At 36.2% G+C, this 55905-nt stretch carries 65 protein-coding genes and 1 other RNA gene (1 of these 66 only partly in view); 35 read left to right on the top strand and 31 right to left on the bottom strand.

The features are described 5' to 3' along the window. On the bottom strand, positions 1–1282 hold the start of the coding sequence (gene metH / locus M0Q17_RS00720) for a methionine synthase (protein ID WP_295082241.1). It extends 2210 nt beyond the left edge of the window; 1282 of the gene's 3492 nt are visible here — the first part of the coding sequence; its start codon is at positions 1280–1282; its stop codon lies beyond the left edge, outside the window. Between the two features lie 162 nt (positions 1283–1444). Between metH and ccoG the strand changes: the two genes are divergently transcribed. The 7 genes from ccoG (at position 1445) to aroC (ending at position 7768) form a co-directional block, all read left to right on the top strand. Beyond that, positions 1445–2875, top strand: a complete 1431-nt coding sequence (gene ccoG / locus M0Q17_RS00715; RefSeq protein WP_295082240.1) for a cytochrome c oxidase accessory protein CcoG — start codon at positions 1445–1447, stop codon at positions 2873–2875. A gap of 109 nt (positions 2876–2984) precedes the next feature. Next, positions 2985–4031, top strand: a complete 1047-nt coding sequence (locus M0Q17_RS00710; RefSeq protein WP_295082238.1) for a YeiH family protein — start codon at positions 2985–2987, stop codon at positions 4029–4031. 67 nt (positions 4032–4098) lie between these two features. After that, positions 4099–4566 (top strand): hypothetical protein, encoded by a 468-nt coding sequence (locus M0Q17_RS00705; protein ID WP_295082236.1) that lies wholly within the window; start codon positions 4099–4101, stop codon positions 4564–4566. Continuing rightward, entirely contained in the window at positions 4566–5612 is a 1047-nt protein-coding gene (locus tag M0Q17_RS00700) for a tetratricopeptide repeat protein (RefSeq protein WP_295082235.1), read from the top strand. Before M0Q17_RS00705 ends, M0Q17_RS00700 begins: the two co-directional genes overlap by 1 nt. Further along, a complete protein-coding gene (rnhA, locus tag M0Q17_RS00695; RefSeq protein ID WP_295082233.1) occupies positions 5587–6015 on the top strand; it encodes a ribonuclease HI in 429 nt (142 codons plus the stop codon). The genes M0Q17_RS00700 and rnhA overlap by 26 nt, the downstream gene beginning before the upstream one ends. Further along, the gene (gene rnc / locus M0Q17_RS00690) at positions 6015–6698 is read left to right on the top strand and encodes a ribonuclease III (protein WP_295082231.1); all 684 of its coding nucleotides are present in this window, start codon (positions 6015–6017) and stop codon (positions 6696–6698) included. Before rnhA ends, rnc begins: the two co-directional genes overlap by 1 nt. Next, complete coding sequence (gene aroC, locus M0Q17_RS00685; RefSeq protein WP_295082228.1) at positions 6695–7768, top strand: chorismate synthase; 1074 nt, start codon at positions 6695–6697, stop codon at positions 7766–7768. Before rnc ends, aroC begins: the two co-directional genes overlap by 4 nt. Before the next feature lie 13 nt (positions 7769–7781). Here the strand turns inward: aroC and M0Q17_RS00680 are convergent, their stop codons facing one another. The 6 genes from M0Q17_RS00680 to M0Q17_RS00655 all read right to left on the bottom strand — a co-directional run bounded on the left by M0Q17_RS00680 (position 7782) and on the right by M0Q17_RS00655 (position 12598). Next, entirely contained in the window at positions 7782–8756 is a 975-nt protein-coding gene (locus M0Q17_RS00680) for a DUF6781 family protein (RefSeq protein WP_295082225.1), read from the bottom strand. Between the two features lie 13 nt (positions 8757–8769). Continuing rightward, positions 8770–9039 (bottom strand): DUF493 domain-containing protein, encoded by a 270-nt coding sequence (locus tag M0Q17_RS00675; protein WP_295082222.1) that lies wholly within the window; start codon positions 9037–9039, stop codon positions 8770–8772. After that, complete coding sequence (moaC, locus tag M0Q17_RS00670) at positions 9020–9490, bottom strand: cyclic pyranopterin monophosphate synthase MoaC (protein WP_295082219.1); 471 nt, start codon at positions 9488–9490, stop codon at positions 9020–9022. The genes M0Q17_RS00675 and moaC overlap by 20 nt, the downstream gene beginning before the upstream one ends. 81 nt (positions 9491–9571) lie before the next feature. Further along, complete coding sequence (mobA, locus tag M0Q17_RS00665) at positions 9572–10138, bottom strand: molybdenum cofactor guanylyltransferase MobA (RefSeq protein ID WP_295082216.1); 567 nt, start codon at positions 10136–10138, stop codon at positions 9572–9574. Beyond that, positions 10139–11251, bottom strand: coding sequence for an OmpA family protein (locus tag M0Q17_RS00660; protein WP_295082213.1), 1113 nt, complete (start codon positions 11249–11251; stop codon positions 10139–10141). 87 nt (positions 11252–11338) lie between these two features. Beyond that, the gene (locus M0Q17_RS00655) at positions 11339–12598 is read right to left on the bottom strand and encodes a 3-isopropylmalate dehydratase large subunit (protein ID WP_295082211.1); all 1260 of its coding nucleotides are present in this window, start codon (positions 12596–12598) and stop codon (positions 11339–11341) included. A gap of 103 nt (positions 12599–12701) precedes the next feature. Between M0Q17_RS00655 and M0Q17_RS00650 the strand changes: the two genes are divergently transcribed. Further along, entirely contained in the window at positions 12702–13388 is a 687-nt protein-coding gene (locus tag M0Q17_RS00650) for a pseudouridine synthase (RefSeq protein ID WP_295082208.1), read from the top strand. Here M0Q17_RS00650 and M0Q17_RS00645 read toward each other — a convergent pair. Continuing rightward, positions 13378–13905, bottom strand: coding sequence for a hypothetical protein (locus M0Q17_RS00645; RefSeq protein WP_295082205.1), 528 nt, complete (start codon positions 13903–13905; stop codon positions 13378–13380). The two genes, M0Q17_RS00650 and M0Q17_RS00645, sit on opposite strands and share 11 nt — an antisense overlap. A 160-nt stretch (positions 13906–14065) precedes the next feature. Between M0Q17_RS00645 and M0Q17_RS00640 the strand changes: the two genes are divergently transcribed. Beyond that, positions 14066–15280, top strand: a complete 1215-nt coding sequence (locus M0Q17_RS00640) for a NifS family cysteine desulfurase (RefSeq protein ID WP_295082201.1) — start codon at positions 14066–14068, stop codon at positions 15278–15280. Positions 15281–15396: 116 nt separating this feature from the next. Beyond that, the gene (locus M0Q17_RS00635) at positions 15397–16371 is read left to right on the top strand and encodes an iron-sulfur cluster assembly scaffold protein (RefSeq protein WP_295082198.1); all 975 of its coding nucleotides are present in this window, start codon (positions 15397–15399) and stop codon (positions 16369–16371) included. A 3-nt stretch (positions 16372–16374) separates the two neighbouring features. On the opposite strand, the gene M0Q17_RS00630 is transcribed toward M0Q17_RS00635, so the two are convergent. The 3 genes from M0Q17_RS00630 to M0Q17_RS00620 are packed head-to-tail and all read right to left on the bottom strand — an operon-like array spanning position 16375 to position 18331. Further along, positions 16375–17202 carry a UDP-N-acetylmuramate dehydrogenase gene (locus M0Q17_RS00630; RefSeq protein WP_295082195.1) on the bottom strand — a complete coding sequence of 276 codons (828 nt, stop codon included), beginning with the start codon at positions 17200–17202 and terminating at the stop codon, positions 16375–16377. Then, positions 17202–17468 (bottom strand): flagellar biosynthesis protein FliQ, encoded by a 267-nt coding sequence (gene fliQ, locus M0Q17_RS00625; RefSeq protein ID WP_295082192.1) that lies wholly within the window; start codon positions 17466–17468, stop codon positions 17202–17204. The genes M0Q17_RS00630 and fliQ overlap by 1 nt, the downstream gene beginning before the upstream one ends. After that, positions 17468–18331 carry an MqnA/MqnD/SBP family protein gene (locus M0Q17_RS00620; protein WP_295082189.1) on the bottom strand — a complete coding sequence of 288 codons (864 nt, stop codon included), beginning with the start codon at positions 18329–18331 and terminating at the stop codon, positions 17468–17470. The genes fliQ and M0Q17_RS00620 overlap by 1 nt, the downstream gene beginning before the upstream one ends. A 171-nt stretch (positions 18332–18502) precedes the next feature. Between M0Q17_RS00620 and recA the strand changes: the two genes are divergently transcribed. The 8 genes from recA (at position 18503) to M0Q17_RS00580 (ending at position 26785) form a co-directional block, all read left to right on the top strand. Further along, on the top strand, positions 18503–19540 hold the full coding sequence (recA, locus tag M0Q17_RS00615) for a recombinase RecA (RefSeq protein ID WP_295082186.1): 1038 nt from the start codon (positions 18503–18505) through the stop codon (positions 19538–19540). A 63-nt stretch (positions 19541–19603) separates the two neighbouring features. Continuing rightward, positions 19604–20869: a phosphopyruvate hydratase gene (eno, locus tag M0Q17_RS00610; protein WP_295082183.1), complete on the top strand. Its 1266-nt coding sequence runs from the start codon at positions 19604–19606 to the stop codon at positions 20867–20869. Between the two features lie 9 nt (positions 20870–20878). Further along, a complete protein-coding gene (locus M0Q17_RS00605; protein WP_295082180.1) occupies positions 20879–21157 on the top strand; it encodes a hypothetical protein in 279 nt (92 codons plus the stop codon). Positions 21158–21202: 45 nt separating this feature from the next. Next, positions 21203–21859 (top strand): AMIN domain-containing protein, encoded by a 657-nt coding sequence (locus M0Q17_RS00600; protein ID WP_295082177.1) that lies wholly within the window; start codon positions 21203–21205, stop codon positions 21857–21859. 292 nt (positions 21860–22151) lie between these two features. Further along, positions 22152–23621 (top strand): flagellin, encoded by a 1470-nt coding sequence (locus M0Q17_RS00595; protein ID WP_295082174.1) that lies wholly within the window; start codon positions 22152–22154, stop codon positions 23619–23621. A gap of 151 nt (positions 23622–23772) precedes the next feature. Continuing rightward, positions 23773–24642: a glucose-1-phosphate thymidylyltransferase RfbA gene (rfbA, locus tag M0Q17_RS00590; RefSeq protein ID WP_295082170.1), complete on the top strand. Its 870-nt coding sequence runs from the start codon at positions 23773–23775 to the stop codon at positions 24640–24642. Beyond that, complete coding sequence (rfbB, locus tag M0Q17_RS00585; protein WP_295082167.1) at positions 24639–25712, top strand: dTDP-glucose 4,6-dehydratase; 1074 nt, start codon at positions 24639–24641, stop codon at positions 25710–25712. The genes rfbA and rfbB overlap by 4 nt, the downstream gene beginning before the upstream one ends. Next, the gene (locus tag M0Q17_RS00580) at positions 25709–26785 is read left to right on the top strand and encodes a DegT/DnrJ/EryC1/StrS family aminotransferase (RefSeq protein ID WP_295082164.1); all 1077 of its coding nucleotides are present in this window, start codon (positions 25709–25711) and stop codon (positions 26783–26785) included. Before rfbB ends, M0Q17_RS00580 begins: the two co-directional genes overlap by 4 nt. Here the strand turns inward: M0Q17_RS00580 and M0Q17_RS00575 are convergent. From M0Q17_RS00575 to M0Q17_RS00520, 12 genes are all read right to left on the bottom strand, one after another. Beyond that, positions 26780–28315, bottom strand: coding sequence for an amino acid adenylation domain-containing protein (locus M0Q17_RS00575; RefSeq protein WP_295082161.1), 1536 nt, complete (start codon positions 28313–28315; stop codon positions 26780–26782). The two genes, M0Q17_RS00580 and M0Q17_RS00575, sit on opposite strands and share 6 nt — an antisense overlap. Next, positions 28312–28593: a hypothetical protein gene (locus M0Q17_RS00570; RefSeq protein ID WP_295082158.1), complete on the bottom strand. Its 282-nt coding sequence runs from the start codon at positions 28591–28593 to the stop codon at positions 28312–28314. Before M0Q17_RS00570 ends, M0Q17_RS00575 begins: the two co-directional genes overlap by 4 nt. Then, positions 28590–28901, bottom strand: a complete 312-nt coding sequence (locus M0Q17_RS00565) for a class I SAM-dependent methyltransferase (protein ID WP_295082155.1) — start codon at positions 28899–28901, stop codon at positions 28590–28592. Before M0Q17_RS00565 ends, M0Q17_RS00570 begins: the two co-directional genes overlap by 4 nt. 86 nt (positions 28902–28987) lie before the next feature. Continuing rightward, positions 28988–29941: a hypothetical protein gene (locus M0Q17_RS00560; RefSeq protein WP_295082152.1), complete on the bottom strand. Its 954-nt coding sequence runs from the start codon at positions 29939–29941 to the stop codon at positions 28988–28990. 4 nt (positions 29942–29945) lie between these two features. Beyond that, positions 29946–30911 (bottom strand): methyltransferase domain-containing protein, encoded by a 966-nt coding sequence (locus M0Q17_RS00555; protein WP_295082149.1) that lies wholly within the window; start codon positions 30909–30911, stop codon positions 29946–29948. Between the two features lie 10 nt (positions 30912–30921). Continuing rightward, positions 30922–32091: a class I SAM-dependent methyltransferase gene (locus M0Q17_RS00550; protein WP_295082147.1), complete on the bottom strand. Its 1170-nt coding sequence runs from the start codon at positions 32089–32091 to the stop codon at positions 30922–30924. A 33-nt stretch (positions 32092–32124) separates the two neighbouring features. Further along, positions 32125–32868, bottom strand: coding sequence for an SDR family NAD(P)-dependent oxidoreductase (locus tag M0Q17_RS00545; protein WP_295082145.1), 744 nt, complete (start codon positions 32866–32868; stop codon positions 32125–32127). Then, positions 32868–33092, bottom strand: coding sequence for an acyl carrier protein (locus tag M0Q17_RS00540; RefSeq protein WP_295082142.1), 225 nt, complete (start codon positions 33090–33092; stop codon positions 32868–32870). The genes M0Q17_RS00545 and M0Q17_RS00540 overlap by 1 nt, the downstream gene beginning before the upstream one ends. 3 nt (positions 33093–33095) lie before the next feature. After that, positions 33096–33761, bottom strand: coding sequence for a hypothetical protein (locus M0Q17_RS00535; RefSeq protein ID WP_295082139.1), 666 nt, complete (start codon positions 33759–33761; stop codon positions 33096–33098). Between the two features lie 9 nt (positions 33762–33770). Continuing rightward, entirely contained in the window at positions 33771–34460 is a 690-nt protein-coding gene (locus tag M0Q17_RS00530) for a WbqC family protein (RefSeq protein WP_295082137.1), read from the bottom strand. Then, positions 34457–35551 carry a class I SAM-dependent methyltransferase gene (locus tag M0Q17_RS00525; RefSeq protein ID WP_295082135.1) on the bottom strand — a complete coding sequence of 365 codons (1095 nt, stop codon included), beginning with the start codon at positions 35549–35551 and terminating at the stop codon, positions 34457–34459. Before M0Q17_RS00525 ends, M0Q17_RS00530 begins: the two co-directional genes overlap by 4 nt. Further along, positions 35548–37974: a hypothetical protein gene (locus M0Q17_RS00520; RefSeq protein WP_295082133.1), complete on the bottom strand. Its 2427-nt coding sequence runs from the start codon at positions 37972–37974 to the stop codon at positions 35548–35550. The genes M0Q17_RS00525 and M0Q17_RS00520 overlap by 4 nt, the downstream gene beginning before the upstream one ends. A 131-nt stretch (positions 37975–38105) precedes the next feature. Between M0Q17_RS00520 and fliD the strand changes: the two genes are divergently transcribed. From fliD to M0Q17_RS00505, 3 genes are all read left to right on the top strand, one after another. Continuing rightward, positions 38106–39494: a flagellar filament capping protein FliD gene (gene fliD / locus M0Q17_RS00515; protein WP_295082131.1), complete on the top strand. Its 1389-nt coding sequence runs from the start codon at positions 38106–38108 to the stop codon at positions 39492–39494. 94 nt (positions 39495–39588) lie between these two features. Beyond that, on the top strand, positions 39589–39963 hold the full coding sequence (gene fliS / locus M0Q17_RS00510; RefSeq protein ID WP_295082129.1) for a flagellar export chaperone FliS: 375 nt from the start codon (positions 39589–39591) through the stop codon (positions 39961–39963). Then, the gene (locus M0Q17_RS00505; protein WP_295082126.1) at positions 39950–40204 is read left to right on the top strand and encodes a hypothetical protein; all 255 of its coding nucleotides are present in this window, start codon (positions 39950–39952) and stop codon (positions 40202–40204) included. The genes fliS and M0Q17_RS00505 overlap by 14 nt, the downstream gene beginning before the upstream one ends. On the opposite strand, the gene M0Q17_RS00500 is transcribed toward M0Q17_RS00505, so the two are convergent. Together M0Q17_RS00500 and M0Q17_RS00495 are read right to left on the bottom strand one after the other, a co-directional pair. Then, the gene (locus M0Q17_RS00500) at positions 40199–40885 is read right to left on the bottom strand and encodes an SDR family NAD(P)-dependent oxidoreductase (RefSeq protein ID WP_295082283.1); all 687 of its coding nucleotides are present in this window, start codon (positions 40883–40885) and stop codon (positions 40199–40201) included. The genes M0Q17_RS00505 and M0Q17_RS00500 overlap by 6 nt on opposite strands. Before the next feature lie 5 nt (positions 40886–40890). Continuing rightward, a complete protein-coding gene (locus M0Q17_RS00495; protein ID WP_295082125.1) occupies positions 40891–41424 on the bottom strand; it encodes a hypothetical protein in 534 nt (177 codons plus the stop codon). 40 nt (positions 41425–41464) lie between these two features. Between M0Q17_RS00495 and M0Q17_RS00490 the strand changes: the two genes are divergently transcribed. From M0Q17_RS00490 to M0Q17_RS00475, 4 genes are all read left to right on the top strand, one after another. Further along, positions 41465–41803, top strand: coding sequence for an Hpt domain-containing protein (locus M0Q17_RS00490; RefSeq protein ID WP_295082122.1), 339 nt, complete (start codon positions 41465–41467; stop codon positions 41801–41803). A gap of 44 nt (positions 41804–41847) precedes the next feature. Further along, an RNA gene (ffs, locus tag M0Q17_RS00485) (signal recognition particle sRNA small type) lies at positions 41848–41945 on the top strand. Between the two features lie 180 nt (positions 41946–42125). Then, positions 42126–43022 carry a glycosyl transferase gene (locus M0Q17_RS00480; RefSeq protein ID WP_295082120.1) on the top strand — a complete coding sequence of 299 codons (897 nt, stop codon included), beginning with the start codon at positions 42126–42128 and terminating at the stop codon, positions 43020–43022. Beyond that, positions 43015–44220: an MFS transporter gene (locus tag M0Q17_RS00475; RefSeq protein WP_295082118.1), complete on the top strand. Its 1206-nt coding sequence runs from the start codon at positions 43015–43017 to the stop codon at positions 44218–44220. The genes M0Q17_RS00480 and M0Q17_RS00475 overlap by 8 nt, the downstream gene beginning before the upstream one ends. On the opposite strand, the gene M0Q17_RS00470 is transcribed toward M0Q17_RS00475, so the two are convergent. Both M0Q17_RS00470 and M0Q17_RS00465 read right to left on the bottom strand, forming a co-directional pair. Continuing rightward, positions 44217–44588, bottom strand: a complete 372-nt coding sequence (locus M0Q17_RS00470) for a hypothetical protein (protein WP_295082115.1) — start codon at positions 44586–44588, stop codon at positions 44217–44219. The two genes, M0Q17_RS00475 and M0Q17_RS00470, sit on opposite strands and share 4 nt — an antisense overlap. 7 nt (positions 44589–44595) lie before the next feature. After that, positions 44596–45159: a bifunctional precorrin-2 dehydrogenase/sirohydrochlorin ferrochelatase gene (locus M0Q17_RS00465; RefSeq protein ID WP_295082112.1), complete on the bottom strand. Its 564-nt coding sequence runs from the start codon at positions 45157–45159 to the stop codon at positions 44596–44598. Between the two features lie 135 nt (positions 45160–45294). On the opposite strand from M0Q17_RS00465, the gene M0Q17_RS00460 reads away from it, so the two are divergent. Genes M0Q17_RS00460 through M0Q17_RS00440 form a run of 5 tightly spaced genes read left to right on the top strand, consistent with a single transcriptional unit; the run spans position 45295 to position 47862 of the window. After that, positions 45295–46293 carry an Lrp/AsnC family transcriptional regulator gene (locus M0Q17_RS00460; protein ID WP_295082110.1) on the top strand — a complete coding sequence of 333 codons (999 nt, stop codon included), beginning with the start codon at positions 45295–45297 and terminating at the stop codon, positions 46291–46293. Positions 46294–46306: 13 nt separating this feature from the next. Then, positions 46307–46726: a hypothetical protein gene (locus M0Q17_RS00455; protein WP_295082108.1), complete on the top strand. Its 420-nt coding sequence runs from the start codon at positions 46307–46309 to the stop codon at positions 46724–46726. Beyond that, entirely contained in the window at positions 46723–46884 is a 162-nt protein-coding gene (locus tag M0Q17_RS00450) for a hypothetical protein (protein ID WP_295082106.1), read from the top strand. Before M0Q17_RS00455 ends, M0Q17_RS00450 begins: the two co-directional genes overlap by 4 nt. Further along, positions 46881–47180 carry a hypothetical protein gene (locus M0Q17_RS00445; protein WP_295082104.1) on the top strand — a complete coding sequence of 100 codons (300 nt, stop codon included), beginning with the start codon at positions 46881–46883 and terminating at the stop codon, positions 47178–47180. The genes M0Q17_RS00450 and M0Q17_RS00445 overlap by 4 nt, the downstream gene beginning before the upstream one ends. After that, positions 47167–47862, top strand: a complete 696-nt coding sequence (locus tag M0Q17_RS00440; RefSeq protein WP_295082102.1) for a hypothetical protein — start codon at positions 47167–47169, stop codon at positions 47860–47862. Before M0Q17_RS00445 ends, M0Q17_RS00440 begins: the two co-directional genes overlap by 14 nt. On the opposite strand, the gene M0Q17_RS00435 is transcribed toward M0Q17_RS00440, so the two are convergent. Beyond that, on the bottom strand, positions 47859–48059 hold the full coding sequence (locus tag M0Q17_RS00435; RefSeq protein ID WP_295082100.1) for a hypothetical protein: 201 nt from the start codon (positions 48057–48059) through the stop codon (positions 47859–47861). The two genes, M0Q17_RS00440 and M0Q17_RS00435, sit on opposite strands and share 4 nt — an antisense overlap. Before the next feature lie 66 nt (positions 48060–48125). On the opposite strand from M0Q17_RS00435, the gene mtnK reads away from it, so the two are divergent. The 3 genes from mtnK to M0Q17_RS00420 are packed head-to-tail and all read left to right on the top strand — an operon-like array spanning position 48126 to position 52388. Continuing rightward, positions 48126–49352 (top strand): S-methyl-5-thioribose kinase, encoded by a 1227-nt coding sequence (gene mtnK, locus M0Q17_RS00430; RefSeq protein WP_295082099.1) that lies wholly within the window; start codon positions 48126–48128, stop codon positions 49350–49352. Further along, positions 49342–50430, top strand: coding sequence for an S-methyl-5-thioribose-1-phosphate isomerase (gene mtnA / locus M0Q17_RS00425; RefSeq protein ID WP_295082097.1), 1089 nt, complete (start codon positions 49342–49344; stop codon positions 50428–50430). The genes mtnK and mtnA overlap by 11 nt, the downstream gene beginning before the upstream one ends. Continuing rightward, positions 50427–52388 (top strand): bifunctional aldolase/short-chain dehydrogenase, encoded by a 1962-nt coding sequence (locus M0Q17_RS00420; protein ID WP_295082095.1) that lies wholly within the window; start codon positions 50427–50429, stop codon positions 52386–52388. The genes mtnA and M0Q17_RS00420 overlap by 4 nt, the downstream gene beginning before the upstream one ends. Position 52389: 1 nt before the next feature. Here M0Q17_RS00420 and M0Q17_RS00415 read toward each other — a convergent pair whose 3' ends face one another. From M0Q17_RS00415 to M0Q17_RS00405, 3 genes are all read right to left on the bottom strand, one after another. After that, entirely contained in the window at positions 52390–52836 is a 447-nt protein-coding gene (locus tag M0Q17_RS00415) for a hypothetical protein (RefSeq protein WP_295082092.1), read from the bottom strand. A 112-nt stretch (positions 52837–52948) separates the two neighbouring features. Then, positions 52949–53368 carry a peptidylprolyl isomerase gene (locus tag M0Q17_RS00410; protein WP_295082090.1) on the bottom strand — a complete coding sequence of 140 codons (420 nt, stop codon included), beginning with the start codon at positions 53366–53368 and terminating at the stop codon, positions 52949–52951. Between the two features lie 94 nt (positions 53369–53462). Further along, entirely contained in the window at positions 53463–54110 is a 648-nt protein-coding gene (locus M0Q17_RS00405; protein ID WP_295082089.1) for a ferritin family protein, read from the bottom strand. 224 nt (positions 54111–54334) lie between these two features. Here M0Q17_RS00405 and M0Q17_RS00400 point away from each other — a divergent pair, with 224 nt between their 5' ends. Then, the gene (locus M0Q17_RS00400; RefSeq protein ID WP_295082086.1) at positions 54335–54739 is read left to right on the top strand and encodes a Fur family transcriptional regulator; all 405 of its coding nucleotides are present in this window, start codon (positions 54335–54337) and stop codon (positions 54737–54739) included. After that, the gene (locus M0Q17_RS00395) at positions 54736–55638 is read left to right on the top strand and encodes a ketopantoate reductase family protein (RefSeq protein ID WP_295082083.1); all 903 of its coding nucleotides are present in this window, start codon (positions 54736–54738) and stop codon (positions 55636–55638) included. Before M0Q17_RS00400 ends, M0Q17_RS00395 begins: the two co-directional genes overlap by 4 nt. The last annotated feature ends 267 nt before the right edge of the window (positions 55639–55905 follow it).

Here is a 55905-nt window from a genome sequence, read left to right as displayed (position 1 = left end):
TTAGCTTGAGTGCTGCTTCAAGTGCAGTTGTCTGGGTAGAATCGGGCATAAGGGGAAGTGCTATTTTTTGGGCATAAAGTGACATAACATGGTTCATATCTTTTGTCTCATCACGTCCCGCAAAGCCCACACTTACATCAAGCACATGAGCTCCAACTCTTACTTGTTGTTGAGCAACACTTAGCGTTCCCTCATAATTTTCTGCTAGAAGAAGCTCGCGAAATGCTTTTGAACCTGTTGCGTTACTTCTCTCTCCCACAAGCAAAACAGAAGACTCTTGAGATAAAGAGACTGTATTAAAGAGTGAAGCAAGAGAGTTTTCTTGAAATCCGGATGCCTCTTTTGGAAGAGTGCCGCTGACTCTGTTGACTAAAGCGCGTATGTGTTGGGGGGTAGTTCCGCAGCAGCCACCTAAAAAGCTTACGCCGTCATATTTTAAAAAGTTTTCCTGTTTATCGGCAAACTCATCAGGTCCCATTGGGTAGTATGTATAGCCTCCGCGGTTTTGTGGAAGTCCCGCGTTTGCATGAATGCTTATAGGTTTACTCCAAAGTTCGCTAAGTGTTTTTACATGTTTTTCAACTTGCTCCGGGCCTGTTCCGCAGTTAAAACCAAGACTTAAAATATCAAAAGGCTCTAAAATAGCGGCTATTGTCGAGGCATCTGTTCCTATAAGCATGGTTCCGCTTAGCTCAATAGTAACGGAGACCATGATAGGAATCTCCACTTCCCTTTGCCTGCAAGCTTCTTTGCAGGCATGAAGAGCTGCTTTTATCTGAAGTGGATCTTGACATGTCTCAAGCAAGAAGATATCTACTCCTCCATCAATTAGAGCAAGACAGAATTCAGTATAACCCTCATACATCTTATCATAGGTTATATGCCCAAGTGAGGGGAGTTTTGTTCCCGGTCCGATAGAACCTAAAACAAATCTCGGATGCTCGGGAGTGCTAAATTTCGCGCACTCTTTTTTTACAAGTTCGGCACCTGCTCGTGTTAGTTCATAAGCGCGATTGCCGAGTCCATACTCATCTAAAACCCATGAAAATGAGCCAAAGGTGTTTGTTGTGATGAGGTCTGCTCCGGCGCTAAGGTAAGCGTGAAAAATCTCGCTTAAAACTTCAGGGCAGGTTACATTTAGGAGTTCATTACACCCCTCATTGCCTTGCCAAGCCTCTTTAGGAATCTTCTCATCCCGCTGTTGAAGTTGAGTGCCCATAGCCCCGTCAATAATAAGAGGTCTGTTTTTTATAATTTTTAAGATATACTTTTTTGGTGTCATGAAAAATCTTTTGTTAAAATAAATAATGATTTTATTCTATCAAGTTAGAACATAAAAAAGACTTTCAAAAATAGTTATAATAGTTATAATAATTATAATTATAGATAATTTAAAAAATATTCTGTTATAATATTGGCAATATATTGTCAGGAAGTGAAAAATATGAGTGAAAAAACAACAGGCATAAAGCTGCCAACCCCTTGGAGAATAAAAAGATACTATTTTTTTATTTTAGTTACAGTCGTGATTTTGGTTTTACCGTGGATACAGGTAAATGGAAGTCACTTTTTTTTATTAAGTTTTGATAAGCTAAAGCTTCATCTTGCATTTGTTGAGTTTGATATGCAAGAGTTATATCTTATGCCCTTTTTGCTTATGATGCTTTTCTTGGGAATCTTCGGTATGACTGTTGTGGGTGGGCGTGTGTTTTGTGGATGGATCTGCCCGCAAACAATCTTTAGAGTAATTTATCGTGATTTGATAGAGACAAAACTGCTCGGACTTAGAAAGCGCATAAAAAACAAGCAGCAAGAACCGGATATGAGCATCTTGCAAAACAAGATAAAAAAAGTAATTGCAATTTTAATTTGGGTCGCTCTTTCGTTTCTAGCAAGTGCGAATCTGCTTTGGTTCTTTGTACCGCCTGAAGATTTTTTCGCCTATTTAGCTAATCCTTCTGAACATATGATTCTACTAGGAACACTTGTAGTTTCAGCGCTTTTTCTTATCTATGATATTGTTTTTTTACAAGAAGATTACTGTGTTTACGTCTGCCCATATTCAAGAATTCAGTCTGTTTTATATGATGAGCACACTGTTATGGCTCTATACAATACAAATAGAGGCGGACATATCTATAATGAAGAAAAAGAGAAGGAATTTACAAAGCAAAAAGAGCTTCAAAAAGTTGAACCGCATGCGGAATGTACGGCATGTGAGAGTTGCGTAACTGTTTGTCCTACGCATATTGACATTCGTAAAGGACTTCAGCTTGAGTGCATCAACTGTCTTGAGTGTGTAGATGCATGTACTGTTGTTATGGGAAAACTAGGCAAACCTTCTCTTGTAACCTGGTCTAGTAATTATGAGATTATAGATAAAAAAGGAAAGACAAAATATTTCCGCGTAAAAGTTATCGCCTATGTTATTTTACTTGTCGGGTTAGCAATCGGTATGGTAATAATGGGAAGCAAAAAAGAGCATATGCTCTTAAATATTAACAAAGAAAACAGAATGTACTCCATCTCGGAAACTTCTGATGGAAGAGTGGCGGTTGAAAATGCTTATATCTTTTTAATGCAAAATACGCAAAATGAAAATATGGATTTTTATTTTGATGTTATATTGCCAAAAGATGTAAAAGGGAAGCTCGAAATTGTAAAACCGACAGAACCTTTTGATATTACGCCGGGGGTAAAAAAGAAAAAAATTGTTGTGCTTAGAACCTACGATAAACTTTCAAAAGATGAGAGACATGACACAACAATTCCAATAACAATTCGTGCTTATGCAATAGGACATGAAGATAAAATAGTAGTTTTTAGGGAAGCGACGTTTACCTATCCAAGAGCAGACTTGATTCAAGTAAAATAAAATGTGATATATTTTTGATATAATTTGCTTTTAATTAAGACGTTTTCTAGACTCCTTAGTCGAGGAGTCTGCGCTTAAATTAGGAAGAACTAAATCAAAAAGGAGTTATATGCCATTTTCTGCGCGCAATAGAAAAGGTACCTTAAGCGGTGTTGTTTTTGTAGCAATTTTTGCTGCAGCAGCTACCATGATTTCAGAAATTAATTTTATAAAATCTCTTGGGATTTCACCGCTTGTTATAGGAATAGTTATAGGAATTTTTTATGCAAATACGCTTCACAATAGGACTCCAAAGGAGTGGAGTGGCGGTATAACATTTAGCGCAAAAAAAATTCTACGCTTTGCAATTGTTTTTTATGGATTTCGTATCACGTTTCAACAAATCGGCGAGGTTGGGTTAGAGGGATTTATGGTCTCGCTTATTATGTTAGCTACAACCTTCTTTTTGGGAACATGGGCTGGGCAAAAACTCTTCAAAATGGATAGGGATACATCTATGCTTACTGCATCAGGAGCTTCAGTATGTGGGGCAGCTGCCGTTTTGGCAACGGAGCCTGTTTTAAAAGCCGAGGAGCATAAGGCTGCAATCGCCGTTTCCATGGTTGTTTTATTTGGAACAATCTCGATGTTTTTATATCCGCTTCTTTATAATATGGGAGTTTTTGATATGAGTGCAAAAGAGTTTGGTATATATGTCGGCGGAACAATCCACGAGGTGGCTCAGGTTGTAGCAGTTCCGGCATCTATACCAAATGCAAGCGAAGAGATGGCAAACGCCGCGATTATTGTAAAGATGACGAGGGTTATCATGATAGCGCCGATGCTTATAATCTTGGGAATATATCTCTCATTTAGCTCAAGAAAAAGCGGCACGAGTGCAGGCGGAGTTAAGCTTGTGATTCCATGGTTTGCGGTCTATTTTATTGGTATGGCAGGATTTAATTCTCTTGGAATTGTCCCACAAAATATAGTAGATGTGATAAATGAGATAGATACTTTTTTACTCACAATGGCGATGACAGCACTTGGAATAGGCACTGTTTTTTCGAAATTTAAGGGGCTTGGGTTAGCACCTATTTATACCTCAGGAGTGATGTTTGCGTGGTTGCTTGTGGGCGGATACTTCATTACAAAATGGGTTGTAGCGGTATTTTAGCAAGTTGTAACTTTCAACTAAAAGAGTATATAATAAAAACAAATTAAACTTGAAGGGAGCAGTAAGGATGTCAAATTTACCAAATACATTAAATTCTTACTGGCTCTGGAGAGAGATATCCTCAAAACTCGGCGTCTCAAATCCTGCATATAAGTACTGGATTGAGACAAGAAACTTAAAGCTTAACAATAAATATCTCTTTATACAAAAAAACACCCTTCCTCAAAAACATGAGCATGTAGAGAAAATATTGACTGATTTATCCGGTCATCTGCCTATAAAATACGCCTCAGATAGGCTGCATGTGAACGAACGCATCTTTTCATACGACAAGATGAAACTTCATAAAGAGTTTGAGTATAAATTTGTCGAGGATGTAAAATTTGTAAATATAAAAAAATTTTTTACGGAGTTTGGGATAAGAGTAAGTAAAAATTCTATTATTCAGCTTGGAAAAATAAAGGATTTAGAAATAGGTCCTGATTGCATATTTTATAATTTAAAAAATGATTACGGTGTCGTGGTGTACGAATAATGAATACCTTTTTTCTTGAGTTTCGTGACCCGCTTTTTGGGATAATAATCTTTTTTGTTCTTATTTTTGTCATCACTTTTTTTTCCTACTGGTTTGCAAAACTTAAAAAAAAAGAGGATTATAGACACTTAGACAAATTTTTAAAACAGTTTCACTCTCTTCCGTCTCAAAACGAATTAAAAGTGCTTATAACTAAAGGGGAACTCTCCGAAAAATCTTGGTTGCTATTGGCAAGCTCATATACGAAAAATGGCAACTATGAAAAAAGCATAGAGATATATAGCGAGCTTTTAAAGGTAGCAGACAAAGCCAACTACAGAGACACCCTCTTTTTGCTTGGGAAAACTTACTTTAAAGCTGGTTTTTTAGAGAGGGCAAAACAGATTTTTTTAGAGATACTAAAAAATAATCCACGAACCCCACAAGCACTAAGTTATCTGCTTTTGGTTTATGAGCAGATGAGGAATTACAATGCGGCTCTTGAGGTTTTGGACTCCTTAAGTGAGCTAAAAAAGGATGTAACCCTAGAGAGCGCTTATTTAAATACGCTGTTTATTTTAAATAATGTAGAGATGACCTCTGATGTAAAAGTTTACAAACTCTTGGAGATATATAAAAACAGTAACGCTTTGGCATATCTTATATTTGAATATCTATTTCGAGTAAATCCAAAGGCTGCCTGGGAAAATTTTGATACCTCAAAAGCGGAGTTGCTTGTCGATGTACTGTGGAGATGCGACAAAAAAGATTTGAATTTAGATACAATAATGCAAAATGGCTATTTAAAGGAGCTCTATACCGCAAAAGGGTATATAAAAGAGGCCGTTAAAAGTTCTGTTTTTGAGCTTGACGTGCTTATAAATCTTGATTCTAAAGTAAATGCAACACTTGGATTTGAGTATATCTGTAACAACTGCAAAGTAATCTACCCGTTTGCTTTTAGTCGTTGCAGCAGCTGCCACGCTATAGATTCATCAAGAGCAGAGCTCTCTTTAGTAAAAGATTATCATAAGGATTTTAGTGAAGAAAATAACTCTTTTCAGTGACGGAAGTGCTCTTGGAAATCCCGGTCCAGGAGGATATGGAACAATCTTAAGGTTTGCCGATAAGGAGAGGGAAATCTCTGGCGGTGAAGTGCATACTACAAACAACAGGATGGAGCTTTTAGCTGTTATCGAGGGCTTAAGAGCACTCAGAGAGCCTTGTATGGTTGATATTATCTCAGATTCTTCTTATGTGGTAAAAGGGATAAATGAGTGGCTTGAGAGTTGGATTAAAAGAGACTTTAAGAAAGTAAAAAATCCTGATTTGTGGATAGCGTATATAGAGGTTTCAAAAGGGCATAAGATAAACGCTTTATGGGTAAGAGGGCATAATGGACATGTTGAAAACGAGAGATGCGATATTTTGGCAAAGATAGCGGCGCAAAAGATGAAGGAGAGTATGTAATGAGTAAAAATATAGAAGTTTTAGAGAAAACTTTGGGGTATGAATTTAAAAATGAGAAGCTCATTATCGAAGCGCTGACGCATAAAAGTCATAAGCAGCCCTACGATAATGAGCGACTTGAATTTTTAGGCGACGCTGTTTTGGATTTGATAGTAGGGGAGTATCTATTTTTTAAATTTCCAAAATCAGATGAGGGTAATCTCTCAAAAATAAGAGCAGCCCTCGTAAATGAAGACGGCTTTGAGAAGCTGGCTAGATCTATCAATCTCGGTAAATATATATATCTCTCAAACGCAGAAGAGAACAATGGCGGAAGAGAGAAGGCATCTCTGCTCTCAAATGCTTTTGAAGCAGTAATAGGAGCGATTTATATTGAATCTGGCTTAGATGTTTCTAGAAAAATAGCAATTGATTTGATAGAGAGAAATCACAAAGAGATATCGCTTGATTCTCTTTTTAGAGATTTTAAAACAACTCTTCAGGAGCTTACTCAAGCTAGATTTGGAGAGACTCCTGAGTATAGGGTTATTGCCAGTCGAGGACCTGACCATAAAAAAGAGTTTGAAGTAGCGGTTATTATAGAAAATAAAGAGTATGCAAGAGCGATTGGAAAAAGCAAAAAAATTGCGCAGCAAGAAGCCGCGGAGATGGCAGTAAAACTCTTAAATAAGGAGGAGAAGTGAATAGTTTTGGAGTAAAGTTAAAATTTAGCACTTTTGGGGAGTCTCATGGAGTAGCAATCGGATGCCTGCTTGATGGTGTTCCTGCGGGACTTGAGATTGATGAAGCATTTATTCAAAGTGAGCTTGACCGTAGAAAACCGGGAAAAAGTGAGTTTGAGACTGCAAGAAAAGAGGATGACAAAGTAGAGATACTAAGCGGTGTTTTTGAAGGTAAAAGCACTGGAACACCTATTGCGATGCTAATACACAATACAAATCAGAAGTCAAAAGATTACTCAAATATAAAAGATATTTTTCGCCCTGGACATGCTGATTTTACGTACTTTTATAAGTACGGCATAAGAGACTATAGAGGAGGAGGCAGGAGCTCTGCAAGAGAGACGGCGGCGAGAGTGGCTGCCGGCGCTATTGCAAAGCTGATGCTTAGAGAACTTGATGTTGAGGTGCTAGGGGGCATCTGTGAGGTAGAGGGCATCAAATCAGGGCAGTTTGATTATGAGGCGGCTAAAAAAAGTATTATATTTGCTCTTGACGCAAATAAAGAGCAGGCGCAAAAAGATGCGATACTCAAAGCAAAAAACGAGCATGACTCTGTAGGTGGAGTCTCTAGAATTCTTATAAAAGGTGCTCCAAAAGGTCTGGGACAGCCGCTTTATTACAAACTAGATGCAATACTAGCAGATGCTATGATGGGTATAAATGCCGTTAAGGCTGTTGAGATAGGCGATGGGGTTTTGAGTGCATCACTAAAAGGTTCTCAAAATAATGACGAGATAAGAGCAGCGGGTTTTGTGACAAATCACTCAGGCGGGATTTTAGGTGGAATTAGCAACGGTGAAGATATAGTTATGAATGTATATTTCAAGCCTACTCCATCCATTTTTAAAGAACAAAAAACAGTTACTATTAAAAATGAGGAGGTTGATTTTTCACTAAAAGGACGACATGATCCCTGTGTTGCCATAAGAGGAACAGTTGTTTGTGAAGCCATGGCAGCTTTAGTTGTTGTCGATATGTTACTTTTAAATATGGGTTCGCAGATGGATAAAGTTGTGAAATATTATAAATAGCAGTTTTTAACTGCTATTTATCCTTTGGCTCAATAACGCTTTTAGCAGATTTAATGGCACTTCCTAGTGCTGTTTTTGCAACACCCCAGGCTTGAATCCCCATTCTTTTAGCCTCCTTCGCCGTTTCGGATTTAAGAGCTGTATCTGCTTTTTTAACAGCTGTTTTAGCCAGGGCAGAGAATCTCTCTCTCATAATCTGTGCAGTCTCTTTTGAGATATGAATTAGCTCTTGTAGGTCATAGTGCATCTTTTTATTGAGGTCTAGGAGTATCTTTCTTATAGCTGCATCACTTTCATTTGCCTGTGTTTGAACAACCTGTAAAAATAGAGTGTCTGTTTGGTTCAAATCCTCCATAATTGTGTCGTAATCTTCAATCAAGATATGTTTTGCCTCAAGCGGCATATACGCGAGTCTCTTTTTAAATCTGTCGATTGATTCAAGAAGTCCTGCTCTCATACCTTTTAGGGTAGCTTCTAAAATATCTTCAGATGTGTTAGGAGTAGCTTCGGCTATATTTATGCTTGAGTGCAGGATGGTGGAGAGAATTTTTCTCACTCTTATAGTGTTTAGCGTTCCCTCTTTAATCGTTTGGTAGGTAAGCTCTTTTATAATCTCTTGAATCAACTCTTTTGCTTCACTATCTTTTGATTTTTCCAAAGCAGTGATAATTGCCCCCTCAACTGTTTCACTAAGGAGGTCAAAAAGATCAATAGATTGAAGTTTTACCTGATGAAGTCTTGAGAGAGTTTGCGCATCCTCTTTGTCTATTAAAGACTCTATATCATTAAAAATCGCATATTTTAGCTCTTGAAGCTCATTAGACTTCCTCTGTAAACTTTTTTCAAGAAACTCTTTTTGCAGAAGAAGATCTTCAAGCTCATCTCTTAATTTTTTTGTTCTACTCTCTATGATATCTGTCGTAATATCCTTCATTTCATGAAGGTTTAATTTATTAAGTTCAATATTCTTTAGCTCTTGTAAACCCATTTTAGACTCCTTTTTAAAGTACCATTTTTATATTTTGATGAGCTTTTAGCGCTTCAAAGATGAAATTTCTGTCATCTTCATTATGCACAAGCATATCAAGGTTCATACTTATATATTTCCCGCCTTTAGAGTTTTTTGAGTGCGTGAGTTTGTGTTCTCTCTCATCTATAACGTCTCGTATGGCTTGCTCAAGTGCTTCTTTTTCGCCGGCAATAAGCTTGTAACACCAGCTGCACGGGTAGGTAAGATCTAGTTTCTCTTCTCTATCGTTTAAAATCTCCACTTTTGCCTCCCGATTTTTTCTCTAACTGAATATTGCGTATAACCATGGCTTTGTCTATCGCTTTTACCATGTCATAGATGGTCAAAAGACCGATGCTCACTCCCGTAAGTGCCTCCATCTCAACGCCGGTTTGACCTGTCAGTTTTGCGGTAACAGTGAGTTTAAATCCAGGAAGATTTCCTAGTTCTTCTACATCACAATTAATCCCGCTTAAGTTTAGAGGATGACACATAGGAATAAGTTCACTTGTCTTTTTTACTCCCATGATAGCGGCAATTACTGCAGTTTGTATAACAGGACCCTTTTTTGTTTTTTGAGTTACTATCGCATCATAAGCATCTTGGCTCATCTCTATGATACCACTTGCTACTGCTACTCTTGTTGTTTGATTTTTTTCCGAGACATCAACCATCTTCGGTCTGTCGTTTTCATCCAAATGTGTTAATTTCATACTGTTTCTTTATATTTTATTTCTTATATTATAGCAGAAGAAAAGCAATTATAGAGGGGCATAAAAGTAAAACAGAGCATCTTAAATAAGCCCCAGCGCCTCTTGATATTCGTGTGGGTGGTTAAGATTTAAAAACGGTTTTTCATCTTCAAACTCTACATAAATAGTATTTGAAGAGTTAAGTAAATAGCCCAGTTTATGGTTATTTGTTTTAAACATTAGGGAGAGTTTTTTTTCTATAGAGCGGTGGTAAATACCGCACATGGGCTGTATGCCGCTTGCGGTTTTTGCTATAGATGCATCCGTGTTTGGAGTATCTGCTTGGATGATTTTTTCTATCTCGGTTTTTGTAATGAATGGAGAATCAACGCTGATTATAAAAAAACGCTCCCCCACAAGTTTCTCAAATAGAGCGACAAATCCTGCTGTAGGAGCATATATTGTGTCAGGTTCTTCAATAAAATCGGCTTCAAAGTTAAATTTATTTTTATCTTTGCAGGAGAGATATACGGTTTTAAAGATTTTTTTTAGTCGAAAGAGTTGAAATTGCGCAAGAGTGTCAAACCCTGCAAAGGGGAGAAGAGATTTATCCTCCCCCATACGTGTGCTTTTACCGCCGGCAAAGATGATGCAAGGTATATCGAGCATTTAGTTTTTGATCAACTCTGCTTCGATGCGTCTGTTTTGTGCACGACCTTCGCTCGTTTTGTTCGTAGCAATAGGCTCTGTCTCGCCTTTTGCAGTTGTTGAGACCTTATCTGCTGGTACTCCATATTTTACAATCATATCTTTAACCGCATTTGCACGTCTATCTGAGAGCTTAAGGTTATATGCATCAGACCCGACAGCATCAGTGTGCCCAATAATGTTAGCTTTGTACACAGGAGTACATTTTAAGAACTCCGAAAACTCATTTACACGTGGTTTTGATTCCTCTTTTATCTCCGAAGAGTCAAATTTGAAATTAATATGTAGGTTTATTTTTGGAGGACAAACTACAGCTGCAGCTTCTACAACTTGAGTCAATGCTACTATTTTACATCCCACGGCATCAACGCTTGTTCCCGCAGGAGTGTTTGGACATTCATCAACTGAGTTCAAAACGCCATCATTGTCATCATCTCCGTCTATCTTACATCCCACAGCATTAACTTTTGTCCCAGCAGGAGTGTTTGGACATTCATCAACTGAGTTTAAAACACCGTCATTGTCATCATCGCCATCAATTGGAGCCGGCGGTACTTCTTGAGCTTTAGGTCCAAAAGCGAAGTTTATACCAGCTAAGAGCGCTAAGTTGCTGTCAGCTCTTTTGTTCATATATACAGCTTCTAGTTTAAGTGCAATATTTTCTGTTATTGCGGCTTTGACACCGGCACCGGCGTTAAAGAAGACGCTGTCTTTGTTGTCTGCTAAGTGAACATTAAGAGTTTCATAGCCGACACCAATTTTAACAAGCGGCGTAATAGCACCGATTGCGTCAAAATCATGTACGCCGTTTATAGCAAAACGCCAAATATCAGTACTTGGATTTGCTGGAACTAGCTCCTCATAATCAGTGTTAGTGAAAAGCACACTAAGTTCAGGTTTTAAAAGGGTGTCAGTATTAAGCTGAAACTCTGCGCCGGTTAAAAACTGATCTTTAAGATTAAGATTACCCTCTGCTCGGTTATAACCGATAATAGGCGTAATTTCATATTTATACTCTTTTGCCATCGCAATTGAGCCAAGCATAAGAGCCGGGATTAGTAGTAGTTTTTTCATCTGTTTCCTTTTGACGCATTAATTTAATATCTTATCCGCAAGCATCTTAAAGTATGTTAGTAATAGATATTAATATTAATTTTTAATTTATCTAGGATCTGTTATATAGCCAGTGATTGCAGAGATGGCAGCAACTGCTGAGTTTGCCAAATATACTTTTGAACTTCTGCTTCCCATGCGTCCGACAAAGTTACGGTTTGTGGTTGAAACTGCTACCTCATTGTCGCCAAGTATCCCCATATATCCGCCAAGACAAGCTCCACAAGTTGGGTTGCTTACAACGCCGCCGGCATCAATAATAATATCCATATATCCGAGTCTATAAGCCTCTTTTAAGATTTTTTGAGTTCCCGGAGTTACAATTAAGCGAACATCAGGATGAACTTTTTTGCCTTTTAGAATTTCTGCAGCAATCTTTAAATCGCCCAATCTTCCATTTGTACAGCTCCCGATAAAAGCTTGATCTATTTTGATTTTGTCTTTTACAGCTTGAGTTATAGAGTGTCCGTTTGAAGGTAGAAATGGATAAGCAATTACAGGCTCAAGGTTTGCTACATCAATTTCTAAAATTTGGCAGTAAGAGGCATCAGCGTCTGAGTGGTGGATTTTAGGTTCACGAGCTAAGGTTTTATCACTTAAAAACTCTTTTGTTATATCATCATAAGCTACAATTCCGCTTTTTGCTCCCGCTTCTATTGCCATGTTACACATTGAGAATCTATCATCCATATTTAAATGCTCTATCGTGCTTCCTGTAAACTCTAAAGTTTTATATAGAGCTCCATCAACGCCAATCATGCGGATAATCTCTAAAATAATATCCTTTCCAGTTGTGTATTTACCGGGCTTTCCGCTTAAAACCACTTTTATAGATTCAGGAACTTTAAACCAGTTTCCGCCCGTAATCATGGCAAATGCCAAGTCAGTTGAGCCCATACCGGTTGAAAAAGCCCCAAGTGCACCGTGAGTACATGTGTGACTATCTGCACCGATGATGACATCCCCGGGAACTATAAGACCTTTTTCAGGTAGAAGTGCGTGCTCTATTCCCATATCTTTTTCATCAAAAAAGTTTTTTAGGTTATGTTTTTTTGCAAAGTCGCGACTGATTCTTGCTTGATTTGCACTTGCTATATCTTTTGCAGGGATAAAGTGGTCAAGAACGATAGAAAAACCATCAGGGTTTGCAAGCTTTGTAGCGCCGCTTAGATTAAAAGCACTGATTGAGATAGGCGTTGTTATATCGTTTCCGATAACCATATCTATGTTAGAACGGACTATTTCACCCGCAAAAACTTTTTTTCCGACATGCTCAGAGAATATTTTTTCGGTTATAGTTTGAGCCATAATAAGCCTTTATAAATGTAATTTAAGTTTGCGATTATACCCATTTTTGTTTTGTATATAATTTAACCCAAAAAATGCTATATTGAGAAAAAAGTAGTAAAGCATGCAAAACAGCTATAAAAGAGTAGATGCGCATCTCTCAAGTCTAGGATACTGCACAAGAAGCGAGGCAAAAAAGTTTTTGAGTAAAAACTTAGTATGCATAGATGGGGTTAGAGTTTTTGATGTTAGGCAAAAAGCTTATCATAACAATATTACGGTTGAGGGCGAGAGACTTGATGAGGAGCGTTTAGTTATTTTAATGAACAAGCCAAGCGGTGTAATCTGTTCACACGATGATGCCGGAGTGCTTATATACTCTCTTTTGCCGTTAAGATTTCAAAGAAGAAACCCTAAAATCTCAACAATAGGTAGGCTAGATGCAGATACCACGGGAGCGATTTTGTTAACGGATGATGGAGAGTTAAATCACAAGCTGACAAGTCCCAAAAGTGATGTTTTAAAAGTGTATGAGGCTACTCTTGCCGAGCCTTTAAGGGGGGATGAAGCAGAGATTTTTGCAAGTGGAACCCTTATGCTAAATGGCGAAAAAAAGCCGCTTTTGAGCGCTAAGATGGAGATAATAAATCCAACTCTTGTAAGATTAGAGATTTGCGAGGGAAGATATCATCAGGTAAAGAGAATGTTTGGTGCAGTCAAAAACAGGGTAGTCGCACTTCATAGAGTGCGTTTTGGAGAGTATAGCGTTGATGCTTTAGAGCCATCGGAGTATAGAGTTATTAATCTTTAGTGACATCCAAATCATAAATCTCATACTTTAGAGCTTTTTTCATATATTCCGTTGAACAGAAAAACAGTGTGGCAAAAATAGGGTTGATTGTCGCAGAATCATCTTCAACGGTTTCAAATATTTTAAAGCTAAACCCCGTAAGATCTTCAGAATTTTTAACTGTTATTTTAAACTCAATCGGTGCCAAAGTTTTTACCATATTTAAAATCTTTTTTTTCTTTTTTTGGCTATCGCTTTGGAGTATGTTAAAATTTAAATCTTCTGAGCTTTTGTGAGAGCGGATAATCTCTTCTAAAATATCAAATTTGTCTTTAAAAATTATTTTATTCCATCTGATATTTAGCTCTTTTGAGTCCACTTTGCAAGCGCTGTTTATTAAAGCGTTAGGTTTTTTCTCTTTGATGGCTTCAATTAACCCCAAAATAAAATTTGCTCCACCTACCATCTCGGCGTACTTTTGCATCAAAAGATGCAGAAATGTTTTCGTATCTTCATTATGTTTGTTAAAATTACACATTGGTTTTCCTGATTTGTTGATTGTTATGTATAATTATAGCTTAAATATTGGATAGATACAGTTTCATTTAAGCTTAATTAAATAACAAAACTAATACCATAGCAAAATCAAATAGGACAAAAAGAGTCTTAATTAAAAGAATTACTAAACAAGGTTAAACATGCAAGTTTATTTAGACAACAATGCTACGACAATGGTAGATCCGTTAGTTGTAGAAGAGATGCAGCCGTTTTTTAGCGAAATTTATGGTAATCCAAACTCACTTCATAAATTTGGTACCGCTTCACATCCTGCGCTTAAAAAAGCGATGGATAGAATCTATAAGGCACTTAATGCGAGTGACAATGACGATATAGTTTTTACGTCATGTGCTACCGAATCTAACAACTGGGTTTTAAAATCGATTTTTAACGACCATATAGTAAACGGCGATAAAAATCATATTATAACCACGGAAGTTGAACATCCATCAGTCTATGCTGCATGTAAAGCTCTTGAAGAGCAGGGCGCTAAAGTAACGTACCTTCCCGTAAACAATCAAGGTATCGTGGAGGCTCATATCGTAAAGAGTTTTATAACTGAAAAAACTGCACTAGTATCTATCATGTGGGCATCAAATGAGACAGGTATGATTTTTCCTATTAAAGAGATTGGCGAAATCTGTAAAGAGAAGGGCGTACTATTTCATACCGACGGTGTTCAGGCGATTGGCAAGATTCCCGTTGACCTTCAAGATACACATGTAGATTTTGTCTCTATGAGTGCACACAAGTTTCATGGACCAAAAGGAGTGGGCGCACTATATATAAGAAACTCTCAACCGCTCTCTCCTCTTTTGCATGGTGGTGAGCATATGGGCGGCAGACGCTCAGGCACTTTAAATGTTCCCTATATTGTGGCTATGGGCAAGGCTATCGAGCTAGCAACTACAGATATACAAGAGAAGATATCTTCCATAAAAGCAAAAAGAGATCGCTTAGAAGATGCGCTTTTAGAGTTAAGCGACACATTTGTAGTAGGAGATCGTGAAAATAGAACGCCAAACACCATCTTGATTTCTATAAAAGGGGTTGAGGGAGAAGGGATGCTTTGGGATTTAAATAATGGTCAAATCGGCGCATCAACAGGTTCTGCCTGTGCCAGTGCAGATCTGCAGGCAAATACAGTAATGCTGGCTATCGGAGCAGATAGTGAGCTCGCTCATACAGGTATCCGATTAAGTCTGAGTAGATTTACTACCGATGAAGAGATTGACTACACGATAGAACATTTTATAAAAGCAGTTACGAGATTAAGAGCAATTTCAAGTTCTTTTGCAAAAGTAAAACCTACTCCAGGGGGAGAATCAAAAGAGTGCGAGCTACATTTTCATTAATTGCCAAGCTTCAGTGCCACAGCAGTTAGCGAAGCAAAAGGGGGGAGTTCCTTTTGCGGACAAACTAGAGAAAAGGTTCCCCTTGAGGGTATGAAATAAATTAAAGGAAAAAAATTATGGCAAAAAATGATCTACTAGGCGCCTCTTTATGGGATGCTTACTCAAACAAAGTAACAACTTTGATGAACAATCCAAAGCATCAGGGCGAGATTAACCAAGAGGAAGCAGAAGCTCATGGAAACAGGCTTATAGTTGCTGATTTTGGAGCTGAGAGCTGTGGAGATGCGGTGCGCCTTTACTGGGAAGTTGACCCTAAAACAGACACTATCGTAAACTCAAAGTTTAAAAGTTTTGGATGTGGAACTGCAATTGCAAGTTCAGACATCATGACTGAATTATGTATTGGTAAAACCGTTCAAGAGGCTGTAAAGATAACAAATATAGATGTTGAGTTTGCACTTCGTGACAACCCAGAAACTCCTGCCGTTCCGCCTCAAAAAATGCACTGTTCCGTTATGGCTTATGATGTTATCAAAAAAGCGGCAGCGCTTTACCTTGGGGTTGATACTGAGAGTTTTGAGGAAGAGATAATCGTTTGTGAATGTGCTCGTGTTAGCTTAAAAACTCTCCAAGAGGTTATTAAACTAAACGATTTGACAACAATTGAGCAGATTACCGATTATACAAAAGCAGGCGGTTTTTGTAAAAGCTGTATAAAACCGGGCGGACATGAAAAAAGGGAGTATTATTTAGTGGATATTTTAAGAGATACACGTCGTGAGATGGATGAAGAGAAGATGAGAGTTGCTGCTGATGCAGGTTCAAAAGGAAGCTTTGAGACGATGACATTGGTTCAGCAGATTAAAGCTATTGATGCTGAAATAGATGAGAGTGTTCGTCAATTTTTAATCATGGACGGCGGCGATATGGAAGTTATTGACGTAAAGCCGAGCGATGATTATATTGATGTTTATATCAGATACTTAGGGGCATGTAATGGATGTGCAAGTTCTGCAACAGGAACTCTTTATGCAATAGAGTCAACCCTTAAAGAGAAATTATCTAAAAAGATTAGAGTTTTACCAATTTAATTCCTACTTTTCGTAGGGATTTAAAAGAGGTGAATCCTTGCCCATATACCTAGTGTCTAAAACAGCTATCTCGCACTCTAACCAGATACCAAACTTTTCATAAACCCTTTTTTGAGCCTCTTTTATCAAATGTATTGCATCATCAAATGTTGCATTTTGTACATTTGTTAAAAAATTAGCATGCTCCTTGCTAAACTCTGTATCGCCTACTCTGTAGCCCTTGAGCCCAACAGCTTCTATAAGCCTGCCGGCATAATCGCCTTTGGGATTTTTAAAACAGCTCCCTGCACTCGGTGTTGAGGGTTGGTTATGGCGCATGGCTTTAAACATTAAAAGTCTCTCTTTATCATAGCCATATTCCAGCGTAAACGTAGCTTCTAAAATCGGAGTTTTAATATTTGTAAATCTATATCCATGTGCTATCTCTCTTTTTTCAAAAACACCGCCACAGGTAGTTATAAAGAGCAGATGATTAAATATCTCATACTCCCTAAGTCCTGCATTCATATATACAAGTCCGCCTAAAGTTCCCGGTAGATGCGAGAGAAACTCAAAGTTGGCGATATTGTGTTTTTTACAAAAAGAGGCAATTTTCCCGGATGGCGTAGCGCCACCAATCTTAAGAGTGTTGTTCTCTATCTTTATATAGTCATATTTTTTGCTTAGTTTTAAAAGATGGGGAGGTTTTGTTCCCATCAAGATATTGTTACATGAGCCTATCATATAAAAATCTTTATAGTTTTGGTTGCAATCTTCTAGTAAAAAAACATCTAAACAGCCGCCAATTTTAATCGAAGAAAATTTGCAGAAGTTAATGCTCTGTATCTTCATTACTCTACAAAATTTGGAATCATATTAAAAATGTTTAAAGAGAAGTCGGTCATTGCGTTTAGCATCCACGGCATAGTAAGTATAACAACGATAACAACGCCGATAATTTTAGGAATAAAACTTAGTGTCATTTCATTAATCTGCGTAGTCGCCTGAAAGATACTTACCGCCAAACCTATAAACATACCCGTTAGTAATCCCGGTAGAGCAAGCATAAGTGCTATTTTAAAGGTATCTATTCCAAGGGCGACAAGTTTTGCTTCCATTATAAATCTCTTATCTTTTTATACTCAGTCGGTATCATAAAGTCTTCAACTTTTATAGGAGTATCATAAAAACCGTTTTTGTAGCCAAGCTCAAAAAGTTTGTTGATTGCTCTGTACTGTATTTCGCTGAGTGTTATAGAGTTGTCATTTGCATAAAGTTCAAGATATTTATCTAAGGTAGGTGCATCTATACGAACCAAATCTCTCTCAAGAAGCATTTGTGAGAGTTTTTCTTTGTGTTCTCTTGCTACTTGAACTGCTTTTGTAAGAGTACGTTCATACTCTATAGCTTTGTTTAGCGGGATTGAGCGGCTAATAGCCATGCCGCCTAGCGGTAGAGGTAATTCCTCGCCGGCTAACTCCTGCCAAATATCCCACATCTCCCGCTCAACTTCAAGCTTCTCATCGTATGTTAAGATACTCTCATGAATGAGTACGCCTGCATCAACCGCACCATCAAGAACAGCCTGCTCTATCTCTAAAAAGTTCATATATGTTACTCTAGCATCAGGGTAGGCAATGCGAAAAAGCATAGCATTCGTTGTATGTTTGCCGCTAAGAGCAACTTTAAAGTTACGCTTGAGTTTAGCACCTTTTTTCTTGATGAGTTTAGGTCCATAACCCTCTCCAAAACTCACAGCAGTACGCAACATGGCATAATTATCTCTTATATGCGGGTAAAGGGCAAAACTTATAGCAACTATCTCATAAACGCCCTCTAATGCTTTTTCATTGAGGGTTTGAATATCCTCAGCAATATTATCAAACTTAACATCGTTCATATCTACCCAGCCAAACTTAATGGCATAATACATAAATACATCGTCAGCGTCGGGAGAGTGTGCAATAACTGTTTTTTTCAAATTAGTCGCCTACCTACTTAAAAATATAAACTAGATTTTAACCAAATAAGGATAAAATCCCACTAAGATTATATGGAACTTCTATATAAAAGTATGACAATTTGCAATATTTTTAGATAAAAAAACAGAACTGTCATATAATAAGTCTAAATTAACACAAGAGAGCCAAATATGGACGCAAATAAACAAAAATCACTAGACTTAGCTATGAAACAGATTGATAAGGCATTTGGCAAGGGTGCGCTTATGAGACTCGGCGATAAAGAGATAATGCCTATTGAGTCGATTAGTACAGGCTCTCTTGGGCTGGATTTAGCGCTTGGCATAGGTGGAGTGCCTCAAGGTAGAGTTGTTGAAATATATGGACCAGAGAGTTCAGGAAAAACAACTCTAGCACTTCAAATAACGGCAGAGTGCCAAAAAGCAGGAGGCGTATGTGCCTTTATTGATGCAGAACATGCTCTTGATGTCGGATATGCCAAAAATCTTGGTGTTGATGTTGACAATCTGCTTGTTTCCCAGCCAGATTACGGCGAACAGGCTTTAGATATTGTCGAGACTATCGCTCGCAGCGGGGCAATAGACCTTATAGTTATTGACTCAGTAGCAGCACTTACGCCAAAATCTGAGATAGAGGGCGAGATGTCTGACCAAAATGTCGGTGTTCAAGCGCGTCTTATGTCAAAAGCACTTCGTAAATTAACGGGTATTTTACATAAAATGAACTGTACGGTAATCTTTATCAATCAAATTCGTATGAAAATCGGCATGATGGGATACGGCTCACCAGAGACTACAACTGGAGGAAATGCGCTTAAATTTTACGCTTCGGTTCGTATAGATGTAAGACGCATAGCATCTCTAAAGCAGGGAGAGAGTCAAATAGGTAACCGTGTAAAAGCAAAAGTTATAAAAAACAAGGTCGCTCCCCCGTTTCGTCAGGCTGAATTTGATATAATGTTCGGCGAAGGAATCTCTAAAGAGGGTGAACTTGTCGATTATGGTGTTAAGCTTGATATCATTGATAAAAGTGGTGCATGGTTCTCTTATGGGGAGACAAAACTAGGGCAAGGACGTGAAAATGTCAAGGCTAAGTTTATAGAAAATCCGGAACTAGCTCGCGAAATAGAAGAGAAGATAAAAGCAGCAATGGGCATAAACTCCCTTATTACAATGGATACCCTTGATATAGAAGATGCTGATTTATAGATTGCTAGCAAATAAAATTTAGTATGAAATTAAAATTATTAATGCAAAAGAGGTAAATAGATAATGTACATAGACAATATTAGTGCAATAGAAGTGATGGATTCACGTGGAAACCCTACAGTAAAAGCGACGGTAGAACTTAGTGACGGAACAAAAGAGAGTGCAATAGTCCCATCAGGTGCTAGTACAGGCAAGCGTGAAGCACTAGAACTTCGTGATGGCGGTAGCAGATATATGGGTAAAGGAGTATTAAAAGCAGTAGAGAATGTAAACACTCAAATCTCTGATGCTATTATTGGGCTCTCCCCATTTAATCAAGCTGTAATAGATGCTACAATGAAAGAACTTGATGGAACCGATAACTATGGCAATCTAGGGGCTAATGCAGTTCTGGGTGTCTCCATGGCAGTTGCACGCGCTGCAGCAAAAAGTTTGGGTATCCCACTTTACCGTTACTTAGGCGGCGCTAATGCTATGGTTGTGCCGACTCCGATGCTAAACATCATTAATGGCGGTTCACATGCAGACAACTCGGTAGATTTTCAAGAGTATATGATAATGCCTGTAGGTTTTGATGATTTTGCTACTTCACTTCAAGCTTCAGCTGAGGTTTACCATAACTTAAAAGCTATTTTAAAAGCAAAAAAACACAATACTGCTCTAGGAGACGAAGGTGGGTTTGCACCTGATTTAGGCTCAAATGAAGAGCCTATTCAAATCATTATGGAGGCTATAGACAAAGCCGGATATAAAGCTGGGGAGCAGATAGCAATAGCACTTGACGTTGCCGCATCAGAGCTTGTAGCAGAGGGCGGATACAGACTAGATAGTGAAAACAGAACCGTTACGTCTGCTGAGCTTGTTGATTACTATGTTGATTTGTGTTCAAAATATCCAATCGTATCTATTGAAGATGGTTTAAGCGAAGATGACTGGGATGGCTGGAAGCTATTAACAAAGAAGCTAGGCGATAAAGTTCAACTAGTAGGCGATGATCTCTTTGTTACAAATGCAAATATTTTAAATGAGGGAATCCAAAAAGGGGTTGCAAACTCTATCTTGATTAAGCCAAATCAAATTGGTTCGGTAAGTGAAACCATGCTTACTGTTCGCCTTGCACAAAGAAACGGTTATAAGTGTGTTATGAGTCACCGTTCAGGCGAGAGCGAAGATGCTTTCATCGCAGATTTTGCCGTTGCACTTAACTGTGGGGAGATAAAAACAGGTTCTACTGCAAGAGGAGAGAGAACAGCTAAGTACAATCGTCTTTTGGAGATAGAAAACGAAGTTGTTTACGGTGAGTATCTAGGTTCAAAACTTTTTAACTAAGAGTCTTGCATGACAGATGAGGAGCTTTATGAGGGGATAGACGATACTAGAAGCATTACGCAGAAGTACCTTGGTCTATCTTTAGCAAAGTTTTTAATACTTCTTCTTTTGGTTCTAGCAACTGGGATATACATAGGGGTACTTCTTTATGGTACAAACTCTTTAGAGGTCTTTTTGGGACTTGAAGATTATGAAGAGTATTTAAATAGTGAGATTAGTAGATTGAAAACTCAAAATGCAGAACTTCAAAAAGAGTATTTTGAGCTAAAAGAGATTTCTGCAAAATAGCAGTTATCTTGATATAATACACAATAAACAAAATGAGGGGTAGTTTTGATTAGAACTCTTTTGATAGCTTCTTTATTTTTTCTTCTTCTTGATGCGAGGGAAAATCCTTTTTTTTCATCTGAGGGGGAGAAGGATATGTCTGTTACCTCAAATGAAAAAACAGAGAGCGAACCTCTAAAAAGAGCTACAATTACCCTTCCTTCACAAGCAAGAATCCTTCAAAAAGTAACGGTTGAGTTTAAAAATCTAGACGGTTCCCTTGAGAGCAAAAGTATAGAACTTGACAATGCCGTTGATTGGCATCTTCCTCTGTTTATCTCCCAAAGTTATGCTCAACAAGACAACAGCACGCAGCCTAAGCCTATAGCATCAGCTCAAAAAATTACTCAAAAAAAAGAGCCTTACAAAAATATAGCATCTATTAAACATTTATCACTCTTCTCATTGGGGAAAAATTTAAAGATAACAACACAAGATGAGGCAATAAGAAATTTTTTGCTTGTAAATCCGCATAGAATTGTTATTGACTTTAAAAAAGATACAGATATAAGAAGCTATATCAAAAAAGCTCCAGAGGGTATATTTAAAGAGGTTAGAATAGGTAATCATGACGGTTACTATAGAGTAGTCATCGAGCTTGATGGACCCTATAGATATAGTTTTAAAAAAATCTCAGACGGCTATTTAGTAGAGTTAAAATAAGAAGTTAAAAGCGTCACTGATGTCTCCTTCTCTTTCATAGCTGTATTTAAGTTTTAGCTGAATGTTTTGCAAGACTCTTAAGCTTCGCGATGCTTCAAGTAAGTTTTGCTCCTTCCCACTGCTATACCATCTTCTAGTCGCTTTGGAATGACCCCCCCCCTCATAAAGAATATAAAGTTTTTATCAAAAAAATTAAAGTTATTTTTTCTACTGACGATTTAGTTAACATCAAGGCAAGGATGCCTAGATAAAAATTAACAAGAGCGAAAGCTCTACCCGAAAAGGATTTATTATGGGATTTAGAATTAACACAAACATAGGTGCGATGGACGCACATAGAAATGCTACAATGAACAATGTTGGACTTGATAAAAGTCTTGCTTCTTTAAGTTCAGGTCTTCGTATTAATAAAGCGGCTGATGATGCTTCTGGTTTGGCAATTGCTAACTCGCTAAAAGCTCAGTCAACAGGACTTGGACAAGCTATCAGTAATGCAAATGACGGTATCGGTGTTGCACAAACTGCCGATGGTGCTCTAGAAGAGTATGGAAATATTATCAACACGATAAGAACAAAAAGTATCCAAGCTTCTTCTGATGGTCAAAATACTGATTCTCGTATGGCTATACAAAGAGATATAAGCAAACTCTTAGAGGCTGCTGACTCAATTGCAAAAACTACTCAGTTTAATGGTATTAAATTACTTGATGGCTCGTTTGTAGATAAAAACTTCCAAGTAGGTGCATATGCAAATGAGACTGTTGGTGTATCTATAGATAGTGCTCGTACTGCAACTCTTGGTCAGTTCGCTCTTAAAGAGGGTACAGCAGTTACAAACGTAGCGTTTGGTGCTGCTGATTTTACAGTAAATGGTACAGCTACAACAGCTTCTGTTGCTGGTACTGATACAAACTTAAATGCTCTTGCACAGACTGCAGACTCAGCTAGACAAAAAGCTGCTATTATAAACAGTATCACAAGTACAACAGGTGTTACTGCCGATGCAAATACTGACCTTGTAGGTGGTGCAGGTGTAGCAGGTGGAACGATATCGGCAAACAGTGTGTTTATTAACGGCGTAGATTTAGGGGAAGTAACTTTCTCTTCAAATGACTCTTCGGGAACATTGGCTGCTGCATTTAACCGCATACAAAATCAGACTGGCGTTACTGCTAGTATTGTTGATGGTGGTAAACTTCAGTTAACGTCTGCAGATGGAAACAATATAACACTTTCAAATACTGCGGGTGGTGGTACAGTAGCTCTTGCGGCTGAGACTGCAAAAATGTTTGGTGCTGGTAGTAATGTTAGAGTAAACAGTGCAGTTGCTGGGGCTTTAACTGAAGTCTCTCGTGGTACTATTGAGCTTGAATCTAATAATGCTATCACTACTGGTGGTGGTGCAGTAACAGCAGGTGGTTTTACGGCTTCAACATATTCAGTGGGTAATGCAATATCTTCATCTGATGTTACAACATATGATGCAGCACAGCTTACTATCAAAAAAGCTGACCATGCGTTAGCACAACTTGATAAAATTCGTTCAAACATAGGTTCTACTCAAAACCAGTTAGAATCTACGATTAGAAATATCGCTGTAACTCAAGTAAACGTTTCAGCGGCAGAATCAAATATTCGTGACGTTGACTTTGCTGCAGAGTCTGCAAAGTTTGCAAAACACAACATTCTTGCTCAATCTGGTGCTTACGCTATGAGTCAAGCAAATGCTGTTCAACAAAACGTATTGAGATTGTTACAATAGTAACAATCGTTAAAGTAGCGTAAGCTACGGATACGTTTCTTACAAAGCAAGTTTTTAGGACTTGCTTTGTTTCTTCTTTAGCTTCTTTTTTTAACCCCTTTAAAGTTGGAATACCATATGCTTCATAACAGTAAATAATACAAGGAAGCAGATGAAAGGTATCATACTAGCAGGTGGAAGCGGTACAAGACTCTATCCTTTAACTCGATTTATCAGTAAACAACTTCTTCCCATTTATGACAAACCAATGATTTATTATCCTCTTTCTGTTCTTATGCTTGCCGGGATAAAAGAGATACTTATCATAACAACACCGCAAGACAAGGAGAGATTTCAAGAGCTGCTTGGAGACGGGAGTGATTGGGGTATCCATCTTTCGTACAAAATCCAACCATCCCCTGATGGGTTAGCTCAGGCATTTATCTTAGGGGAAGATTTTATAGGTAGCAGCAGTGTGAGTCTGATTTTGGGAGACAATATCTTTTACGGACAAGGATTCTCTTTGATGCTCAAAGAAGCGGCTTCGCTAAAAAAGGGTGCACTGGTATTTGCTTATCAAGTTAAAGAGCCTCATAGATTTGGGGTTGTTGAATTTGATAAAGATAAAAACGTTATTGGCATAGAAGAAAAACCGACAAAACCAAAGTCAAAATACGCAGTAACTGGATTATACTTTTATGATAACAGCGTGGTTGAGATAGCTAAAAGCATAAAATCATCATCTAGAGGCGAGCTAGAGATTACATCAATCAACCAGGAATACCTTCGGCGAGACAAGCTAAAAGTAGAGCTTCTTGGCAGGGGGTTTGCTTGGTTTGATACCGGTACTCATGATAGTCTTATAGATGCAGGGGTGTTTGTGCAGACGATTGAGCAGAGGCAGGGGTATAAGATAGCTTGCCTTGAAGAGATAGCGTACAATAATGGATGGATAGATAAGCAAAAAATAGCCCAGATAGCAAAACCGCTTGCTAAAAATGGTTATGGGGAGTATCTTATGGATTTGGTTGAATCTCAATGAAAAACATACTCATAAGCGGTGGAGCGGGATTTATCGGCTCAAACTTTATACCCTATTTTTTAGAAAAACATCAAAATTACAAGCTTATAAATCTCGATCTTCTTACCTATGCAGCAAATTTAGAAAATCTAAAAGAGGTTAAAAATCATTCAAGATACAAGTTTATAAAAGGGGATATCTGTAACCGGGAATTTGTGGAGTTTATATTTAATGAGTATAACATAGAGGGGGTGATACATTTTGCAGCAGAGAGCCATGTGGATAACTCCATCACAAATCCAGATATCTTTATGAGAACAAATGTAAATGGGACTTTTACACTCTTGGATGTGGCGTATAAACACTGGATGCAAAAGCCGTTTACATATAAAGAAAGCTTTATTGGAACCGATGTTTTAACTTCGGCAAATGGAGAGGTTAAAGTCTCTCTTCCGAGATTTCATCATATAAGTACCGATGAGGTGTATGGAACATTAGGCGAAACAGGACTTTTTAAAGAGACTACTCCTTATGCTCCAAACTCTCCATATAGTGCATCTAAAGCGGCGAGTGATATGATTGTAAGAAGCTATCATGAAACTTATGGAGTGAACACGGTTGTCACAAATTGCTCGAATAATTACGGCGCAAAACAGCATGATGAAAAACTTATACCGACAATTATACGAAATGCACTAAAAGGAGACTCAATTCCAATCTATGGCGATGGCAAAAATATAAGAGATTGGCTCTATGTACTTGACCATTGCAGAGGAGTAGACTTGGTTTACCATAAAGGCAAAAGCGGAGAAACATATAATATTGGCGGGAAAAATGAGAGAACAAACCTTCAAATAGTTGATAAAATATGCACGATATTAGATGAAAAAATGCCTCGTTCTAGTCAGCATCTTAAATATAAAGAGTTAATCACTTTTGTAGAAGATAGAGTGGGGCATGATAGACGCTACGGCATAGATGCATCAAAGATAGAAAAAGAGCTTAGCTGGAGGGCAGATGAGGATTTTGAGAGTGGGATTGTCAAAACGGTAGAGTGGTACTTGAATAAATACTCAGGCGGCTTCAAATGATAAATGTAACAAAAACTTACCTGCCAAGCAAAGAAAAATATAAAAAATATGTAGATGAGATATATGAGAGCGCACAAGTAACCAACTACGGACCTCTTGTGCAAAGGCTTGAGAAGAGGCTTGAGGCGTATTTGGGTGTTAAAAATGTAGTGCTTGTCGCAAATGGAACCGTAGCACTAGAGATAGCCTACAGAACTCTTGGACTGAAGGGGTTTGTGATAACAACGCCTTTTAGTTTTGTAGCAACTACAAGTTCGCTGGTAACGAATCAGTTGTTGCCCATATTTGCTGATATTGATGAAAAAACGCTTAACATTGATCCAAATAAGATAGAAGAGCAAATCACTACAAACACTACAGCCATTGTTGCAACTCATGTTTTTGGAAATGCGTGTGACGTTAGAGCAATAGAGGCTATTGCTAAAGAGCATAATCTAAGAGTTGTTTATGATGGTGCGCATGCCTTTGATGTGAAATATATGAATGAGAGCATTTTAAAACATGGAGATATCTCTACGCTTAGCTTTCATGCAACTAAATTATTTCATACCGTAGAGGGCGGTGCTTTAATTATAAACGATGATAATCTTGTGCAAAAAGCAAGATATCTTATAAACTTTGGTATAGAAAACGCAGAGTCAATCCCACATTTAGGCACAAATGCAAAGATGAATGAGTTTGAAGCTGCCATGGGCCTTTGTGTGCTTGATGATATAGAAGAGATAAAACAAAAAAGAAAAATTATTTTACAAAACTATACAAAAGAGCTAAAAGGCTTAGTAGAGTTTCAAAAACAAGATAAAAATGCCACACAAAATTATGGTTATTTCCCCGTTATTTTTAAGAGTGAAGAAGAGCTGCTAAGAGTGCAAAAAGCACTAAATGAAGCAGATATAAATCCACGAAGATACTTCTATCCTTCCCTCGACACCCTTAGTTATATAGAGCCAAAACAATATATGCCAATTTCAAGGGATATATCTAAACGGATACTTTGTTTGCCTATTTATGCGGAACTTGGTATAGCAGAGTGCAAAGAGATAGCTTCAATTGTAAAAAGCGCTCTCTTATAGAGTAGAGAAGAGCTGTTTTTTGTCTACTTTGCCATTTTTGTTTTTGGGCAGATTTTGCATTGTCTTGATAATTGTCGGAATCATGTAGCTGGGAAGCATAGTATTTAGATCGTTTTTTATCTCTCTCTCTGATATATTTTGGTCTGTTGCAATAAATGCTACTATTTTTCCGTAATTTAGTTTTACTCTTTCGTATATTACTGCTGACTGGCTCACATATGGGATAGAATTTAGTGCCGACTCTATCTCTTCTAGTTCTATTCTGTAACCCATATGTTTTATCTGATTATCCACTCGCCCAGCAAACCAAAGCAAACCATCTTTTTCATAAACAATATCTCCTGTTTTATAGATAATGTCTCTATGTGTGGTAATAAACGGGTTTTGCACAAAATTTTGTGAAGTTCGCTCAATATCATTATAATATCCTAATGCAATATTTTGTCCTGCTAAGCAGAGTTCGCCCTTCTCTCCTTCTTGTACTTCTTGCATATTTTTATCCACTATCATATACTCAAAGTTTGGATTGATAGTCCCAAGAGGTGCTAAAGTTTGCATATCTTCAAAATCTTTTTGGCTTATATCATATGATGAACAAATGCATGTGCCTTCAGTTGGACCGTAAACATTGATAAACTTTGCTTGTTCGCTATAAAGATTATAAAGTTTTTTCAGCTCTCCTTTTGGAAAGCCCTCTCCGCCAAAAGTAAATATTTTTATGCTTTGGAGTGTTTTTTCACTTAAGAGCTTTATGGTCAGAAGGTAGACCAGAAGAGAAGGTACGCTAAACCAAACGGTACATCTCATTTTATCTACAAGTTTTATCAACTCTTGCGGGTTTTTTGCCACCTCTTTTTCAACAGGAACCAGACTGGCACCGCTAAAGAGCGCCGTGTAGAAATCAAATACCGAGTTGTCAAAATAAAGGGGACTGATTCCGGCAAATATATCGTTGGTTGTAACCCCATATCTCTCTATGCTCCACCCTAAAAAGCTTAAAACATTACTATGGGATACGGCAACACCCTTTGGACTACCTGTGCTTCCTGACGTAAACATAATATATGCAGGAGTGGAGCCGACTATTTTTTTGGATACTTCTAAATCCTTGTCTTTGAAATATTTAAAAAGCGTATTATTGCCAAAATCAACCAAGTTTATATGTAAGTCTTTTGAGGCTTTTTGTATTAGTTCAAATGGCGTATGATTGCATACAAGTAGTTTTGGTTTGCACGTATTGATGATTTTTTCAAGTCTGACTAAAGGATTTTCCTCATCTATATTTGTATAAGCCGCTCCTATTTTTAAACAGGCCAACATAGTTGCATAACCAACAGGCTCTTTTGTGTTAAATATACCTATAACATCATATTTTTTTATACCTAGAGATAAAAAATAGTTAGCTATTTTGTTAGATAATTTATTAAGTTCATCATATGTTATAGATGTATTGTTATAGCAAAGAGCTGTTTGGTCGCTATATTTGGAGACAATATCGTAAAAATAGTTTGCTAGGTTATAGTAGTTCATTTTTTGTGGCCAACTAAAATAAACATGCTTATTTCTACACCAAAATAATTTTCATATAAATAAGCAGTTGAGATATTTGTTAAAAAAGCATCAAAATAGGATTTTAGTTCATGCTCAGAACTAAAAACTTTAAATAAGTATCCATTTCTCAAATTGTAGATATCGTTTGTAATTTTAATAATATTATCATCAAGCAATAAAGCATTCTTGCAGATGAAATTTTTCTCTTTTTCAGGAAAATTTGCTATTAAAACACCACCTTTTTTTAGCACTCTCATGTATTCAGCAACTGTGTCGTTAAAGTTATTTGGAACATGCTTGAAGATGCTAAAATAATATCAAAATGCTCATTTGGGTATGGTATATCTACATTATTGCCGACTTTAAGTTCGCAGTCAATGCCATTAAATTCAGCTTTTTTCTGTGTACTTTGAACAATCTCATCTGTTATTTCAACATCATAAATTTTTACCCCTAGATTTTTTAATAATGTAAAATTTCTGCCATCACCAAAGCCCATATCTAGTATTTTTGCATTTTCATATATTTTTTTATCAAGAGCTAAATTCGGATAACTTCCTGCCATTGTCCTCACAATCCATTCTGTTGGGTACCAATGCGAAGATTGTACTTTTTGTAAATGTTCATTCGAATAAGTTGATTTTAAATTAGTCATAACTCCTCCAGCACTGCATAGCCAAAACCACTTTTGCCAAAGCCATTTCCACAATAAAACATCATAATTTTTCCATCTATTTTAGTAACATGAGGGTAAGCAATCATCTCAGAATCCCAACCGCTTTCACTAATATCTATACCCGCTTTTTTATCATCTCTATTCCAATTTATAAAATCTTCAGACGAAGCATAGCCAATTCTATAACCTCGACTTGAATCCTCTCTAAAATGAGTTCCATGTCTATAGGAAAAAAACATGTGATATTTACCATCTTTTTTTATAATACTACAGCTAGTTTGACATTCATCTTCTACTAATAGCTCAATTGCAGGCTTTCCATCTCTTTTCCAATTAATTCCGTCTTGACTTGTTGCATGCATTAAAAGATACTGTGATTCTTTTTTATCATCTGAAAGTTCTATCCATTTTGTTCCTGATAGATAATACATATGCCAATTGTCATCATCAATTTTGTACACAATTGGACAAGCTTGTAAATATGGCTCATTAAATGTTGGACCCAATAGGGGACCTTTCCCTATTTTGTTAAACCTTTTTCCATCTTTACTTTTTGCTAACCCTATTGCCCAATTATAAGGAGTAGAAATTGCTCTTTGCCAACCACAATAATATAATAAATACTCATCTTTATGCTTGATAACACTTCCAGCCATAGAGCCAAATTCGTCAAATTCACCTAATCCACCCAAGTCAATAATTGGCTTTTCTGAAATGGCAATAATATTAGATAAATCTTTTCTATCTAAATCTACATATCCACTATAGCTTCTAAATTGTCCAGCATTGTCTTGAGACTCTCTTGTAGAGAAATAGACCCTAACAAAATTTTCAAAAACAACAGAATATGGAACTTGAGCATGGGATTGCATCCAATTTTTAGAAATATCTGGCTTAAAAATAAGTCCATATTTTTTCCACTTGAACATTAAACTATTCCTCTAACTCTTTTATCGCAGCATTTTTAATAGCTTCATTTAGCCATCTATGCATACTTTTTCCATTTTTTTGTCTTGCTTTTTTAGCTAACTCTACTGTCTCTTGATCCACACCTTCTATATGTCCATAATACCTTGTTCTATGTGTTCCACCTCGAACACCTGGAATTTCAAAATCAATATTTGCTTTTGGCTCACCAATTCCTACATCAAAGGATATAAAGTAAAATACTCCTCCTATAAACCATTCAAGTTTTACATTTCGTGCTTCAACTGGAAGATGTTCAAGGGGTAAGTTATACTTATAGTGAGGATTAGAATTCATCAAAACTTTTCCAAATTCTGTTTCTCTAAGCCAAATAGGCATATTTTCATCACCTACTATAATTCTTCCTCCAGGCTTACAGACTCTAACCATTTCTTCAAATGCTCTTTTAATATCGCCAAAAGTATTTAATCCTCCAAAGTGAAAAACTCTATCAAAATAATTATCTTCAAAAGGTAAATAGTACCCATTTGCTAACGAAAATTCTATTTTTGGTTGAAAAATCTTTTTTGAAAATTTTTCAACACCTATTTTTAAAATTTCTTTAGATATATCTTGTAGATATAGCTCACCATTTTCCCCTAACTCTTTTGCAATTTTTTCTGAATCACGACCCGTTCCACATCCTATTTCTAAAACTTTGTGATCCTTTTCTAGTTTCAATGCATTAATCATTTTACCTCTTTCTATATCTTCGTCTACTCCAAATGTTTCAAAGGTTAGAGGTAAAAACTCATCATAGTCTGCAGCATTATTTTTATACCATTCTATTGACTCTAAATCACTTTTTGGAAGTTCTTTTGGGTAAATAAAGTTGGGTAATCCATCTTGAATTAAAAATTTATTTCCATCACTATCTTGATAATAATTAGTTTTCTTGCTAAGTTTGCTTTTATTTGCAGGTGAAATATACATTTGCTCTCCCTTATTTGTACTCTATGAAATTATTATATGCTATAGTTGACATTCCAGTTGAATATTCAAGTCTTTTTTTAACTGAGCATACAAGGTTTTCTCTAATATTTATTACTATACAAGAATTATTATTTGATTCTTGTCTGGTATTAATTAAATCTAGCTTCTCAACTTTTTTATCAAATAGTATTCCTTCTCCATCATCTACAACACACTTCGTTACTTTTTTCCAATAATTTTCACAATATGCAGCAGTTAGCCACGTATACATTCCCGCTCCAAAGTTGTAAACATTTTTATAAAAACAAGTCCTATGAGTAAGAAATTCATCAATTTTTTCCCATGATTGAAGAAATGAATTTCTTTTTTTATAAAGTAGTTCAAGGTTAATACTACTATTATAAAAGAATGGAGTATTTATTTTACTTTTTCTACATACTAACATTTGGGAGTACAACAGTTCATCTTTGTTTGAACCAGTTAAAATATTTTCTATCACAAATCCTACATTATTTGCAATTTGAACTAAATTCTCAGGTAAGAAAGAGTAGTTTTGATCTGAAAATAGAAGTTCATTATTAGGAAATGAAGAATCGTTAACTATTATTATCGCTATGCCTTCATTATTTAAATTTTTATAAATCGCTTCCAAAAAATCTTCAGGGTTAGTTGTATGCTGTATCACATGGTTTGCATATATTAAATCATATTTTTTTTCTGAAACAAAATTTTTAGTAAATTTCTGTTTAAAAACTGTCAGTCCTTTATTCATAGCAATATTTGCGTTATCTGATGATGGCTCGATGCCTTCAATTTCAACAGCTGGAAGAACTTTTTTAAACTCCTCCATAGCACTTCCATTTCCACATCCAATTTCTAATACATATTTAATTTTTTTATCATGTACTTCACTTACTATTAAATTTATAAGCTTCTGATATCTATTTGGTTGATATATAGCTGAAGATATCCTAGTATAGTATCCAGTATAATTTTTTTCATAGAAATCTGTATTTGCTAATAATTCTTCATAAACTCTTTGTACTAATCCACAATATTGACATTGAGCTTTACCTAGTTTTTCATTAATAATTACACCTGATGTCGTTATACTTCTTGTTTTATGTGGATTTTTTAATGGTAACCACACACTTTCTCCACAACATATACACTTATTCATTAGCAGAACCTTTTATTTTAATTTCTATTCTCATCATATTACTAATCCGCCATCTATTTCTAATGTCTTTGCATTCACATGATTATTCTCAATAACAAACTTTACTGTATTTGCTATATCCTCTGCTTTCCCTAATCTTTTTATAGGGGTTTCACTTTTGATATGCTCTAGTATATCTTGAGTTACTGCCATATGTGTTGACTCAGTATCCATAAATCCGGGAGCTATAGCAACACTTCTTATACCAAAACTTCCAAGTTCTTTTGCCCATACTTTTGTCATAGACTCCAGTCCTGCTTTTGCAGCACTGTACGCACTTTGTCCAATATTTCCTTTGGCACTAATTGAACTAATATTTACTATAACACCTTTAGTTCTATTCATAATCATTTGTTCAGCTACATAGGAGCCAAGCACAAAAGGTGCTGTTAGATTGATATCTATTACTTTCTGCCACTTTTTTATACTATGTCTTTTTTCTTTTAACATAATATTTATAAGAGGTTCACTGTATAGTATTCCCGCATTATTCACTAAAATATCAATTTTTGAAAACTTTTGTATAGTTTGCTCTACTGCTTTTGCTATCTCTTCTTCTTTGGTAATGTCACAAGCAAGTTTTAAAAGACTCTCACTGTTTTCTAAAGCATCTAATGCTTCTTTATTTATATCAAAGACTACTACCTTAGAGCTATTTTTTAAAAGCATATTTACAATAGACTTACCTAAACCACTAGCACCACCTGTGACTATGGCCACTTTGTTTGCAATCTCCATTAAATCAACCTCTCTTGAACTATTGATTTGATAGTTTTGACATCTTTCATGCTCATAATATCATCCATAGTAAGCTGAATATCAAGTCCCTCTTCTAAAGATATAACTAAATCCATATGAGTCAAAGAATCCCATTTTTCTATATCACTCATAGTCAATTCATCGTTTAGCTCATCTTCTTTAAGTCTAAAAACATTACATAAAATCTCATCTATCTTTTCCATTTATTATACTCCTGCAAATTGTAAAAATCTGTGAGAATCAAGCCTAAACTTCTCGCCGTCTTTAGAGATAAAAACCTCTTTTTCATTAGTGTTTTTGGTAACTAATGTATTTGCTCCTATAAAGTTTTCATTATCTAAGATTATGTTGTGTCCTATGGTTGCGTTTACACCGAGAAAACATTTTGACTTTACAGTCGTATCTCCAGAGATTACTACACCAGATGTTATCCAGTTTGTATCTCCAAGCGCGCAGCCATGTGCGATGACGGCATTGCTCCATATAAAATTACTATTTCCTATGTTCACATAAGGCTGAATTGTTACATGGTCTAAGATAACATTGTTTTTTCCTATCTTTATGTTGTCGTGCATCTCAACAGATGGATGGATGTAGTTTATAAACTCATACCCCTTCTTTTTTGCTTCTAGGTATTTTTGCTCTCTTATGTTATTCATCTGTACATAACCCACGGCAATAATCATCTTGTGTTTGTTTGTATCATACTCTTTTTCAATATTTTCAAAAGATACAACGGGCAAACCCTCTATAAAATCCTCTTTTAGATAATCATTTTCAACCGTAAAAGCAACTACTTCATACTCTTTTTTTATAAATTGGTAGATGATTTTTGCTATTTTTCCATTGCCATATATTATAATTTTTTGCATAATGCTTCCTTATATTAGCTCATATTTTGAGAGTATTTTTGTGATTTCATTTTTGTCATTAAACATCATCACGTCTATTATAGATAGATTTGGGATAAATACGTTATTAAACTGTTTATATTCTAGTGGAGTCGTTTTTAAAAAGTTAATAGCAATTCCATCTTGCTCAAATCCCTCTTTGGTATAAATAGCCTGTCCGCCAATTGCGTTTATGTAGTTTTTTGCTTTTAGAATTTTTGCTATATCTATTATCTTCTCTTGGGCTTTTAGTTTATTATTTTTTTTAATATCGCTTGAGTAGATAAATTCTGTATCTATTCCAAGGTAAAGAGAGACTCTTTTTAGTAAAAAATCTAAAAAATGAGCTAAATTTTTCTCTTTTTGCATTAATATGTTCTCAAGAACTGCATACACATCGTCAAAAAATGGAGCCTTTTTGTATGCAGTTTGTATAGTCTTTAGAAGTTTCTTTTGGTTGCCTCCAATTTCTATTTCGTTTATGAGCTTGTTTTGAGTTGCACCAAGTAACTCTAATGTAACTCTTTGTTTTTGTCCACTCATAAGTATGCTATTTCTGTTGATATAGCTTTTGTTAATGTAATTTACATCATCATAAACTACAAAAGTATCCACGGCGTTTATAAGCTGCCAGTAACCTATGTATGGGAAAAAATATGGCTGCATTATTGCTAGCTTCATATTGAGTAAACCGGAATTTTTATATTGCTAGCGCTAATGATTTGGACAAACAGAGTGCCGTCTGTATAAAAACAGTTTTTTATGTTGGGCATGTTTTGTTCTAAAAAACTGTCGCCCACTTTTTTTGGGCCAATGCCAAATGCCCAAATATAGTCATCAAATAAAATCCAAGAACCATCAATCAAGAATTTAGAGTAGTTTTTTAAGTCATTATAAACATAGATATAGTCATGGTTGCCATCTATATGAAGGAGAGCTATTTTTTGTGTATATTTTGTTTTTCCGAACTCTTCTGAAACAATATTTGTATTTGTTTTGTAGTCCAAAAATGCATCATCTGATGTTTTTTTGATATAGTTTACTTTATCTTTATAAAGAGATAAATTTAATAAAAAATTATAAAAAAAGTAATCAATTTCTGTATTTTTACCAAGCTCTTGAATAAGCTCCGGAGAGTCTTTTTGAACGCTGTTTGTCCAAGGGTCTATACATAAGACTTTTCCGATATTATATTTTTTTGCTATAGCATACAATAAAAAAGCACTTTTACCTTGTTGTGTTCCAATTTCAACCATATCTCCTTTTGGTATATATTTCGCAATTTGTGTAAGTGCCAAAAATTTGTTATCACCAGATTCGCCGGGAACTTTATGATAATTATGCAGCATAGATGCAAACTCACTATTTGATAATTCTGGTGTGTCGGTTTGAAATAAACTATAGTAATCATAAAGCTCATTTGAATAGGTTTTAAAGCTTTTTGCATAGGCTATAGAAGAGTTGTGTTCCGGCGTATTAAGTAGTGTTGTGTCTAGATTTTCTTCATCAATAAATTTTTGTAAAAAATGCCAAGCGCCGCTGCTTCCTGCAAATATTTTTTTAATTTTATATCTACTCAAAAGTAGTTTTATTTCATTAGTAAAATTATCACTATTTATATATGGCAGATATTTCCATTCATCAAACAATTGTGCATTTGATAGCATACAATCAGAAGAAGCACCAAGCAGACTGAAATTATCCTTGGCTGAAAAAGCAAACAAAATAGAGCTTATGGTACTGCTTGGAAAAACAAGTACAGTTTCTTTCATGAGATTAATCCTAGTCTATTTTTAAAAAAATTATCAAGCTCATTATGAGCACCATCATTTTCATAAAGCACTGAGTTTCGCTCTAAAATCTTGTTTTTTATAGACTCTTTGTAGGTTGCATCACTTGCAAGCTTTATGGCGAGATTTACATATTCTGCAGCATTTTTTGCATAAAAGTCGTTTATTCCCATCTGTTTGTAGTACCAGTAGGTAACTCTGGAGTACATAAGTTCTTTTGGGTAAGCAACTATAGGTGCACCAACTGAAAATGCCTCTATGGCAGTTGTTCCAAAGCCGAAATTTACAGGCTCTAAAACAGCATCAGCATGATGCATATAGCTCAAAAATACTTCACTCTTTGCCCAAGACATAAACTTTATATGCTCTTTACTTAGCAGTTTTACCAAACGTTCTTTTATGGCACTATCCCACATGTTCTCAGTTGCATCTTTGAAGAAGATAAAAACAGCTTTCTTGTCCTTTTTGAGTATATCGCTCAACAGCCCATCTAGTTCAGGATGAATTTTTTGTAGTTTTGAGGGGATAATGTAGTTATGCTTTGTGCCATCTAACCCCAATTCATCCTTTGTTAAGAAAATTTCAGGAATTTTTGGTTTATCATAATGACCTACTAGGTTTTCAAATAGAATCAGCTCCTCTGTGTAATACTCTTGAGCATTTTGCACCTCTAGATTTTTATTTGAAAAGAAGTAGTCTATAGTAGAGATTCCACTTGTAACCGGATGTCCGCCAAAAAGTCCTTGTACAAGAGCTAGTCTGGCATGTGCTAAGAGATAGAGTATAGGATGCATTCCTATGTCGGTATAGAGTAAGATGTCAAGCTCATCTTTGGCTATCATTGTTCTCATCTCTTGCAGACTTCCGCCAAGAAGATGTACATTTTTATGAAAGATTTTAGTGGTTTCTTTTGAGAGTGTGTATATCTTTACATCATAAAGTGAATTTTTTTCAAAAGAGTCTATGATGTTTTTTGCAAATTTAAGTACCGGATGATTTGGGATAAGGAGTGCGCTAATAAATCCAATTTTTATCTTTTTACCTTTTGAGTGACGGTTTTTTTTGCAGTGCTTCGCAATATAGTTTATCTCCGGCGCAGTCTGCCTGTAAAAATCTGAGAGTCTCGCCAATATATCTTTGTTGTTTCTGTTGTGGTAAGCAAGAAGAAATGTTTGATAGATAGAGAGTTTTTGTTCTGGAATCCTGATATTTAATTTTATCAACTCTTTTACTTCGTTAGTAAGTCTCTCTCTTGCATTATCTATGGCTTCTTGGGAGTTGTAAACTGGTAAAATCGGTTCAAGCAAAGCAACTATCTTGTGTTTTTTTATGAGAAGTTCTTTGTAGGATTCTAAAAACTCACGCGCTTTTTGAATTTGGTTTGTGCCATATAAAAACTCTGCATATAAGGAGATTAAAGAGACATTTTGAGAAGGAGTTTGAAAATACTCTTCAATGATATTAAGTGTTTTACCATGAATTTTGCCTGCTGTTTGAGATATAAGTGCAAAGTTGTAAAGAGCGGCTTCAAATATATCTTTTTTTACACCTTTTGTATATATGCATTTACCAAAATACATATAGGCGTCATCATTATTTCTAAAAATAGTATATGAAATAATCCCAAGCTCTAAGTATGCTAAAAGCACCAGTTCTTTTTTTTGAGTTTCAAAATTTTCTACAAGGCACTCATGAAAAATTATTTCATGTAAAGTCTCGAGCGCTTTTTTGGTCTCTTTTTTGGTTTGTTCATTTTTTGCTTTAATATATGCAGAGTTAAAGTTAAATGTTTTTTTTAAAATTATTTTTTTAGTTTGAGTAGCTTCTGGTGTTAGAAAAACATTTTGTGTATATGTTTCTTGCACCTTTGTAAGTATCTTTCCGTACTGCGCAATAGATGTTAAAAAAGAGAGGTGTCCATTTTTTTGATGCATAGTATATATAAATTCTAAAATTCTGTTCTCAAGAGAAAACTCACTCTCTGCTATGCTAAAAATAGCAACTCTGTTTTTGCATAGAGTCTCATAGTCAACAAGAAAACAAGAGAGTTTAAATATCTCGATATTTGGCTCAATGATAAGAATAACTTGAGGATTTGTCCTCGTAAGCATTTCTTCTATGCCAAAACCAAGCAAAGAACCAATAAAGACGATTTTCTCAGGATTGGGAAGTTCTTTTAATGCATTTGTAACTTGCTCTTTTGCTAAGAGTAGGGGATCTTCTTGTAGTAGTGCTTGCTTTGTTTCTATGGATTCAATGTTGAAAAAATCTTGCTCATCAACAATTAAGTCATAGAGTTGGTTTTCTTTAACAAGAGATAGTTTGTAAAAGATATCCATATAATTTTTTTTAAAAAAAAGTAAATTTTTTAAGTATATAACGTTCAAGTCGTCAATATCTGTCATAAAATCCCTTACTATGCGCTTTTAATAAAAACAAATAGCACAAAATGTTCCATTTTCAACAAACTGCCTTAGTGTAAATATTTCGATAAAATAGCCGATATAGTTGTTAATAAAACAAAAAAGGATTCATCATGGCGATAAGTTCATTAGGGGCAGGAGCTGGGGTTTTAACACAGGATCTTTTAGACAAGCTCAAAGAAGCAGATGAGGCACAGTACATAAAGCCGCTAGATTCGCGTATAGTTGACGAAAATAAGAAGCAGGAAGCTTTTAAAGTTATAGATGCTTATATGGACAATGTTCAGGGGAGTCTAAATACTTTAAGTGAGTACGGTGTTTTTGAGGCTAGAGCGGCGACTAGTAGTAATGCGGGTGCTGCTACTGTAACCGCAGCAGATAGCAGTGATATACAGGATTTCTCTCTTGAGGTCTTAAACCTTGCAACAAAAGAGATAGAGCAGAGTGGGACTTTTGCATCTAAAACTTCTGAAATAGCTTCAGCATCAGGAAAGCTCGACCTTAGTGTAGGAAGCAAAACTTATAGAATTGACTATACCGCATCTACCACTCTTGAAGAGTTGAAAGATCTTATAAATAAAGAGGCTGGGGGTAGCGTAAGCGCAACTATTGTTCAGGTCGCTGATGGTGACAATAGACTTTTTTTAAACGCAAAAGAGAGTGGAGAAGGACAAGAGATTTCGATAGTCGATGTTGTTGGTGAAGGTGAAGCGTTAAACAGTGCTCTCATTAGCGGTGCCGCTGGTGGTATGAGCAATGTTCAAGATGCTGTCGATGCGCAATTTAAGTATAACTCACAAACAATTATTCGTAGTAGCAATGTTGTGAATGATTTGCTCTCGGGTGTAACTATTACACTTAAAGAAGCGGGAACTACAAATGTTTCGGTAGGACAAGATAGGGAGAGCATAGCTTCAAAAGTAGAAAATTTCATAAGTAAATATAACTCTGCACTATATCAGCTCGGCGAAGATACAAAGTCTAGTGAGAAGCCTGAAGAGAGAGGTATTTTCTCAAATGAAAGTATCATAAAGAACATGAAGTCAGATATGCTCAACATGATAGCAAAAGCGGGTGAAGGTGTCGGAAGATTGCAAGATTACGGCATTGAGATTGAAGATGATGGCAGACTCAAGCTAGACCAAACAAAACTGAATCAAAAGTTAGATGAAAATCCTAAGAATGTTCAAGCCTTTTTTGCAGGGGGAACATTTACAAAAAATGATGGTTCCGAGGTCGAACTTAAAGGCGCGTTTGTGGAGATGGAAAATGATATCTCAAAATATACAAAATACAATGCAGGATTGGATCAATACGGGAACCTTCTTGAGGATAGACTTGATAATTTGACCGAGCAAAGAACAAAAGCAATGGAGAGGCTCACTGTAAAGTACGAGATTATGGCAAAACAGTTTGCGGCGTATGATTCAGTAATAACTCAGCTCAATAGTGTCTCAAGTATGTTTACAGATTTGGTCAACTCTCAATCATCTCAAAGTTAGTTAAAAAAGCAGTTAAAAATTTAAAGTAAATCTTAAAGTAGTCGATTTACTTTATATGCACAAAGAAAATAAAAATAGTAAAAAAGGGTCTAAGATGTATGGTAATACAGCTCATAATATTTATGCACAAAACAACGTAGGGATAGAATCTCCACATAAGCTAATTGAGATGCTTTATGAGGGAGTTCTGCGTTTTAATGCGCAGGCAAAAAAAGCGCTTAAAGATGGAAATATTGAAAAAAGAGTTTATTGGATAAACCGCTCAATTGCTGTAATAACTGAGCTTATTTCCGTGCTAGATATGAAAGGTGGGAATGTAGCGCACTATCTTCAGGGACTTTACAACTATGAAATCCAACTTTTAAATGAGGCAAACGCTAAAAAAGATGAGTCAAAGCTTGATGAAGTAAGCAATGTCTTTAAAGGGTTGCTTGAAGCTTGGAGAGAAACCACAAATGTGGCTAATTAAGCTAAAGATAGCTGTTGTTGAAAAAAATCCAGATGCTCTGAGTAAGCTTTTGGAGGATGTTCCTCAGCTAGAGAGTCAAAAAGAGGTAGAAGAAGCGCTCTATCTTTTGCGAGCTGCAACTTCGTTGATGAATAAGCTAAAAGATGAAACTCAAGCTTCTATGAAGCAGATTAAGAAAAACTTAGATTTTTTGCGTTCAACGGATATTTCTGCACCAAAAAGGTTAGATATTCGGTCATAATTTCTTTTTAGAAATCCCAAAATTCAGGCTTCTAATGGTGTATTCGCTTACAACCGCGCCTTTTCTCATGCTAATTATATGCTCAACTGCATCAGCAATATCGGAGGCTAGAAGTTTCTCATCTTCTTGTTGGCTTGTTTCAAATCTTAGTTCCTTGTAAAAATTGCTCTGCGTCATGTCGGGATTTATATTTGTGATGCTCAGAGAGCTTTTTCTTGTCTCTTCAAACAAGGAGTCTCCAAATGCCCTTAAGCCCGCTTTTGTGGCACTATAAACCCCTGCAAATTTACTTGCTCTAAGTGCCTCTATGGAGTTTATGTTTATAAGATAACCGCTGTTTTTCTTAAGATTTCTAAGCAGAGCATTTGTTAGAAGCATGGGTGCGGTAAGATTTAAAAAAACCATATCCGTGACTGTTTTAGCGCTTAACTCTTCATGAGGTTCAAATCTGCCAAATCCTGCACAGTTTATCAACATATAGATATTTTCATCTGAGATTTTTTTACATGTTAAGAGAGTTGATGCTTCATCTGCAAGATTAGCTTGTATCGGAGTAAAATTTTCACTCTCAAAATCCTCTTTTTTTACGCTTCTGCTGATGCCGATGACTTTATAATCTAGCAGTAACAATCTTTTTGTTATCTCTTTGCCGATTCCGCTGCTAGCACCGGTCACTACCACTTTTTTCAATTTTTAACCTCTTTGATAACGTAGTCGATTACATCTGAAATCAACTTTTTAGTTTCATCTTTTGTAACTCTGCTTGGCTGAAAATGATCACTCACCACTTTATAGATATAACGGTTTTTAAGGCATGATGTAGCCTCACAAAAGCCATAAGATTCCATGTCAACTATATCATCAAGACTTCTGAAAACCTCTGTGTCTTTGCATGTTAATGTGCTTAAGATATTGTTGCTGATTATATGTTTTTTATCTTTATATATAACATGGCTTACTTTTATAAGTTCCCCAATCTTGTATATTTTGCTTGCACCGCAAATCCCGATGTTTACAAAAATATCATCTTTTGAGGGGTTAAAGTTTTTTATAAGTGCATCTGTTGCTTCTTTGGCATTATCAGTACCGACACCGCTGAGAATTACTCTTAACTCTTTAGCGCTAAAGAGAGTAAATTTACCACACTTTGCCTTTGTTAGTCTATATTTTTCAACGAATGCTTGTGCTTCAGGTTTTAATGCGGTTACAATATACAACATGCAATATTGTACCAAAATAAAATAGTAAGAGAAGTTGATTATGCCTATTTCACATGCCGATTATTCAAACATAAACTATGATGAAATGGCGCTTAATATCGGAGTAAAGTCTAAATATATTCCTATGATTGTTAAAAGTTTTTCGGAGGAGACAACTTCAATTTTAGAGGCTCTTGAGGAGTCGATTAAGCTTATGGATTATGATGAAATCAGAGTACACGCCCATGAGATAAAAGGGAGCTCGGGAAATATTAAATTTAACGAAATTTTCGAGATGGCAAAAGAGATGGAGCAAGAAGCTGCTAAAAAGAGTAGAGATTTCGACTATAAACGATATTTGGAAGCTATAAAAAGGAGTGTGGATACAATATCTTTATAGCACTTTGTTTAATTTATCTTTTTAGGATATAATTGCGGCGCTTCCTTTTAGACCTGTGCAATGGTGCTTTGAGATATTGTGTCAGGGTAGGAATACAGCAGCACGCCTTAGAGTGTTATGTGCCGCAGGTATCTGGGAGGAAGTACCTCTAAGATAATGATTTTGCTAAATTTCTTCGTTGAAATGAAGTGAATTTTCGTAATTTACCGCAAATAAACTCCTCAAATTAACTTACCAATTCTAGATTTATAGCTAAGCCTATTTTTTATTATCTTGACATTAAGCAAATAATACTATTATTATAAAAAACAAAAGAGAATAAATGGATTTTTTTAAGTATATACATGCAGTAGGAACGGGCGTTAAGGGGAATAGAGATTTAACATTTCAAGAGACAAAAGAAATGATGGAATACATTTTACAAGGGTCTGCTTACGGGGAACAAGTTGCCGCATTTTTACTTGGTTGGAGGCTTAAGCCAGAGACTACTGAAGAGTTTAGAGGCGTTGTTGAAGCGTGTGATGGATTTATTAAAAAAAGAGCGGTACCAAACTCCATAGAACTTGGTTATCCGTTTGACGGTAAAGTAAATAACCCGTTTATCTTTCCTCTTGTTGCAAAAATTTTAGAAAACGCAGAGCTAAACCTTGTTGTTGTGGGGGATGATTTAACACCTGCAAAAAAAGGCATAACGCTAAAAGAGACAGCAACTAGCATGGATTTGGGCGAAAATATTTACTATTTTGACAGAGCAGATTTTTTTAAAGAGATGCATGACTTAACACCTCTACGCATGAGACTCGGACTTCGTACAGGACTAAATACAATAGAAAAATTAACCAATGTCTCCTCAAGTGATTATGCAATTACAGGGATTTTTCATAAACCATTTTTAAATAGATATATAGATATTTTTTCTCATAGGTACAAAAGACTCGCTCTCATTCAGGGAAATGAAGGAACTCCAGAGCTTTTTAGCAAAGGTCGCTTATGGATTGCTGATGGCGGTAAGGTAGAGGAGATTATAGTAGATCCGGAATATTACGGCATAAACTATACAAAATCTTGGGAGAAAATAACACTTAGTGAATCACTTGAGCAGACAAATAATCCTTCGGATGAGTTTTTTAAATTGGCACGACTCAATGCGGCTGTTTTTCTTTTTGTGGCACAAAAGGCTGCCTCAATAGAAGAGGGTTACGAAATGCTAAATGGATAAATTCTCCAACCATGTAAAAAATATCTTACATGGCTTCTTTTTGACAATCGGGACTACGATTGCCGAGCCATCAACAATTTTACCGCTTATCGTAAACTACTTCGGCGGTAGCTCAATGCTTGTTGGGTTTTTTGCGGCTCTTCTTCGTGGCGGCGCAATCGTAGTACAACTATTTGCAGCCTTTCATGCACAGACATATAAGTTGATGATGCCATATCTTCGCAAAATCTTTTTTATAAGATTTTTGTCGTGGTTTTTAATCGGTATTGCGATTATTCTCTTTGGCGAAAATTATCCTAATCTAACTCTAGCTTCCATTGGTTTGGGTCTTTTTATGTTCTCTTTTAGTGCGGGTTTTGCAGCGATATACTTCAGAGAGATAATGGCTAAGATTTTTTCTCATAAGTTTCGCGGTAAAACAATGGCATATCGTCAGTTCTTTAGCGCAGTAGGTGGGCTTATAAGCGGTGCACTTGCTGCTTGGATATTAGAATCATTCCAGCCGCCTCAAAGCTATGGTTATCTCTTTATTATAAGCTCTTTTATCATGGGTTTTGGATATTTGGCATTTGCTTCTGTAGATGAACCTGTAAAAGAGGAGGTATCTAAAAAAGAGAGCTCGTTTGGTAAATTTTTGAAAAATTCGTACGCACTTTTAAAAGCGGACAAAAACTTACAAATTCAAGTAACCACCTTTCTTTTAGCGTATGGCTATTTAATCGCCTTGCCGTTTATCATATTGGATGCGCAGCAAAAGATAAGCCTTGATGGTATCGCAATAGGTTCTTTGATTACAACCCAGATGGTGGGTGCCATGTTAAGTAACTTTTTATGGGGAGCTCTTAGTGGGCGCGGGTACAATGCTTTAAGCGCAAAAATCTCCATATCTCTTCAGATAGCCGCAATAGCTTTAGCAGCGAATGCTTCCTCTTTGTATGAATATATGTTTATATTCTTTTTAGTCGGCGCTTCGATTGATGGCAACCGAATCGCATCAAGCAATCTTATCTTAAAAATAGCACCGGCAGATAAGAGACCTGTTTATATAGCTCTTCAGATGAATATCGTCTCTCTTGGGATGTTTTTTTCAATCGTGGGCGGAGTAATTTTACATTTTTTTAACTACACGCTACTCTACAGTAGCGCCGTTGCAACTCTTGTTTTAGCTCTTTATCTATCATTTAAGATAAAGCATTAAATCCCGTAAAAGTTTTTGAGAAACTCTCTCTCTTTTTGCGTTTGAATAAATATTTTTGCAATAGTTTGATTGTTCTCGCCCATAATTAAAACCTGATTACCCTCAACGCTAAGATAATTTTTACCCCATGTCTTCTCTAGCTCATCCATTCTATGGAAAGCCTCATTTGCACTGGGTTTCTCTTTTTTCCCATCACGTTTATCTACAATGGCAAGACCGCCAATCCTCTTCTCTAAGATATAAGGACTATAAATTTTTATAGCTTGATATATACGCTCTTCTTTTGAATCTGGCATCGCTCTTTTCATAGAAAGCGTACCTAAAATCAGACTTGCTGCTATAAGTCCGAAGAGTAAACCTTTTTTCATACTCATTTTAACTCCAACTATTAATATATTTTTCTGCTTTTTTACCAAGCATCTTCATTCTCTCTTTGCCTTTTGCCGTGCTCTCTCTTAGCTTTTTCATCTCCTGCAAAAAAACACCTATATCGGATGGGATGAGTTTTTGAAGATATTTTTTCAGATGCTTTGCAAATGCAGGAGAAGCTCCAGATGTGGATATGGCAATGGTTAAATCATCTTTTTTAATATAAGATGAAAAAATAAAATCACAATAATCCACAGAATCAACAGAGTTACAAAGGGTGCCGCTTCCTCTTGTTTCTTCAAAAATTTCTGCCTGAAGAGCTATGTTGTCAGTGGCAACTACAACAAGGGCAAAGTTTTGTATATCGCCTTTTGTATATCCTCTTTTTTCAAAGTGAAGATTTTTCTCTTTTACGATTTTTGACATCTCTTCGGATAACTCAAGAGCAATTATAGATATATCAGAGGTAAAATCCAAAAGATGTTCTAGCTTTTTAGAAGCAATTTTACCGCCGCCGACTATTAAAACCTTTTTATTTTCTAGTTTTAAAAAAGCTGGGAAATAACTCAATATATCTCTTTTCGTTGTGTTTTTGCATGACATGGTATCATACTTTTTTAAAAACTCATATTGACGGATATCAACTCGGATTAATTGAAATTAGATTACAATCAATGAAATAATAAAGAATGGAAAGAATATATAATGAAAGATGAAATTTTATCGCGTATTCAAAAAAATTTTCCTTTGGATGCAAGACCTTTTGAGGCAATAGCCAAGGAGCTAAATATAAGCGAAGATGAGGTTCTTGCTATTTTGCAAGAGCAAAAGCAAAAAAACATCATTCGTCAAACATCGGCTATATTTGATACAAAAAGATTAGGCTATACATCTTCTTTGGTTGCATTTAAAATTTCCGCTGACAAGATAAGTGATGCGGTAAAGATTATAAATTCTCACCCGGGAATCTCGCATAACTATGAGAGAAATCATGATTTTAACATCTGGTTTACGCTTGCAGTGGCACCTGATTCAAAACTCGGACTTGAGAAAACATTAGAAGTTTTGGCAGAAGCTACGGGGGCGCAGGAGTATATTATGCTTCCAACACTTAAGCTTTTTAAGATAAATGTTAAACTTGATACGACCGGAAAAGATGAAAAAAAAGAGAAAGTAAAAAAAGTAAAACATAATGATATAGCGCTTACCTCCTTGCATCATGCCATTATAAGAGCTGCTCAATATGATATTGAGATAACCAAAGAGCCGTTTAAAAAAATCATTGACGAATTAAACATTGATTATGATACATTTTTTGAGATTTTAAATGAGCTTCAAGAAGCGGGCGTTATGAGAAGATTTGCATCAATTCTCAATCATAGAAAAGCCGGTTTTAGCGCAAATGCTATGGTGGTATGGGATGTAGATGAAGGAAGGGGAGAGGAGATTGGAGAGAAGGCTGCTGCATTTAGTGCTGTTTCTCACTGCTACCTCCGTCCAAAATATGCAAACTGGCCATACAATCTCTTTACAATGGTTCATGGAAAAAGCACAGAGGAGACAAATGCTATTATTGATGAAATGGCATCAGAGATTGACTCAAAAAGCTATATGCCTCTTTACAGCTCAAGAGAGTTCAAAAAAGTAAGAATAGAGTATTTTGCTCCCGAGTTTGAAGCTTGGGAAGAGAAATACGTTAAATAGAGAAGGAATTGATGTGGAACTTTTTTTAGAATTAGAAGCGGTATATATAGTAATAGCAATTTTTATATTGAGCGTAACGGCAGTTGTTACTACAAGAGAATTTATGCCAAAGGGAGCCTTTAAAAAGGGCATGATATCCGTTGGCTTGGTTATGTTTATAATGGTAGGTTTTCACTATACGATTACTGTTAAAAGAATGAACGGAGTTGAAGAGATTTTTAACTCTGGGGAGACTGTTATTTGTGAAAACAAAATGCGAAGAACTATCTCAAGATCTGTACTTTTATCTAAAAAACTCGGTTGGAGATTAGAAGACCATCTTTTTAAACATGATGATTATGAGAGAGATTTTCATACATCAAGATGTGTTGATTGGATAGGAAGTGAACCTCAGATTGAGGAAGAAAATAAACAAAAAGAACAAAATAAATGATAGCAGTGTTAAAGAGATATGCGTTAGCACTGCTCTTTTTACTATTAATTTCTATCTTGATGCTACTTGGAACCATTGGTGTAAAAAGCTTTGGTAAGAATATGATTAAAGATACGGGAATCGAGATGAAACCAAGAGGGGAGCAATTAATAAAATGAGTTTAACAACAATACTAATAGCAGCCATACTTTTAAGTGTTGCATTTCACTTTGTGGGAGTTTATGCCGGGGCAAAAAAAACAGTTTGGCTTATGCTTTTGATAATGTGGGCAGCAACCATAGGAATGGCGATGAGTGAAATTAAACCAAAAGGGTATAAGGAGATTGAAAAGATGCAGGGTCAGTTTGCTGATACCGATAATCTTATAGAAGCTGCAAAACCTGAGATATCTATCTATGAGCTTATAACAATCAAAAAAAGTTATAGTATCAATAAGAAAAATGAGCAAAAATAGAAGTGTCGGTATTGTTGGATGCGGTTGGCTCGGAAAACCGCTCTCCTTCGAACTTGCAAAAGAGATGCATGTGGAGTGTTTTTCAAGAGAGCTAACTAAAGACAACTCCTCTTTTTGGCAAAACGACATAGTAATAATCGCAATAAACACAAAAGAGAACTACTTAAAGATGCTTCAAAAAATAGCAACGCTAACAAAACCTACATGTGAAATAATCCTAATGAGTTCAATTTCAGTTTATAGAGAGTTTGACTCGGATGTAAACGAGAGTGCACCTATTACTAAAGCATCGCTTATAAAAGAGGCAGAAGATTTGCTTTTAGGTTTAAAACAGAGAGTTCTCATCTTAAGACTCGGCGGTCTTATGGGAGAGGATAGGGTTGCGGGAAGATGGAAGAGTGCATATGCTTTTAGTGACGGTTTTGTCAACTATATTCATAGAGATGATGCTATAAATATTATAAAGCTGATGATTAAGAGCGGCGTAAATCGGGGCATATATAACCTTGTTACGCCGCTTCATCCGACAAGAAAAGAGATTCATACAAAAAACAGTAAAAAATTTGGCTCAGAGATAGGGAGTTTTGATGGATTTTCAAATCGCAGAGTCTCCTCAGGGAAGCTGATTAAAGAGCTTAACTATACTTTTTTACATCCAAATCCGCTAGAATTTTGGGATTAATTGCTCCGAGCTAATGCTGCAAAATCTATCTGCTTGCTCTCTTGTTTTTCATCCTCTGCTTTTTTATCTTCCTCATAACTACCGGTGCTAAAGGTATATTCACTGCTTTTTAGTATGCAGCCCTTCATTCCCGGAGAGCACTCTTTTTTAATAAGCTTGCAGTAACCTTTAAAGTCATGTTGACAAGTCCAACCCATGTGAAAACCCCCTTTTAATGAAATAATAACTAATTATGATACAATTTTTTAAACAAAGAGGAAAATATGAACTACAAAAAATTAGATAAAATAAGCATAATAGAGTATCTCTCAAATATAAAAGAAATTATTGATTATTTTGGCTCTGATGATTTAGTGGCTCAGGAGATTGGAGATGGCAATCTTAACTATGTCTATAAAATCAGCTCTGTACAAAATCAAGAGAAGAGCTTGATTGCAAAACAAGCTGTTCCCTATCTTAGATGCGTCGGCGAGGAGTTTGCTCTAGGACGCCAGAGAATGACTTATGAGATAAGAGCTCTACAGAAGTTTTATAGTATATATCCTAATTTTATTCCAAATATATATTATGTCAGCGAAGAGATGAGTTTAGTCGTTATGGAGTATCTAAGCAACCATATTATTATGAGAAAAGGGCTTATTAACATGGTTAAATATAAAAATTTTAGCGATCATATATCGACATATATGGCTGCTACGCTTTTTTATACATCGTCTCTTTACCTAGGTAGTATACAAAAAAGAGAGTTGATAGATAGGTTTAACGGCAACGCGGAGTTATGTAAGCTCACGGAGGATTTAGTATTTAGTTTTGCATTTATGGAACATGAAACTAACGATAATAAAAATGTAAAAAATAACCCTCAAGCAAAAAAACTATTTGGGGATATGGAGTTTAAAGAGAGAGCCTTAGAGCTCAAATATAAGTTTATGACGCAAAGTGATGCTCTTTTGCATGGAGATTTGCATACGGGTTCTATTATGATAAATGAGAGCCAGACTTATGTTATAGACCCTGAATTTGCATTTGTAGGACCTTTTGGCTTTGATATAGGAGCACTTTTGGCAAATCTGGTAAATAACTATATTCATCACACAGTGGTTACAAAAGATGAGGATTATAAAGCTTGGCTTCTTTTGACAATTAAAGAGGTTTTAGAAAAATTTAGCGAAAAATTTTTAAATTTTTGGAGTGAATGTAAAAAGTCTGCCTTGCTAGTAGAGGGTTATTTGGACGAAATAACGCTCAATAGTTACAAGAAGAGATTTATAAAAAATATTTTAAAAGAGAGTGTTGGATTTGCAGGTTGCAAAATGGCAAGAAGAGTTTACGGTGTTGCCGGGGTTGAAGAGATAAGGGGCATTGAAGAGAGAGCTCTTAGAGCCGAGGCAGAAAAAACAGCTCTAAAAATTGCCAGAGAGTTCGTGATGGAGCATGATAAGATAGATAGCGTTGATGAGATATTGGAGATTATAAAAAATGCAGGGTAACTACAAGGCTTTATGGTTAAGTGATGATATGTTTGATGAGTGCCTTGAGGTTATAGATCAGAGGCAGCTACCTTTTATTTATGATACAAAATATTTGACCACTACAGAGGAAGTCGTGAGTGCTATAAAAAATATGACTGTTCGCGGGGCTGGAGTTATAGGGAGCGTTGCGGCATTTGGAATCTATATAGCTGCTATAGAGGTTGAGGGAGATTACGAGGCGCTAAGAGAAAAAGCTGCGCTTATTAGAGCATCACGTCCGACTGCTGTAAATCTGATGTGGGCAGTAGATAAGATGATGGGACTTTTAAAAGATTCGGATAATTTGATAGAAGATGCAAGAGCGTTCGCCATAGAGTTAAATGATAAAGAGGCAAAAGAGAGCCAAGAAATAGCCAAACATGGTTGTGACATCATAGAAGAGATTTTAAAAAAGAAGAATAAAACAAAGATAAATATCTTAACTCACTGCAATGCAGGGTGGTTAGCCGTAATAGATGAGGGAACAGCCCTTGCACCAATCTACGAGGCAAAGAGAAGAGGAATAGATGTTCACGTTTGGGTAGATGAAACCAGACCGAGAAATCAGGGTGCATCTCTTACTGCCTGGGAGCTTGCTAAAAGTGAAATTGAGCATACTGTTATAACCGACAATATGGGCGGACTTCTGATGCAAAAAGGCGAGGTTGATATGGTAATAGTCGGAGCAGACAGGGTAAGCGCAAACGGCGATGTGGCAAACAAGATAGGAACATATTTAAAAGCACTCGCGGCATATGATAATGAGGTGCCTTTTTATGTGGCAATACCTGCTTCAACATTTGATTTTGAGATACGAGACGGTATAAAAGAGATACCTATAGAGGAGAGAAGCCCCGATGAGGTGCAATTTATAAACGGAGTGGATGAAGAGGGCGTACTCAGAAGAGTTCGCATCACTCCAGAAAATTCGCCTGCTCTTAATTATGGTTTTGACATCACTCCTGCAAAATTTGTAACAAGACTTATAACAAACAGAGGGGTTTGCGAGGCAGATTTTGATAAAATTAGGGAAAAATTTAAAAAGAGTGATGCATGAAAAGTTTATATGATGAGAAAGAGGCGAGTAAATTTAAGACGGATTTGGATTTAAGAGTCTATACATCAAGAGTGCTTGGGCGTGATGCTTCTTTGGTACTTCATGGCGGCGGAAACACCTCCGTAAAATCTCGTGCAACAAATTTTTTTGGTGAGAGTGAAGAGATTTTGTACGTCAAAGGCAGCGGCTGGGATTTGGCTACCATAGAAGCGGAGGGTTTCGCTCCCGTAAAGATGGAGATGCTTCTTAAAATGGCGGAGTTAAAAGAGCTAAGTGATACCGACATGGTAAAGTATCAGCGTCTTGCTATGACAAATCCATCTGCTCCAAATCCTTCCGTTGAAGCAATACTGCATGCGATTATCCCTTTTAAATTTGTTGATCATACTCATACCGACGCAGTGGTTACCATCACTAACACAAAAGATGGTGAGGCGAGAATAAAAGAGCTTTATGGAGATAAAGTTTTAGTTATCCCATACATAATGCCCGGTTTTGTTCTTGCAAAACTTATCTATGAGATGACAAGAGATGTGAACTGGAGTGAGCTTGAGGGCATGGTTTTAATGAACCACGGACTTTTCACATTTAGTGATGATGCAAAAAAATCTTATGAAAAAACTATAGAACTGGTTGATAAAGCAGAAAAATATCTCCAAATGAGCGGTGCAACTCTAGAGGTAGAAAAAGCAGCCTCACATGTAGAGCTGCTTACTCTTGCAAAGATGAGACGTGAGGTTTCAAACCTTAAAGGTAAAGCTACAATAAGCATACTAAATGAGGGAGATTTAGCTATAAAATTTTCTAAAAAAAATATAGAAAATATTGCAACTCAAGGTCCCTTAACACCTGATCATGTTATACGAACAAAGAGGGTTCCCGCAATTTTAGGGGATGATTATGTAACAGATTTGGCAAATTATGTAAAAGAGTATAAAAAGTATTTTGATGATAATAAAAAAGATGAAACTCTTTTAAACCCTGCTCCTAATTTTGCAATTCTCAAAGGCAAGGGAAGTCTCTCTTTTGGAGTAAACGCAAAAGAGGCAAATATCATTAAAGACATAAATAATCATACTTACGAGGCTATTTTAAAAGCTGAGAAATTAGGCGGGTACAAAGCGTTAAGTGCATCAAGTATCTTTGAGGTTGAGTATTGGTCGCTCGAACAGGCAAAACTTCAAGGTGGCGGAAGCGTACCTGAGTTTAGCGGAAAAGTAGCTTTGGTTACGGGAGCGGCTAGCGGAATAGGGCTTGCAATCGCAAAGATGTTAAACAAAAGAGGTGCGGCAGTTGTGGCACTTGACATAAATCCAGAAGTTGAGAATATATTTAGTAAAATAGATGCTATCGGGGTAAAATGTGATTTGACATCTAGTGAAGATATCCAACATGCAATCTCTTGCGCAGTTAAGAGTTTTGGCGGAATTGATATAGTTGTCAGCAATGCGGGTATCTTTACACCTAGCCAAAACCTTGATGTGTTAAGTGATGAAAATTGGCAAAAAAGTATGGATATAAATCTTACCTCACATCAAAAACTCATTAAATATACGGCACCGTTTTTAAAACTCGGCGTTGATGCTTGTATAATCATGGTAGCTTCTAAAAATTTTCATGCTCCGGGAAAAGGTGCAGCGGCGTACTCTGTTGCAAAAGCCGGACAGACACAACTAGCACGTATTGCAGCGCTTGAACTTGGAGAGTATGGCGTAAGAGTCAACACACTTCATCCGCATGCGGTTTTTGATACAGCTATTTGGACGGAGGAAGTTTTAAAAAATCGTGCAAAAGCGTACAATATGAGCGTACAAGAGTACAAAACAAACAATGTGCTCAAAACGGATATAAAATCAGACGATGTTGCAGAACTTGTCTGCGCAATGGCAGGAAAGGCGTTTGCAAAAACGACCGGTTCTCAAGTTGCAATAGACGGAGGAAGCGACAGAACAATTTAACCTATTTGAGGTAGAGCATCCGCTTAATATTGTCAGGCATGCTCTCAAGTGCAAACTCTTTTTGATCTTTGATGTAACTAGGATATCTGAAATCTTTTGAAGTCATAAGAGAGTAGAGTTTGGCTAAGCTCTCATTTTCTATATTTCTATATTTTACATCCATCTCTTTTGCAATGCGCATAAAAAAAGTAAGCAAGGTAGCCTGTGTTTGTTCGCTAACGGAGGTTCCGTGTATAACTCCTTCAAACTCTTTTTTCATAGTCATGATGTTGTACTCGCAAAATTCATCGAGTTTTTTTGGATCTTGAGTGCCTAGGTACTCTAAGATATCTAAAATCAGATTAAGAAAGAGCTTGTTTGTCTTGTCGATAGTCATGTTGTTTTTATTGAGATGATTTTTGTAGGAGAGTATATCTTTTTGTATATTTTTGAAGTAAGATTCAGGCATCTAACTATCCTTTATTTTAAGAGCTAAAAAACTGCTTTGTATTCAAATTATAACATATTGATAGTAAAGTATAAAGAGAGTCTAGTTTCCATAAAGAGCCTTGGTCGGCTCTTTATTTTACAGAAATTATATTAACATTGAAGCTTAACTCTTCTCCTGCTAATGGGTGGTTAAAATCTATAAGCACTTCATCGTCTAAAATATCTTTTACAATAACTTGAATCGGGTTGCCGTCTGGTCCTTGACCTTGAAGAGGTAGTCCAATAGAGAGTTCTATGCCCTCAAACTGCTCTTTTGGAATCTTTTGCATCGCCTCTTCATTGTACTCTCCATATGCTTCGCTTGCTGGAACTAAGATAGAAGCCGATTCGCCTGCGCTTAAGTTTGCAATTCTAGACTCCAAACCAGAGATAATTTGCCCGCAACCGAAAGTAAATTCTAAAGGCTCCTCGTTAACATTGCTATCAACAACATTCCCATTCACTTTTACTTCATACTCCATAGAAACTACTTGATTGTTACTAATAGCCATATGTCCTCCTTGTTTTTTGGTAAGGGTCACTATAACAAAATAGGTTTATATAAAAATTAAAGTTGCCAAAAGGAGTATCCGTTTTAAGTGATTTTTAGTATAAATACTCTCTTTTAAAATACTCTTGCGGTGCTTTACATAGTGGGCACGCTTTTGGCGGTTTTTTACCTCTGTGAACATGTCCGCATACTTCACAAACCCAGTATTCATCTTCATCGCTTTTAAAGAAGCCTTCCTCTTCAAGAGCTCTCTTCATCTCTTTGTACTCTCTTTCATGTTCTACTTCAACTTTTGCAATAGCTTTTAAGAGGCGTGCTATATCTTTATGTCCCTCTTTTTCTGCAATGGCTGCAAAGTTGGGATACATCTCTGTGTGTTCGTAATTTTCGCCGGCAATAGCAATGTCAAGGTTTTTAAGAGTTTCATGCATCTCAAAACCGTACACAAGCTTGTTGTATGCTTCTAGTTCAGCTCTTGCATGATACTTTTCATTCATTGCCGCTTCTGCAAAATGATTAGCAATTGCATGCCAGCCTGCCTCGCGCGCTAATTCACCGAAAAACTCATATTTATTTCGTGCCTGAGATTCGCCTGCAAAAGCCTTCATGAGGTTCACGGCAGTAAGATTGGTAGTGATACACCCCATCTCTTCGCCGCAGCAGACAAGTTTCCCTCCGCCTACATGTTGAACTTCAACTTCATTACCGCATATGTTGCATTTATATGTTTCGTACTGTCTCATCTTTCATCCTTTGATTTGTTTAATAGTTATTGTACTGAAATATTTAAAATGTATCCGCATTTAGTAAGTTCACAATAAATATCGCAAGAATAAAAGTAAATATTAAACTTAAATATAAACAAGAAAGATTATCGTTTTGCAAAAATTATCAAATAACTCTTAATATTATAAACAGTAGAATTTTTTTATATAAAATTATTAATCCAAATGATAATATTGTAGTTATGAAAAATTATGAACTAATACTCAAAGAACACAGCTTAAAAGTAACCCCGCAAAGGCTCGGAATGCTTTCGATTATAGATTATGTCGGACATATTACCATTGAAGAGCTTTTTGCTAATATTCGTAAGGATTTTTGTTCAATATCTATTGCTACTCTTTACAAAAATATAAATTCTATGGTTGAAGTAAAGATTTTAAAAGAGATAAAGATATCGAACAGCAAATCAAAGTATGAGATTTTAAAAAATGAACACTCTCATATGGTTTGTAAAAAGTGTGAAAAGCTTGAAGATTTAAATCTTTGTTTAGATATCACGATAGAGAATGCCTCTAAAAAAAGTGGTTATATATTTGATGAAAATGCACTTGTATTATTTGGCATCTGTCCGGAGTGCCAACGATGAGAGTAGCCGTAGTAGGATTGGGTGGAGTTGGAGGATACCTCGCAGCATCTTTGAGCAAAACTTCTTATAAAATAGTAGGTTTTGCAAGAGGTAAACACTTAAGCGCAATACAAAAAAACGGGCTCAAAATAGTTGAAGATAAAAAAGAGTGGAGTGTAGATTTAAAAGCGAGCACTCTTGATAAAGCAGAGGGGTATTTTGATATAGTCCTCTTTTGTGTCAAAAGTCATGACCTTGAAGAGTCTTACAAAAATATATCCCTGCATATAGATTCAAATACCGTTTTACTGAGTTTTTCTAATGGCGTCTCAAACGGCAATCTTTTGAGGAAACTCTCAAGTTCAGTAGTATTAGACGGATGTATCTATATCCTCTCGCATATACAAAGAGCAGGAAGTATAAGAAAAAATGGCGATATTTTTGCGGCAGTTTTTGGCGGAGCTGATGCCTCTGCCGTTAAAAAGGTTTCAGCTCTTTTTGATGAAGCCGCTCTAAGGTACAAGACTCCCTCAGATATAAAAACGGCTTTATGGAAAAAGTATATATTTATAAGTGCGTTCGCTACTTTGACAAGTTACTATGATGAGAGCATAGGTTCTGTTTATAAAAACCACTATGACAGAGCAAAAGAAATTTTATCCGAGATAGCAGACGTAGCTTCTGCTCATGGAGTAGATATTTATGAGGAGGTGCAAAACTCACTTCTCACAGCAGGAAAAGTTCCTTATGATGCTACAACATCCATGCAGCTCGATTTTAAAAACCATAAAAAAGATGAGCTTGAAACTTTAAGTGGATACATAGTAAAAGAAGCACAAAAAAACGGCATTAAAGCACCTCTTATGACAACAATGTATGAAGAACTGCTAAAAAGAAATGTCAGCAAGAGAAATTTTTAAATCAGATTGTCGCACTTGGTTGTTGAATGGGCGAAGTATAAAGTGGTGGACCCTCAGAGATTCGAACTCTATTTAAAAGAATTCCTTAAGTTTCTTAAAGTTTCCTATTCTTCTCTAAAGCTCCTTATTTTAGGGACTTACCTATTGTTTTTGTTATATTAAGTTTGCTATACTTTTATATAGATTTTTAAATTTTGGGTAGCAATAGGGTAACAATTTGGCAAGAGTAAGAAGTAAAAAATATTCAGGCGTATATCTAAATAAATT

Origin of the sequence: Sulfurimonas sp. (assembly GCF_023229105.1) — a bacterium.
Classification (GTDB): domain Bacteria; phylum Campylobacterota; class Campylobacteria; order Campylobacterales; family Sulfurimonadaceae; genus Sulfurimonas.
This window is presented reverse-complemented; position numbering and strand designations above follow the sequence as displayed.

Excerpts from the sequence above, each read along its gene's own strand:
- ccoG (WP_295082240.1), top strand. The coding sequence starts at position 1,445 with ATGAGTGAAAAAACAACAGGCATAAAGCTGCCAACCCCTTGGAGAATA.
- M0Q17_RS00710 (WP_295082238.1), top strand. The coding sequence starts at position 2,985 with ATGCCATTTTCTGCGCGCAATAGAAAAGGTACCTTAAGCGGTGTTGTT.
- M0Q17_RS00705 (WP_295082236.1), top strand. The coding sequence starts at position 4,099 with ATGTCAAATTTACCAAATACATTAAATTCTTACTGGCTCTGGAGAGAG.
- M0Q17_RS00700 (WP_295082235.1), top strand. The coding sequence starts at position 4,566 with ATGAATACCTTTTTTCTTGAGTTTCGTGACCCGCTTTTTGGGATAATA.
- rnc (WP_295082231.1), top strand. The coding sequence starts at position 6,015 with ATGAGTAAAAATATAGAAGTTTTAGAGAAAACTTTGGGGTATGAATTT.
- M0Q17_RS00680 (WP_295082225.1), bottom strand. The coding sequence starts at position 8,756 with ATGGGTTTACAAGAGCTAAAGAATATTGAACTTAATAAATTAAACCTT.
- moaC (WP_295082219.1), bottom strand. The coding sequence starts at position 9,490 with ATGAAATTAACACATTTGGATGAAAACGACAGACCGAAGATGGTTGAT.
- mobA (WP_295082216.1), bottom strand. The coding sequence starts at position 10,138 with ATGCTCGATATACCTTGCATCATCTTTGCCGGCGGTAAAAGCACACGT.
- M0Q17_RS00660 (WP_295082213.1), bottom strand. The coding sequence starts at position 11,251 with ATGAAAAAACTACTACTAATCCCGGCTCTTATGCTTGGCTCAATTGCG.
- M0Q17_RS00655 (WP_295082211.1), bottom strand. The coding sequence starts at position 12,598 with ATGGCTCAAACTATAACCGAAAAAATATTCTCTGAGCATGTCGGAAAA.
- M0Q17_RS00650 (WP_295082208.1), top strand. The coding sequence starts at position 12,702 with ATGCAAAACAGCTATAAAAGAGTAGATGCGCATCTCTCAAGTCTAGGA.
- M0Q17_RS00645 (WP_295082205.1), bottom strand. The coding sequence starts at position 13,905 with ATGTGTAATTTTAACAAACATAATGAAGATACGAAAACATTTCTGCAT.
- M0Q17_RS00640 (WP_295082201.1), top strand. The coding sequence starts at position 14,066 with ATGCAAGTTTATTTAGACAACAATGCTACGACAATGGTAGATCCGTTA.
- M0Q17_RS00635 (WP_295082198.1), top strand. The coding sequence starts at position 15,397 with ATGGCAAAAAATGATCTACTAGGCGCCTCTTTATGGGATGCTTACTCA.
- M0Q17_RS00630 (WP_295082195.1), bottom strand. The coding sequence starts at position 17,202 with ATGAAGATACAGAGCATTAACTTCTGCAAATTTTCTTCGATTAAAATT.
- fliQ (WP_295082192.1), bottom strand. The coding sequence starts at position 17,468 with ATGGAAGCAAAACTTGTCGCCCTTGGAATAGATACCTTTAAAATAGCA.
- recA (WP_295082186.1), top strand. The coding sequence starts at position 18,503 with ATGGACGCAAATAAACAAAAATCACTAGACTTAGCTATGAAACAGATT.
- eno (WP_295082183.1), top strand. The coding sequence starts at position 19,604 with ATGTACATAGACAATATTAGTGCAATAGAAGTGATGGATTCACGTGGA.
- M0Q17_RS00605 (WP_295082180.1), top strand. The coding sequence starts at position 20,879 with ATGACAGATGAGGAGCTTTATGAGGGGATAGACGATACTAGAAGCATT.
- M0Q17_RS00595 (WP_295082174.1), top strand. The coding sequence starts at position 22,152 with ATGGGATTTAGAATTAACACAAACATAGGTGCGATGGACGCACATAGA.
- rfbA (WP_295082170.1), top strand. The coding sequence starts at position 23,773 with ATGAAAGGTATCATACTAGCAGGTGGAAGCGGTACAAGACTCTATCCT.
- rfbB (WP_295082167.1), top strand. The coding sequence starts at position 24,639 with ATGAAAAACATACTCATAAGCGGTGGAGCGGGATTTATCGGCTCAAAC.
- M0Q17_RS00580 (WP_295082164.1), top strand. The coding sequence starts at position 25,709 with ATGATAAATGTAACAAAAACTTACCTGCCAAGCAAAGAAAAATATAAA.
- M0Q17_RS00575 (WP_295082161.1), bottom strand. The coding sequence starts at position 28,315 with ATGAACTACTATAACCTAGCAAACTATTTTTACGATATTGTCTCCAAA.
- M0Q17_RS00570 (WP_295082158.1), bottom strand. The coding sequence starts at position 28,593 with ATGAGAGTGCTAAAAAAAGGTGGTGTTTTAATAGCAAATTTTCCTGAA.
- M0Q17_RS00565 (WP_295082155.1), bottom strand. The coding sequence starts at position 28,901 with ATGGCAGGAAGTTATCCGAATTTAGCTCTTGATAAAAAAATATATGAA.
- M0Q17_RS00560 (WP_295082152.1), bottom strand. The coding sequence starts at position 29,941 with ATGTTCAAGTGGAAAAAATATGGACTTATTTTTAAGCCAGATATTTCT.
- M0Q17_RS00555 (WP_295082149.1), bottom strand. The coding sequence starts at position 30,911 with ATGTATATTTCACCTGCAAATAAAAGCAAACTTAGCAAGAAAACTAAT.
- M0Q17_RS00550 (WP_295082147.1), bottom strand. The coding sequence starts at position 32,091 with ATGAATAAGTGTATATGTTGTGGAGAAAGTGTGTGGTTACCATTAAAA.
- M0Q17_RS00545 (WP_295082145.1), bottom strand. The coding sequence starts at position 32,868 with ATGGAGATTGCAAACAAAGTGGCCATAGTCACAGGTGGTGCTAGTGGT.
- M0Q17_RS00540 (WP_295082142.1), bottom strand. The coding sequence starts at position 33,092 with ATGGAAAAGATAGATGAGATTTTATGTAATGTTTTTAGACTTAAAGAA.
- M0Q17_RS00535 (WP_295082139.1), bottom strand. The coding sequence starts at position 33,761 with ATGCAAAAAATTATAATATATGGCAATGGAAAAATAGCAAAAATCATC.
- M0Q17_RS00530 (WP_295082137.1), bottom strand. The coding sequence starts at position 34,460 with ATGAAGCTAGCAATAATGCAGCCATATTTTTTCCCATACATAGGTTAC.
- M0Q17_RS00525 (WP_295082135.1), bottom strand. The coding sequence starts at position 35,551 with ATGAAAGAAACTGTACTTGTTTTTCCAAGCAGTACCATAAGCTCTATT.
- M0Q17_RS00520 (WP_295082133.1), bottom strand. The coding sequence starts at position 37,974 with ATGACAGATATTGACGACTTGAACGTTATATACTTAAAAAATTTACTT.
- fliD (WP_295082131.1), top strand. The coding sequence starts at position 38,106 with ATGGCGATAAGTTCATTAGGGGCAGGAGCTGGGGTTTTAACACAGGAT.
- fliS (WP_295082129.1), top strand. The coding sequence starts at position 39,589 with ATGTATGGTAATACAGCTCATAATATTTATGCACAAAACAACGTAGGG.
- M0Q17_RS00505 (WP_295082126.1), top strand. The coding sequence starts at position 39,950 with ATGTGGCTAATTAAGCTAAAGATAGCTGTTGTTGAAAAAAATCCAGAT.
- M0Q17_RS00495 (WP_295082125.1), bottom strand. The coding sequence starts at position 41,424 with ATGTTGTATATTGTAACCGCATTAAAACCTGAAGCACAAGCATTCGTT.
- M0Q17_RS00490 (WP_295082122.1), top strand. The coding sequence starts at position 41,465 with ATGCCTATTTCACATGCCGATTATTCAAACATAAACTATGATGAAATG.
- M0Q17_RS00480 (WP_295082120.1), top strand. The coding sequence starts at position 42,126 with ATGGATTTTTTTAAGTATATACATGCAGTAGGAACGGGCGTTAAGGGG.
- M0Q17_RS00475 (WP_295082118.1), top strand. The coding sequence starts at position 43,015 with ATGGATAAATTCTCCAACCATGTAAAAAATATCTTACATGGCTTCTTT.
- M0Q17_RS00470 (WP_295082115.1), bottom strand. The coding sequence starts at position 44,588 with ATGAAAAAAGGTTTACTCTTCGGACTTATAGCAGCAAGTCTGATTTTA.
- M0Q17_RS00460 (WP_295082110.1), top strand. The coding sequence starts at position 45,295 with ATGAAAGATGAAATTTTATCGCGTATTCAAAAAAATTTTCCTTTGGAT.
- M0Q17_RS00450 (WP_295082106.1), top strand. The coding sequence starts at position 46,723 with ATGATAGCAGTGTTAAAGAGATATGCGTTAGCACTGCTCTTTTTACTA.
- M0Q17_RS00445 (WP_295082104.1), top strand. The coding sequence starts at position 46,881 with ATGAGTTTAACAACAATACTAATAGCAGCCATACTTTTAAGTGTTGCA.
- M0Q17_RS00440 (WP_295082102.1), top strand. The coding sequence starts at position 47,167 with ATGAGCAAAAATAGAAGTGTCGGTATTGTTGGATGCGGTTGGCTCGGA.
- M0Q17_RS00435 (WP_295082100.1), bottom strand. The coding sequence starts at position 48,059 with ATGGGTTGGACTTGTCAACATGACTTTAAAGGTTACTGCAAGCTTATT.
- mtnK (WP_295082099.1), top strand. The coding sequence starts at position 48,126 with ATGAACTACAAAAAATTAGATAAAATAAGCATAATAGAGTATCTCTCA.
- mtnA (WP_295082097.1), top strand. The coding sequence starts at position 49,342 with ATGCAGGGTAACTACAAGGCTTTATGGTTAAGTGATGATATGTTTGAT.
- M0Q17_RS00420 (WP_295082095.1), top strand. The coding sequence starts at position 50,427 with ATGAAAAGTTTATATGATGAGAAAGAGGCGAGTAAATTTAAGACGGAT.
- M0Q17_RS00415 (WP_295082092.1), bottom strand. The coding sequence starts at position 52,836 with ATGCCTGAATCTTACTTCAAAAATATACAAAAAGATATACTCTCCTAC.
- M0Q17_RS00410 (WP_295082090.1), bottom strand. The coding sequence starts at position 53,368 with ATGGCTATTAGTAACAATCAAGTAGTTTCTATGGAGTATGAAGTAAAA.
- M0Q17_RS00405 (WP_295082089.1), bottom strand. The coding sequence starts at position 54,110 with ATGAGACAGTACGAAACATATAAATGCAACATATGCGGTAATGAAGTT.
- M0Q17_RS00400 (WP_295082086.1), top strand. The coding sequence starts at position 54,335 with ATGAAAAATTATGAACTAATACTCAAAGAACACAGCTTAAAAGTAACC.
- M0Q17_RS00395 (WP_295082083.1), top strand. The coding sequence starts at position 54,736 with ATGAGAGTAGCCGTAGTAGGATTGGGTGGAGTTGGAGGATACCTCGCA.